This window comes from Microbacterium sp. NPDC086615, from assembly GCF_040686055.1.
Lineage (GTDB): Bacteria > Actinomycetota > Actinomycetes > Actinomycetales > Microbacteriaceae > Microbacterium.
Genome location: NZ_JBFBJJ010000008.1, coordinates 112,233 through 167,636 on the forward strand (window position 1 = coordinate 112,233; position 55,404 = coordinate 167,636).

The window sequence follows — 55,404 nt, forward strand, 5'->3', positions numbered from 1 at the left end:
GGAAGTGCCAGACTTGACCCTCGTGCACGCCGACACCCGCCCGCAGCGCTCCGTCCGCTTCTTCGCCGTCTGCATCGGCGTCGGTCTTCTCGCCGGCCTGATGTCGGGACTGTTCGGCGTGGGCGGGGGCACCGTCATCGTGCCGCTCCTCGTTCTGCTTCTGGGCTTCGACCAGCGCTTCGCCGCGGGCACGTCGCTCGCGGCGATCGTGCCGACGGCCTCGGTCGGCGTCGTCACGTACGCCATCGACGGTCACGTCGCGTGGATCCCCGCGTTGATCCTCGCGGCCGGAGCCGTGGTCGGTGCCCAGATCGGCACGTGGCTCCTGCCGAAGCTGTCGCAGACGGCGTTGCGCTGGGCGTTCGTCGCGTTCCTGCTCGTCGTCATCGTGAGCCTGTACTTCGTGATCCCTTCGCGCGACGCCGAGCTCGTGCTCACCTGGATCACCGGACCCGGTCTCGCCGTGCTCGGTGTGGTCACCGGCATCCTGGCCGGTCTTCTGGGCGTCGGCGGCGGCATCATCGTCGTGCCCGCCCTGCTGCTGCTGTTCGGCACGAGCGATCTCGTCGCCAAAGGAACCTCGTTGCTCATGATGATCCCGACGGCGATCTCGGGCACCGTGGGCAACCTTCGTCGCTCGAACGTCGACCTCGCGGCGGCCGCCTGCGTCGGGATCGCCGCGTGCACGACCACCGCGCTCGGCGCGCAGATCGCGAAGGCCGTCGATCCGTTCGTGGCGAACGTCCTGTTCTCGATCTTCCTCGTCTTCATCGCGACGCAGATCGCCATCAAAGCGGTGCGGGGGCGCCACCAGCGCTGACGCGTCCGCCGTCACGGGCTTCGGCCGACAGGACCGGGCGGACGCCCCGCCGTAGACTGGTTCGGTGCCCGTGAATCCTGAACTGGTCGGTCGTGTGTTCCCGCCGACCGCGCCGTACCTCGTCGGCCGCGAGAAGGTGCGCGAGTTCGCCCGCGCCGTCTTCGCCGACGCTCCGCAGCATTCCGACCCCGAGGCCGCCCGCGCTCTCGGCTACGCCGATGTCGTCGCGCCGCCGACCTTCGCGATGGTCGTGCAGGACCTCACCCTCCAGCAGCTGCTCGGCGACCCCGAGTCCGGCATCGAGCTGTCCCGCCTCGTGCACGCGGAACAGCGCTTCCGCTACACGCGTCCGATCGTCGCGGGCGACGAGCTCGTCGCAACGCTCTCGGTCACCGGCATCCGGTCGATGGGCGGCAACGCCATGATCACCAGCGAAGCGGAGATCGTGGATGCCACCGGCGCCCACGTCGTGACCACCACCAGCGTTCTTCTGGCGGGGGAGGCCGGCGCATGAGCGAGTTCACCGTGGGCGAGGTCATCGCCGAGCGCTCCGTGCACCTGACCCGCGAGTCGCTCGTGCGGTACGCGGGCGCGTCGGGCGACTTCAACCCGATCCACTACCGCGACGACGTCGCCGCCGCCGTGGGGCTTCCGGGCGTGCTCGCGCACGGCATGCTCACGATGGGCATCGCCGTTGGCACGCTCGCCGACGCGCTGGGCGACAGCGGACGCATCGCCGAGTACGGTGTGCGCTTCACACGTCCCGTCGTCGTCGACCCCGAGGCCGGTGCCGATCTGCACGTCAGCGCGAAGGTCGGTGCCGTCGACGACGACACCGCCCGTATCGACCTCACCGTCACGTTCGCCGAGACCACCGTGCTCGGCAAGGCGCAGGTGCGGGTACGGCTCGCCTGATGCCCGAGGTCGCCCCGATCCCGCTCTCTCAGCTCACGACGCTGCGCACCGGCCGCGAGCCCGCGCGTCTCATCGAGGCGCGCACGGCCGACGAACTCGTCGCGGCGCTCCGCGAGGTCTGGGCCGACGGAGACGAGTGGTTCGTCCTCGGCGGCGGCTCGAACCTCTTCGTCGGCGACGAGCCGTTCGAGGGAACCGTCATCCGCGTGCGCACGACCGGCATCGAAGAACTCCCCGGCTCCCGCCCCGACACCGTGCGCCTGCGCGTGCAGGCCGGGCACGACTGGGACGCGCTCGTCGCCGAGACCGTCGAGCGGGGTCTCGCGGGCATCGAGGCCATGTCGGGTATCCCGGGCACCGTCGGTGCCGCGCCGGTGCAGAACGTCGGTGCCTACGGTCAGGAGATCGTGCAGACCCTCGTCGAGGTGGAGCTGATCGACGAGTCGACGGGCGACGTCTCGGTGGTCTCGGCCGCCGAGCTCGGCCTCGGCTTCCGGACGTCGGTGCTCAAGCAGCACTACGGGTCGATCCCCGACCGCTCAGCCGTGATCCTCTCGGTCACCCTCGAGCTCGAGCGCGTCGGCTCCGGGGAGCGCCCGATCGCGGGGGAGCAGCTGCGCGGGGCACTGGGTCTGGATGCCGATGACGCCGTATCCCTGCGCTGGATCCGCGATCACGTCCTCGCGACCCGCGCCCGCAAGGGCATGGTGCTCGATGCGGAAGACCCCGACACCTGGAGCGCCGGCTCGTTCTTCCAGAACGCGATCGTCAGCGAGGCCTTCGCCCGTACCCTTCCCGAGGCGTGCCCGAAGTGGCCGATGGCGCCGGTCCTCGATCCGGTGACCGTGATCCCGCTCGCCGCGTTCGACGGCATCCTGCCCCCGCCCCCGATCGAGCGACACGAGGTCAAGGTGAGCGCCGCGTGGCTGATCGAGAACGCGGGCCTCCGTCGCGGGTTCCGGTTCCCGCGCTCGCGCGCCGGCCTGTCGACCAAGCACACGCTCGCGCTGACGAACCGCGGTGAGGCGACGGCGGCCGAGATCGCCGAGCTCGCCCGCTTCGTGCAGAGCCGCGTGCACTCCGAGTTCGGTCTGATCCTTCAGCCCGAGCCGGTCCTGGTCAACGTCGAGCTGTAGTCGAGGCCGCCCTGGGCGGCCCGGGCGTGCCGTCGTGCGGGCCGGGGAGTGGGGCTAGCCGCGGGGCGTGCCGTCGTGCGGAGATTGGTCGTGACACGCCGGTTCCGGATGCCGGGGACCCGGCGTGTCGGTTCTGATCTCCGCCTGACGGCTCGGGGGCCGGCGGGCGGTGCGGGCCGTGGGGCCGACCGCCGTGGCGGCATCCCGCTGTGCCGTCGTGCGGAGTTCGGCGGTGACACGCCGGTTCCGGATGCCGGGGACTCGGCGTGTCGTTCCGTTCTCCGCGTGACGGTTCGGGGGGCGTGGGCGTGCCGGTGCGGGGTGTGAGGCCCGCGGGGGCGTGCCGTCGTGCGGAGTTCGGCGGTGACACGCCGGTTCCGGATGCCAGGGCCTCGGTGTGTCGGCTCGGAACTCCGCCTAACGGTCCGCGCCGCCGGGGCCGCCCGGCCACCGGGAGCGCCCGGCCGCCGAGACCACCCGACGGGCGGGCACAGAACGGCGCCGGCCACCGTGAAACGGTGACCGGCGCCGAAGAGACTCAGGTGAACAGGCGCTGGAGGCGCTGCACGCCCTCGAGGAGCTGGTCGTCGCCGAGGGCGTACGACAGGCGCAGGTAGCCGCTCGGGCCGAAGGCCTCGCCCGGAACCACGGCGACCTCGGCCTTCTCGAGGATCAGGTCGGCGAGCTCGAGCGAGGTGGTGGGGGTGACACCGCCCCACGTGCGGTTCAGCAGGCCCTGCACGTCGGGGTAGACGTAGAACGCGCCCAGCGGGTTCGGGACCTCGACGCCGTCGATCTTCGCCAGCTCCGACACGATCAACTGACGGCGGCGGTCGAAGGCCAGACGGAACTGCTCGGCCTCGTCCTGCGGCCCGTTCAACGCGGCCGCCGCGGCGATCTGGGCGACGTTGTTGACGTTGCTCGACAGGTGCGACTGCAGGTTGCCGGCAAGCTTCATGGCATCCGCAGGTCCCACCATCCAGCCCACGCGCCATCCGGTCATCGCGTAGGTCTTGGCGACGCCGTTGACGAGGATGGTCTGCTCGGCGAGCTCGGGCACGGCCTCGACGATCGAGACGGCCTTGACACCCTCGTACGTGAGGTTCTGGTAGATCTCGTCGGTGATGACCCAGATGCCGTGTTCAAGGGCCCAGCGCCCGATCTCGGCGGTCTCTTCGGGGGTGTACACCGAGCCGGTCGGGTTCGAGGGCGACACGAACACCAGCACCGTCGTCTTGTCGGTGCGGGCGGCCTCGAGCTGCGCGACGGTGACCTTGTAGTCCTGGTCGGCGCCGGCGAACACCTCGACGGGCGTGCCGTCGGCCAGCGCAATCGCTTCGGGGTAGGTCGTCCAGTACGGCGCGGGCAGCAGCACCTCGTCGCCGGGGTTCACCACGGTCTGGAACGCCTGGTACACCGACTGCTTGCCGCCGTTGGTCACGATGACCTGCGAGGGCGCGACCTCGAGGCCCGAGTCGCGCAGGGTCTTCGCCGCGATCGCCTCACGCAGCACCGGGAGGCCGGCGGCGGGGGTGTAGCGGTAGTTCTTGGGATCCTGCAGCGCCTTCGCGGCGGCATCCACGATGAACGACGGGGTGGCGAAGTCGGGCTCGCCGGCCGCGTACGAGATGACGGGACGGCCGGCGGCCTGGAGGGCCTTGGCCTTGGCGTCGACCTTCAGGGTCGCGGACTCGGCGATGGCGGAGAGCTTGCGGGAGAGCGGGGCGCGGGAAGTCACAAGGGAGAGCCTAATGTTTTCGCGCTTCCGCGCCGAGGATCATGACGACCAGGGCACCAGCACGAGCAGGGCGGGAACGAGCATCAGGATGCCGAGCCCCAGCGCCACGATCGACCACACGCGTCTGCCCGCTCGGCGCGTGGCGACGATCAGTCCGATCACGGCCAGCACGATGACGATCACGCCGTCGCCGAAGAGCAGCGGCAGCAGGATGATGCCGAGCCACCAGATCGCGTTCATCTCGGGGATGAGCCCCACGAGGTAGACGAAGAGCGTCGGCACGAGGAGCACGGCGGACAGGACCACGGCGACGATGCCGAGGACGTCGGCGGGGCGCCGGGCCGTCACGGGGGGAGGGGTCATGCGGTCACGGTAGCGCGATACAGCTCGGCCGCGAGCGGACGACCACGTCACGGGACGGTAACGCGGTTCCGTTAGCGTGGCGGGGTGACAGCAGAGCCCCTGGCGCGGACGCGCCCTCATCGCCGTGCCGTCCTCGCGCCGTCCAAGCTCGGCCTCGCCACGCTGATCGTCGGGCTGGCGACCGGCCTCGCGGTGCTGCTGCTCGTGTGGATCGTTCACTCGATCGAGCACCTCGTGTGGGGTCACGAGGAGGGGCCGTTCCTCGACGGCCTCGCGCTGCCGTCGCCGTGGTGGCTGCCGATCGTCACCGTGGGTGGGGCGGGTGTCGTCGCCGCGCTCGGGTGGTACCTGCTACGGCGGTTCGGTCGCAAGCTCGCCACGGTCGAGCAGGGTGTCGACGGCGCCCGGATGCCGTGGTGGGAGACGCTCGCCGACACCGTCATCCAGGTGACCTCGGTGGCCCTCGGCGCCTCGATCGGCAAGGAGGTCGCGCCGCGCGAGCTCTCCGCGATGGCGGGCTCGAAGATCGTCGGCTGGTTCGGCCTCGACGCGCGGTGGCGGCGCATCCTCATCGCCTCGGCGGCGGGTGCCGGTCTCGCGGCGGTCTACAACGTCCCGCTCGCGGGTGCGCTGTTCGCGATCGAGATCCTGCTCGCGCAGTTCAGCGTCGGCGGCGCGGTCGTCGCCCTGACCGTCAGCGCGATCGCCACGCTCGTCGCGCGCCCCCTCGTCGGCGACGGTTCGCTCTACGAGGTGCCCGCGCTCGAGGTGAACGCCTCGCTCGTCGTGGCGGCCGTCCTCATCGGCCCGCTCATGGGCTGGGGCGCAACGAGCTTCGCGACCGTGACCAAGGCGCTCGGACGCTTCCGGCCGACGGGCTGGAAACTGCTCGTCGTCCTGCCCGTGACGTTCGCGGCCGTGGGGGTGCTCGGGGCGTTCTTCCCGCTGATCCTCGGCAACGGTCGCGCCCTGGCCACCGCGGGCTTCGACCTGTCGCAGCCCGCGCTCCTGCTGCTCCTGCTCGCTCTACTGAAGTACGTCGCGACGACGATCTCGCTGGGTTCGGGGGCGATCGGCGGCACGCTCCAGCCCTCCGTCGCGATCGGTGCGGCGCTGGGCGCGGCCGCGGCGGCCGGGTGGGCACTGATCTGGCCGGGCGCCGACGGCACGGCGCTCGCGATCGTCGCGGCGGCCGCGTTCCTGGCATCCAACATGCGGGCGCCCTTCACCGCGATCGCGTTGATCATCGAGTTCACCGACACGGGCTTCACCCTGCTGCTGCCGATCTTCCTCGCGGTGGCGGGGTCGCTCGCCGCCTCGCGGCTGAGCTCGCGCGCGGGGCTGCGGCGGTTCACGCCGATCGACCCGGCGCGTCCCTGATCGCTCGGTCGCGAGAGCCGGCTCAGACGAAGGCGGCCAGAGCGGCCTCGAGCGCGGCGGGATCGGCGCCGGACGCACTGTTGTCGAAGAGCACGTGGTGCGCGCCCCGCCACCGGCAGTCGGCGGCCTGCGCCGTGGCCCAGAACTCGTCCCAGTGGGCGAGCTTCCAGGCGTCGCGGCCGTAGCCGCGCGAATCGACGCGGTCCCGGACGAGGGCACCGTCGACCGTCACGTGCACCACGGTGATGACGACATCGGCGGGCCAGTCGTGCGCGGCTGCGGCGCGCTCGAGGTAGTCCTCTTCCGGGAAGTACCGCACGAAGGGGGCGTCGAGCACGACATCGTTGCCCAGGCGCAGGTTGTCGCCGGCGAGGCGGAGGAGCGTCGCGTACTCCAGCCCCATCACCACGTCCTGGTAGTAGGGGTTGTTGTCGCGTTCGTTCTTGTCGCTCCCCGCGGCCTCGAGGAGAGCCTCGGTGAAGGCGGTGGCGACGGAGTCCTTGTCGAGGTACGCGGCACCGATGCGGCGGGCGATGAGGGTGCTCACGGTCGACTTGCCGCTGCCGGCCGGGCCGATCACGAAGAACAGTCGTGCGGTCATGGGGTTCCTCCCGGAGGGCGGGGAGGACGAGAGGTCGTCCTCCCCGCGCGGAATCAGGATGCCGCGGCGGAGCGGTCCTTGACGAACAGTCCGTACGACAGGGCGCCGACCAGCAGCAGCACTCCGCCGATGAGGAACACCGTCGTGTAGTTGCCTCCCGTGGAGGTGAGGATCGCCCCGGTGACCACGGGGGCGACGGCCGCTCCGATGAATCCGCCGAAGTTCTGGATGGCGCCGAGAGAGGCGACCTGGTTCGACGGCGCGACGTCGGAGGCGAGGGTCCAGAGGCACCCGATCGGCACCTGCGAGGCGAAGTAGCCGACCGACAGCAGCACGATGGCGAGCGGGGTGCTGTCGACGTACGCGACGGGGAGCACCGCCGCGGCGGCGAGGATCGCCCCGCCGACGATCGGGATCTTGCGCGCGCGGACGGTGTTCACACCGCGGCGGACGAGCCGGTTCGAGAGCCAGCCGCCGAAGATCACGCCGATGATGCCGCAGAGGAACGGCAGCGACGCGAGCCACCCGCTCTGGGCGAGGCTGAAGCCGCGGGCGGTCTGCAGGTAGCTGGGGAGCCAGGTGAGGTAGACCCACACGGTGTAGAAGATGCCGAAGGCGCCGAGAACCATGAACCAGGTGTTCGACTGCAGCAGCAGGCGTCCCCAGCCGACCTTCTCGACCGATGCGGCGACGCGCGCCTCGGCCTCGGCGCCCTTGATGAGCGCCTGCTCCTTCAGGGTCGGGTCGCGGTAGATGCGCAGCCACACGAGGGCGACGACGATGCCGAAGGCTCCGACGATGATGAACATCCCGCGCCAGCTCATCGTCAGCAGAAGGAAGGTCAGCAGCGGCGGGGCGATCGCGTTGGCGATCTGCGAGCCCGTGTTGACGAGCGAGACCGGGAGCGCCCGCTCGGACTTGTTGAACCAGCGCTCGTTGACCTTCAGCGCCGAGGTGAAGAACGGCGACTCGGTGATGCCGAGGGCGACGCGGCAGGCGTAGAGCACGCCGAAGGAGTTCGCGGCCGCGGTCACGATCGACACGAGAGACCACGCGCCCGCGGCGAACGCGAACATCTTCTTGGGCCCGAACTTGTCGACGAGGTAACCGGCGGGGAGGTTCGCGATCGCGTACGGCCACGAGAACGCCGACAGCAGCAGACCCATCGCGAGCGGGTCGAGCCCGAACTCTCCGGCGATCGTGGTGTTCGCCACGCTGAGGGTCGATCGGTCGAGGTAGTTCACCACCCCGCCGAGGATCAGGAAGCCGACCAGGAACCATCGGATCCGGATCGTCTTCTTCTCGTCGCGCGTGAGCACCGGCGCGTCAGCCGTCGTCTCGCTCATGGTCCACTCCTTCGTGATCGGGTGACGGCGGACGTCGCGGTCCGCCGCGGGGGTCAGTGCGGCGTGCGGACGCTCGCCACGGCGGCGAGGAAGTCCGCCGCTGCTCGGGTGACGTCGGCCATGTCGCCGGTCGGGCGGGCGGCCTTCGTGATGGCGCTTCCGACGCCGACCGCGAGGGCCCCGGCGCCGAACCAGTCGCCGACGTTGTCGCGCGTGGCGCCGCCTGCCGGGAGGATCGGGGCGTGCGCGAGCGGCGCCATGACCGTGCGCAGGTAATCGGGGCCGGCGATCTCGGTCGGGAACAGTTTGACGATGTCGGCGCCGGCCTCCATGGTGGCGACGATCTCGGTGGGGGTGAACGCCCCGCTGATCGTGAGCGCCTGATACCGATTGGCCGCGCGGATCATGTCGGGGTTCAGGTTCGGGCTCACGAGCATGCGCGCGCCGGCCTGCACCGACGCGACCGCCATCTCGGCATCCAGAACCGTTCCGACGCCCACGGCGACGTGATCCCCGAACTCGTCGGCGAGGGTGCGCACGACCTCGAGCGCCCGCGGCACCGAGAGGGTGATCTCGAGGGCCCGGATGCCACCGGCGACGGCGGCGCGAGAGACGGCGAGCGCCTCGTCGGGGGAATCGAGGCGGACGATCAAAACCACGCCGGTGTCGACGACGGCGGAGAGGACTTCGTGCTTCTTTAACATCGTTGCACACGGTATCACGAAAATTCACACGGTAGAACACGATGTCTCATGTCCGCGGAGGCTTAGGCTCGGAGGGATGTCGACACCGCCACCCCTCATCCCGGAACAGCGTCAGCGCGAACTGATGCGTCTCCTGCGCGGAGCGGGGGCTCTCAGCATCCGTCACCTGGCCTCGTCGCTGGGGGTGTCGCACATGACCGTGCGACGCGACATCGCCGCGCTCGAGGACGAGGGTCTTGTGGATGCCGTGCAGGGCGGCGTGCGCCTTCGCGAACGCACCGGTGTGGAGCCCCCGCGCGAGCGGGGTTCTCGCGCGGTGCTCGAGCTCCCGCGCAAGGAGGCCGTCGCCCGTCGAGCCGCCGCGCTGATCACGGACGACATGACCGTCTTCATCGACGCGGGGACGACGTGTCAAGCGCTCGTTCCCCATCTGACGGCGCGGCGCGGACTGACCGTGGTGACCAACGACTTCTTCACCGTCTCGGCGCTGTACGCGCACCCCGCGATCGAGGTCATCCACACCGGAGGGGTCGTGGATGCCGCGAGCGGTTCGTCGAGCGGCGCCCTCGCCGCCGCCACCGTCTCGGCCATGACCCTCGACCTCGCGATCCTCAGCACCGGAACCTGGGACACCGCGCACGGGTTGACGACCCCCGAGCTCGACAAGGTCGTCTTGAAGCGAGCGGTTCTGGATGCCGCGACCTCGGGCGCCCTCGTCGCCGACAGCACGAAGTACGGCACCGCGGAGCGTTTCCGGGTCGTGCCCCTCGACGCGCTCGACGTCATCGTGAGCGACGCCGAGCTGCCCGAGAGTGCGGCGGCGGCGATCGCCGAGATGGGCGTCGAGCTGTGGACCGCGGAGGACTGAGGAGACACCGGGTCACGAAGCGCGTGTCGCTTCATCGTCGCACCTAGGCTCGACGGGTGATCGAGTGGATTCTGACCGAGTGGACGCAGATCCTCGGTTTCGCGACGGGCGCCGCGTGTGTGCTGCTGGCCGCACGGAGGAACGTGTGGACGTACCCGATCGGGATCGCGAACAACCTCGTGTTCCTCATGGTGTTCGTGCCGGCCGGACTCTACGCCAGCGCCGCCCTGCAGGTGGTCTACCTCGTGCTCGGTGTGCACGGGTGGTGGCGCTGGACGCGCGGGGTCGAACACGACCGAGAGTACGTCGCCCGGACACCCCTGCGCGCCGTGCCCTGGCTCATCGTCGCCGCGGTGGCGGGGACGGCCCTGCTGACCTGGGTGCTCGCCACCTTCACCGATTCGCAGGTCGCCCTGGCGGATGCCGCGACCACCTCGGCGAGCCTCGTCGCGCAGTACATGCTCAACCGCAAGTGGATCGAGAACTGGTTCGTGTGGATCGGTGTGGACGTCGCCTTCGTGGCGCTCTCGATCGCCACCGGACTGTGGATCATCGCCGCGCTGTACGCCCTGTTCATCGGGCTGTGCGTGAGCGGGCTGTGGTCGTGGCGCCGTGTGCAGAGCGAGTCGTCGGATGCCGTGCCCGCGGCGGACGCCCGTGCCTGAGCGCCGCTACCGCCACGGCGTGGTCGTCGGCAAGTTCTACCCCCTCCACGTCGGGCACGCACACCTCATCCGCTCGGCCGTGCGCGCGTGCGAGAAGGTCACGGTCGAGGTGATCGCGGCATCCGTCGAGTCGATCCCCCTCGACAGGCGGGCCGCGTGGGTGCGCGCGGACCACCCGACGGTGCGCGTGGTCGATCTTCTCGATGACACCCCGGTCGACTTCGCCTCCGACACGGCGTGGGACGCGCACACCGCGACCATCGCGGGGCTTCTCGACGAACCGGTCGACGTCGTCTTCACCTCCGACGAGTACGGGGCGGAACTCGCGCGCCGCCTCGGCGCGGACTGGGTGCAGATCGACCCCGGTCGACGCATCAACCCCGTCTCGGGAACGGCCATCCGCGGTGACCTCGACGCCCACTGGCACGAGCTCTCGCCGACGGTGCGCGCGGACCTCGCCGCGCGCGTGGTCGTGCTCGGCGCTGAGTCGACGGGCTCGACGACGCTCGCCGAGGCGCTCGCCGCCGAGCTCGGCACGCTCTGGGTGCCGGAGTACGGTCGCGAGCTGAGTGAGACCCGCGAGGGCGGGCTCGAGGCCCCCTGGCGCAGCGACGAGTTCGACCTCGTCGTCGACCGGCAGATCGTCTGGGAACAGGATGCCGCTCGCCGGGCGCCGCGTCCCGTGCTGGTCTGCGACACCGACGTGCTCGCCACCGCCCTGTGGCACGAGCGGTACGTGGGCACGCCCGCACCGCGCATCTTCGCGCGGGCCGCGGCGCACCGCCCGGCGCTGTACGTCCTCACGGGAGACGAGATCCCCTTCGTTCAGGACGGGATGCGCGACGGCGAACACATCCGCGCCGATATGCAGGAACGATTCCGCGAGGTGCTCGCGGCGCAACCGGTGCCGTGGCTCGAGGTGCGAGGGACGGTCGCCGAGCGGGTGGCATCCGCCCTCCCCGCCATCCGTCGAGCGGTGGCCGAAGCGACCTCGTTCGCCGCTCCCATGGAGGGTCGACCGCACGCCGAGCAAGAGGAGCTCCGGCGGCGGGCCGGCGGTTAGGCTGGCGCGATGGCGGACCGCTGGCACAAGCTCTCGCAGGCACCCACCACGGCGGGAACGGGGGAGGGGACGGCCTCGATGACGGCCGCCGACCTGTTCCGTGACACCGCCGAGACGGTCGCGGTGCCGCTCGACGAGAAGCTCCGCCAGACCTACTACTGGATCGTCAACCGCGCGGTGATCTCGCCGTACTACGACGTCGAGTTCTCGTCTGGCGCGCCGCTCGCCTACGCCCTCGGCGACGCGGGCGCCGAGCTGACCCTGCCGAGCGAGGCGTCGTTCTCGTCCAACGTCCTCCTTCCGCTGTTGAGCTTCGCGGTCGGGGGCAAGTGCCTACTCGTCGGCGGTCCGGGGCGCGGCAAGACGACCGTCGCGGTGCTCATGGGCGTCCTCGCCGGCTCCACGCCCGACGACGTGCGCCGCGGGGTGCAGCAGGGACAGCCGCAGCTCACGATCAGCGACCTCGTCGGCATCCCTCTTCCCCGGGACCTCATGAACGCCGCGAGTCTCGCCGAGGTCGGCGTCGCGTGGCGCGATTGGCTGTCGCGGCCGGTCAAGATCGTCGACGAGTACAATCGCATCCCCACGAAGACGCAGTCGGCGCTGCTGACGATGGTCGCCGAGGGGTACGTCGAGAGCCACGACCAGCTCAGGAAGACGGCGCCTGTGTCGGGGGTCGAGAGCTGGTTCTTCACAGCGAACGACGACGCCGGTGGGGGGACGTTCCCGGTCATCCAGGCGCTCCGCGACCGCATGGACGTCACGGTGCCCGCGGCCGGGTTCAACAGCCGTTTCCTCGACGAGCTGATCACGCGCGTCGAAGCCGGCGAGAAGCCCGAGGAGCACGTCCCCGCCGAGCTCGTCTTCGCGCCCGAGGAGCAGACCGCGATGCGGGCGGCGATCCGCGCGGTGCCCGTGCCCGTCGAGGTGCGGCGGCGACTGGAGTTCTTCCTCAGTCACTTCGAGTTCGTCCAGGGCGGCGGGCGACGCTTCGAGTACCGCACGAAAGACACCGTCACGACCGCCGGCGGAAAGGTCGCCGAGACGATCGAGGCGAATTCGGGTGCCGATCTCATGGCCGATCTCGGCGCCCAGACGCTGAACGGGCTCTCGGTACGCGCGTTGCAGACCCTCATCGTGTACGCCAAGGCGGTCGCGTGGTTCCGTGGGCGCGACGAGGTCTCGCTCGCCGACGTCGCCGCGATGGTGCCCTTCGTACTGCGCGGCAAGCTGCTGCCGAACCCCACGCACCCACGTTTCGACGTCGGTGTCGAGCGCGAACTGTCGACCGACCTCATGAGCTGGCTGAGCGATCTCTTCGCCGAGTCGTGCCGTCAGTACGACGCGCTCGGCCGCGGACGTCAGGACCCGGTCGGCGAACTGCTTGCGCAACTGGATGCCGGGCTCGACGGGGTCTCCGCCGTCGAGGCCTCGCGGCGTCTGACGGCGGTCGAGGCGCGTCTGCGCGCCGCGTCGACCTCGGGCAAACTGTACGGCCGCGACTTCGACGACCTGACCGCGCTGAAGTACCTGCACCAGCGCTACACCGCCTACCTCCGCTGGGTCGAGGGGCGGGCGTGATCCGCCGCCCCGGGCATCTCGCCGACACCGAGCCGCCGACCGGCGTGCCGATCGACGTGCCGGGGCTCGACTTCGAGCGCGCCGGGATCAACGTCGAGTCGGCGGGCGGGTCCGCCGAGCGGTTCTGGCACGCGCTCGCCGCCGGGCAGGCGACGCTGCCGGTCGGTGCGACGAGCGATCTCGTCGTCGCCCTCGCGGGGATCGCGGGCTGGCGCGCCGGTGTGCTGGGCCTCCGCGACGACGCCCTCGCCCACCTCCCGGAGGTCCCGTCGGCCGCGGCCGCGGCGGCGCTGGGTATCGCCCAGGGCGAGCTCAGCGCGTTCGCCGAGCGCCAGCGCACCGACCGCTTCTGGTGGCCGGGCCGCGCGGGCCAGCGCGGATACGTGTGCGCGGTGGGCGGCTTCGCCGGGCTCGGGGGCGCGTGGACCGCCCCGCCCACCGACCCGAGACCGCTCGACGACGACGGCGCCTTCGCCGTGCGCACGGGGGAGCGCTGGTGGCGCGTCGATGCCGACGTGTGGGGCTCGCGACTGATCGCGCTCGAGGGGGAGCCGCCGACTGCGCTCGGACGGGACGCGGGGCCCACGGCATCCCTCCTCACTTTCGCCGAGTCGTACCTCGCGTGGATCTACGTCGCGGAGCCCGCGTGACGGGGACTCGCGTGAAGGCGGTTGCGCTCGAGGGGGACGTGCGCCGCGCGTGGGAGAGCGCGCAGGAGCTCTGGGGTGTGCGCATGCACGACGCCGAGCTGCTGCCCGGCGCCGGACGTGAGCACGGGGCTCCCGCGTGGTTCCGTTTCCCGCCGGCCATCGTCGTCGACCCGCGCATGGTGGCCGAGCTCGGCGGCGGGGGCGAGATGGAGAGCGTCTTCGCGCACGAGCTCGGCCACCACGCTCTCGCTCCCGGAACGCGTCTGGATTCGCTGAAGATCCGCCACCAGCTGGCGCGGACTCTCGTCGCGGCGGGAGCGAGCTCGGTGCGAGACGACGATGTCGCGATGCTCTCGAACCTGTGGACCGACCTGCTCGTCAACGCCCGGGTGGCCCTGCTGCAGCGGCGGCGCGACGGGACGGGCGAGCCGGGCATCGTGCGGCTGTCACGCGCGCTCTACCGCGCGTCGCGCGATACCGGCGGTCGACTCTGGTGGGTGTACCTGCGGACCTACGAGCTGCTGTGGAACCTGCCGGCGGGAACCCTGTGCGCGATCGATCCGCCGCCGGCGCCGCCGCCGCGGGCCGCCATCGAGCACCGCGAGCGCGAGAGGTCCCGGGGAAGCTATCGAGCCCGCGACGACCGGATGCGCGAGGCGCGGGCCGAGGCCGAACAGGCGGCGCTCGAGCTCGCGGAAGCCACCATCACCCGACCCGGTCTGGATGCCGACACGCTCGCCGAGCTCGTGCGCACGTTCGCCGGCGATGCCGTCTCGGGTGCCCTGCGCTTCGGCGTGCTGGTGGCCCCCTATGTCGTCGCGGAACGCGCGGCCGGAGCGTCGATGCCGGGCGGCGCGTGTTCCGCCGACGAGGTTCCCCCGGGAGCAGCCGAGCTCGGTCGCGTCCTCGCGGATCGCCGGCTCCAGGCGCCCCTCCCCGTGCCCACCGGGCGTGGGCCGGGCACGGCGCGGTCCGCCGGGAACGGGTCGGGGCAGGCGCTCGGCATCGCGGAGACCCTCGAGCTGTACGCGGGCGCGGACCAGGATGCCGTGATCGCGGCGTGGTACCGCTCCGAGGCCGCGCGATGGGTGCGTCCCTTCACGCAGCGCGCACCGTCGACGCCGGCCGAGGAGCTGCCCGGCCCCGTCGAGACGTGGGAGACCGGCGACGACCTGGCCGATCTCGACTGGCCCGCGACCCTCCGCGCCGGGGGCGTCGTCGTCCCCGGCATCACGACCCGCCGCCGTTCGTTCCTCGCCGATGAGCCGGTGCCGCGCGAGGCGAGCATCACGCTGGACATGTACATCGACTCATCTGGATCGATGCCGAACCCTCGATCGGGGTCACCCGCCGTGCTGGCGGGCACGATCCTCGCGCTGTCGATTCTGCGGGGCGGCGGCCGGGTCCGCGTGGCGAGTTTCTCGGGCCCCGGGCAGGTCGCCGGTAGCGACGACTTCACGCGCGACCCGGTCCGCGTCGTTCGCGACCTCGCCCACTTCTTCGGCGGCGGGACGACCTTCCCGCTCGACCTGCTCGAGCGCCGTGCCGCGGGGCGGGGACCGGCGAGCGCCGAGAAGCGCCGCCATCTCGTCGTGCTCTCGGACGATGGGCTGGTGTCGATGTTCGGGGCGGGCGATCCCGACCGAGCCGGAGTGGCGGCCCAGGTGCGGTCCACGCTGTCGACCGGCACGCTCGTCGTCCTCGACCGGTCGCGGCAGGTGGAGCCGCTCGCGCGGGCCGCCGGCTACGAGACGCTGTTTCTCGAGACGATGGACGACGCCCCCGCGGCGTGCGCGACCCTGGCGGAGGTGCTCAATGGCTGACGCCGACGAACTCCTGAAGGTGTGGGCGAGCATGGCCCCGCCCGAGGGCGAGACGTGGTCGCTCGCGCGCCCCGGGCCCGCGCTGGACGCGGTCGCCGCGCGGCTGTCGAGTGTGCCGCGATCGTTCCTCGACGACGACGTGTCGATCAGGGCGCTCTCGGGCGACATCGCGGGGGCCGAGTGCGCGTCCGCGGCCTACGCCGACGATGCCCGCGTGCGTCGCGGCGCCGCGATCGGGCTCTGGCTGCTCGCGAGCGAGGAGATCGTCGAGCCCTTCCGCCCGTCCCTGACCGGGCCGTGGGCGCTCCGCGCCGTCGACTCCCTCGGGCTGCGGGTCGCACCGGTCGTCGATCCGCTCGACTGGCTCGCCGACGACGAGCGGCGGGAGGAAGCGGCCCGCACCTTCCTGCTGTGGGCCGGATTCGTCCCCGCGGGAGAGGACCGCGCGACCGCGCAGGCGCTCTGGCAGGCGCGCGACTCGCTGCGGCGCAGCAGCGCGCTCGCCGAGGCCTACGCCGCGTACGAGCACCGCGAGGAGATCGCCCGACGTCTGGCCGAGGCCCGGGCGAGGGAGGCTGCGGCGAGGTATTCCAGTGAGTGAGCCGCGCGGCCTTCCGACTGCCCCCGAAACGGTGGCGGGGAGTGACAGCGGAGACCCGTCCCGCGGCATCGGCGGCGTGCCGTGCCCCGATGGCCCCGGCGCGGAGCGACGGCGGTGGGCGGCAGTCGGGGACGGCGCCCGACCCCGATGATCCGCTCGCGCTCGGCGAGTACCGCCCGGGCTCCGCGGCGGTGCTCACGGATGCCGAGCGCTGGCCGACCCTCGACGCCCCCGCCGCGGAACGCCTCCGCCGCTGGCGCACCCACCCCTCCGCGCCCGCCTGGGTGCACGCGACCGGCGACCGGCTCACCGCCGAGGCGATCGAGCGCACGCGTACGCCGCTTCCGCTCGAGGGCTGGCTCGACGAGCACCTCGCGACGGCGCGGAAGCTCCCGTTCTATCGGGGGCACACGGGGCTGCGCACCCTCGCGGACTTCCCCCCGATCGCCCGCGCCGATCTCGCGGCCGACGTCTCGGCGTTCGTGCCGCTCGACGCCGACCTCGACCGCATGCTGCACGGCACGAGCTCGGGCTCGACGGGAGCTGCGCTCGTCATCCCCGACGACGTCGAAGAGGTCGCCCGGGGCTTCCACCTCCTCGTCGATCTCGCCCGCCGTGCGGGTGTCGAGTGGACCCCGGATGCCGAGCGCCTCGCGCTCGTCTGGGTGCTGCAGCAGCGCCAGGCGTTCACCTACATCTCGCTGATCAGCGGCTTCGCCCACCGGGCGATGGCGCGCGTGAACCTCGACGCGCGCGCCTGGCGCGCGGCATCCGATCGCTCCCGATTCCTCGCGGACGCGAACCCGCAGGTGATCTCGGGCAACCCGACGAGCCTCGCCGAGCTGCTGAGCGACGATCTGCGCGAGGTGCTGCGGCCGCTCGCCCTGTTCTCGGGCGCGATGGCGTTGTCGGGGCCCCTGCGTGCCGAGCTCGAGACCGCGTTCGCGTGCCCGGTCATCGACGTCTACGGCCTCCACGAGACGCGACCGATCGCCGCGCGCACCGACGACGGGCCGTTCCGGGTGCTGGACCGGCGCGTGCTCGTCGAGATCCTGGATGCCGCGGGCGACTCGGTGCCCGAAGGCGAGATGGGCGAGATCACGGTGACGGCGGGAGAGAACCCGCTGCTCCCGCTCGTGCGGTATCGCACGGGCGACGTGGGGCGTCTCGTGCGGTTCCCCGACGGGGCGGTGGGGATCGCCGACCTCGAGGGGCGCGAGCACACCGAGTTCGTCACCGGTTCCGGCGTGCGCGTTCCCTCGGTCGATCTGACGCAGCAGTTGCAGAGTCACGGGGCGCTCGGGTGGTCGGTCGTGCAGGACGCGTCGGGCGCTGTCGCGGTGACGGTGGTCGGCGGCGATGCCGCGCGGATCCGTGAGGCGCTCGTCGTGCTGCTGGAGCAGCCGGTCGAGGTCGGACGTGTGAACCGCCTCATCGACCTCGGCGAGGGCAAGCCCCGACGCTTCCGCTCCGCGGCGACGGCGTGACGCGAGCCCCCTCCCGAGACGGGGAGGGGGTCGCGACCGGGCTGGCCGTCAGTCGAGGTACTTCGCGTACGCCGGCAGGGTGAGGAACGCCGGGAACTCCGGACGCAGAGCCACCTCGCGGAACACCGCGGCGGCGTCGTCGAAGCGGTCGCCGTCGGTGCGCGGCACCTCGGCCAGCACCTCGTCGAGCAGGCCCTCGACGAAAGACCGGGTGATCGTGTCACCCTCGGCGGTCTCGCGGTCCTGGTGGATCCACTGCCAGATCTGCGAGCGCGAGATCTCGGCGGTCGCGGCATCCTCCATGAGGTCGTCGATCGCCACGGCGCCGAGGCCCCGCAGCCACGCCTCGATGTAGCGGATCGCCACCGAGACGTTGCCGCGCACGCCCGCCGTCGTCACGGGGAGGCCGATCCGCAGGTCGAGCAGGTCGGCGGGATCGACCGCGACCTCCTCGCGCGTGCGGTGCAGCTGGTTCTCGCGCTCGCCGAGCACGGCGTCGAACTCGGCGCGCGCCACCGGGATCAGATCGGGGTGGGCCACCCACGTGCCGTCGAAGCCGTCGCCGGCCTCGCGGCGCTTGTCGGCGGCGACCTTCTCGAACGCCGCCTCGGTCACCTCGGGCTTGCGGCGGTTGGGGATGAACGCGCTCATCCCGCCGATCGCGTACGCGCCCCGCGTGTGGCAGGTCCGCACGAGCAGCTCGGTGTAGGCCCGCATGAACGGCACCGTCATGGTGACCTCGCTGCGGTCGGGGAGCACGAACCGCGCCCCGCGCCCGCGGTAGGTCTTGATGATCGAGAAGATGTAGTCCCAGCGCCCGGCGTTCAGCCCCGCGCAGTGGTCGCGGAGGGCGAAGAGGATCTCCTCCATCTCGAACGCCGCGGGCAGCGTCTCGATCAGCACGGTCGCACGGATCGTGCCGTGCGCGAGACCCAGACGCTCCTCGGTGAACGAGAACACGTCATCCCACAGTCGTGCCTCCTCGGCCGACTCGATCTTCGGCAGGTAGAAGTACGGCCCGCGGCCCGCGGCGATCAGCGCGTGCGCGTTGTGGAACACGTACAGCCCGTAGTCGACGAGGGATCCGGATGCCGACAGCTCGCGGCCCGACCGGTCGATGAACGTCACGTGCTTCTCGGGCAGGTGCCAACCGCGCGGGCGCATCACGATCGTCGGGGTGCGCTCGGCGGTGACCTCGTAGCGCTTGCCCTCGGGGCTCGTGAACGACAGCTGCCCGCGGATCGCGTCGAACAGCGAGAGCTGTCCGCCGATGACGTTCCGCCAGGTGGGGGAGGTGGCATCCTCCTGGTCGGCCAGCCACACCCGCGCACCGGAGTTCAGCGCGTTGATGGTCATCTTCGGGTCGGTGGGTCCGGTGATCTCGACGCGGCGGTCTTCGAGGCCCGGGCCCGCGCCGGCCACACGCCACGACGGGTCGTCGCGGATGTGCGCGGTGTCGGCGCGGAAGTGCGGGTCGTCGCCCGTGCCGATCTCGAAGCGCCGGCGCTCGCGCGCGGCCAGCCGGTCGTGCCGGCGCCGCGCGAAGCGGTCGTGGAGCTCGGCGACGAAGGCGATCGCCGCGGGGGTGAGGATCTCGGCATCCCGTCCTTCGAGGGGGCGCTCGAGGCGCAGGTGGGGGATGGATGCCGGAGCGCTCGGCATCCGGGATCCGTCGGTGCTCGCGCGGGTCGGGGTGGGCGGGGGAGAGGTGATGAGGGTCATGGTCGTGGCTTTCTGTGTCGGTGGCGTCCCCTGGCGGCTCGCGGCCGCGAAGTGTTGAGTGTCCAGAACACGCCGTAACAGAGGGGTGGATTACGGCGTGTCTTGGACACTCGACGGGGGTGGGACGGAGAACAGGGGGTCAGTGGAACTGGGCCGTCTCGGTGGAGCCGGCGAGGGCGAGGGTTGCGCTGTCGGGGTTGAGCGCGGTCGAGACGACGTCGAAGTAGCCGGTGCCCGCTTCGCGCTGGTGGCGCGTCGCGGTGTAGCCGTCGGCTTCGGCGGCGAACTCGGCCTCCTGCAGCTCGACGTACGCGCTCATGGCGCGCTCGGCGTAACCGCGGGCGAGGTCGAACATCGAGTGGTTCACGGCGTGGAAGCCGGCCAGGGTGATGAACTGGAAGGCGTAGCCCATCGCCGCGAGCTCCGCCTGGAACGTCGCGATCTGCGCGTCGTCGAGGTGGCGCTTCCAGTTGAAGCTCGGGGAGCAGTTGTACGCGAGCTTCTTGCCCGGGAAGCGGGCGTGGATCGCCTCGGCGAAGCGGCGGGCGAGCTCGATGTCGGGCTCTCCGGTCTCGACCCACAGCAGGTCGGCATAGGGGGCGAACGCGAGGCCGCGCGCGATCACGGCATCCAGACCAGGTCGCACCCGGTAGAAGCCCTCGCTCGTGCGCTCGCCGGTGAGGAACTCCCGGTCGCGCTCGTCGATGTCGCTCGTGAGCAGGTCGGCGGCCAGCGCGTCGGTGCGCGCGATGATCACCGTCGGCACGCCCGCGACGTCGGCCGCGAGGCGCGAGGCGTTGAGGGTCCGGATGTGCTGCTGGATCGGCACGAGCACCTTGCCGCCGAGGTGACCGCACTTCTTCTCGCTCGCGAGCTGGTCTTCCCAGTGGATGCCGGCGGCCCCCGCCGCAATCAGCGACTGCGCGAGCTCGTAGGCGTTCAGGGGTCCGCCGAAGCCCGCCTCGGCGTCGGCGACGATCGGGGCGAGCCAGTCCTGGGTGATCTCCCCCTCGGCGCGCTCGATCTGGTCCTGGCGGAGCAGGGCGTTGTTGATGCGACGCACCACCGCCGGGACGGAGTTGGCGGGGTACAGGCTCTGGTCGGGGTAGGTCTGGCCCGCGAGGTTGCCGTCGGCGGCGACCTGCCAGCCGGAGAGGTAGATCGCCTTCAGGCCCGCGCGCACCTGCTGCACGGCCTGGCCGCCGGTGTAAGCGCCGAGGGCTCGCACGTACTCCTCGGTGTGCAGGAGGTTCCAGAGGTTCTCGGCCCCGCGGCGGGCGAGCGTCGCCTCCTCGCGGACGCTGCCGCGGAGGCGGACTACGTCGTCGGCCGAGAACGTGCGCTCGATGCCGTCCCAGCGGGGGTCGGCATCCCAAGCGGCACGGAGCTCGGCGGCGGTCTCGGTCTGGTCGCCGGGGCGGAGCGGCGGCTGCGCGGGGGTGGCCTGGATCGTCATGAGCGTTCTCCTTCGGGATTCCGGGGCGTCGGTGCCCCGTGGAGACCACTGTGGGCGAAGAACAAGACCCATTTCCGACATTTCCCTTGTGAAGATCGCGCGATCTTCCGCTTCTGTGAGAACCTGCCGGTATGGACACCGGCGTCTCGATTCCCGCGGCATCCCTCCCGCTCGACGATGAGGGAGTGGACACGCTCACCATCGGCCGACGCATCCGACAACTGCGCACCGCGCGCGGCATGACGCTCGACGACCTCGCCGGAGCGGTCGGTCGCGCGCCCAGTCAGATGTCGATGATCGAGAACGGTCGCCGTGAGGCGAAGCTCACGCTGCTGCAGGCGATCGCGCGGGCACTGGAGTGCAAGCTCGATCAGATCCTGGATGCCGAGCCCCTCGACGCCCGCGCCACTCTCGAGCTCTCGGTGGAGCGGGCGATGCGCGGGCAGACCTTCCAAGCGCTCGGGATCGCGCCGTTCCGCGTGGGGCGGTCGGTGCCGGACGAGGCGCTCGCCGCGATGCTCGCTCTCCAGGCCGAGATCGAGCGCCTCCGGGAGGAGCGGTCGGCGACGCCCGAGGAGGCCCGACGCGCGAACGTCGCCCTCCGTCGCCTCATGCGCACGCAGGACAACCATTTCCCGGAGCTCGAGCGCGTGGCATCCGGAATCCTCGAAGCGGTGGAGCATCCCGGCGGGCCCCTCACGCAGCGCGGGGCGAGCGACATCGCCGCGCACCTCGGCTTCACGCTGCACTACGTGCCCGACCTGCCGTCGTCGACGCGCAGCATCGCCGACGTGAAGAACGGCCGGCTGTACCTGTCGACGAAGGTCGCGAAGGGCGATCCGCGCGCGGCGGTGCTGCAGGCGCTGTCGAGCCGGATCCTCGGGCACGGCGAGCCGACGAGCTACGACGAGTTCCTCCGTCAGCGCGTCGAGACGAACTACCTCACCGGCGCACTCCTGATGCCCGAGGCGCACGTGGTCGCCGCGCTTCGCGAGGCCAAGGAGCGGCGCACGATCAGCATCGAGGACCTCCGCGACGCCTACTCAGTGTCGTACGAGACGGCCGCGCACCGCTTCACGAATCTCGCGACGGTGCATCTCGGCATCCCGGTGCACTTCCTCAAGGTGCACGAGTCGGGGACGATCACGAAGGCGTACGAGAACGATGACGTGAATTTCCCCACCGATCGCCTCGGGTCGATCGAGGGGCAGATGTGCTGCCGTCGGTGGACGAGTCGCGTGGTGTTCGAGGAGGACGACCTCTTCAACCCGTACTACCAGTACACCGACACGGGCAACGGGACGTATTGGTGCACCGCGCGCGTGGAGCAGTCGAGCGAGGGCGCGCACTCGGTGAGTGTGGGCGTGCGCTTCGACGACACGCGGTGGTTCCGGGGTCGGGATACGCCCAATCGCGGTGTGTCGCGGCACGCGGTCGAGACGTGCTGCCGCCGCCCTCCCGCCGACCTCGAGGCCACGTGGCGCGGGCAGGCGTGGCCGAACGTCCGCACGCCGCGGACGCTGCTCGCGACCCTGCCGACGGGGGCGTTCCCGGGCGTCGACACGACGGAGATGTACGAGTTCCTGCAGGCGCACGCGCCGGCGGACTGACGGCGGGCGGCAGCGGCGCGGTCCCGGGGCGTGCCGTCGGGCGGAGTTCGTGGGTAGGGGGGGGTGGGGGTGTGCCGTCGGGCGGAGTTCGTGGGGTCCGGGGGTGGTCGGGGGTGTGCCGTCGGGCGGAGTTCGCGGGTGACACGCCGGTTCGGGATGCCGGTGGCCCGGCGTGTCGGGTCGGGACTCCGCGTGACGGTCCGGGTGCGCGGCTCGGGCTGGCCGTGGCCGGTGGTCGGGGATGTGCCGTCGGGCGGAGTCCGTGGGCCCGGGGGTGGTCGGGGGTGTGCCGTCGGGCGGAGTTCGTGGGTCCGGGGGTGGTCGGGGGTGTGCCGTCGGGCGGAGTTCGTGGGCGACACGCCGGCTCGGGATGCCGGTGGCCCGGCGTGTCGGGCCGGGACTCCGCGTGACGGTCCGGGTGTGCGGCTCGGGCTGGTCGTGGCCGGTGGTCGGGGGTGTGCCGTCGGGCGGAGTTCGTCGGTCCCGGGGTGGCCGGGCCTGTGCCGTCCGGCGGAGTTCGTGGGGACACGCCGGTTCGGGATGCCGAGGTCCCGGCGTGTTGGCTCTGGACTCCGCGTGACGGTCCGGGAACGAACCCGGCCACCACACCGAGGCCCCACGTCGAGGCCCATGGGTTGACGAGAAACCTGACATGTGTAAGGTTTTTGAGCAGCGAGCTCCACATCCCCCCGGAGCGCTTTCGATGAGGAGAGCAGTCATGAAGCACACCCTCGCGGCATCCACCGCGATCGTCGGACTCGTCCTGGGCGGTTTCGCCGCGGCATCCCCTGCCGTCGCCGCGCCGCCCTCCGCCGCGACCGAGAAGCCCGGACCCCCGGGTCATGCCGGACCGCCCGCGCACGCCGGCCCCGGCGTGCGCGACCTCGAGCGCTACGCCGCAGACACCTGGGCATCTCTCGCGGCGATGGCCCACGAGAACACCGGCCTGCCCGACGACAACATCGGTGGCGCGCTCGATGAGTCCACGGCATCCGGATACACCTCGCCCACCAACATCGGCGGCTACCTCTGGTCGACCGTGACCGCGCGCGACCTCGGGATCATCAGCGCCGACGAGGCGCGCGAGCGCCTCACCGCCACCGTCGCGACGCTCGAGACGATGGAGCGGAACGAGGGCAGCGGGATGTACTACAACTGGTACGCCCCGGACACCGGCGCGAAGCTCGAGGTCTTCCCGACTTCGGGCGAGGTCATCCACCCGTTCCTCAGTACGGTCGACAACGGCTGGCTTGCGGCGGGCTTGCGGATCGTCCGCGAGGCGGAGCCGACGCTCGCAGACCGCGCCGACGCGCTGTACGAGTCGATGGACTTTTCGGCTTTCTTCGACGCGGCGGGCGCGGCGGGTCTTCCAGCCGGAGCGAACCGAGGCGGCTTCTGGGAGGCTCCTCCCGGTGACGGCTGCGCGGTCGAGGCGCCGATGTACAACGGCAGCGGCGAGACGGCGTTCTACACGTGCCACCACTACGACACGACGGTGAGCGAGAGTCGCATCGCGACCTACCTCGGCATCGCGGAGGGCTCCATCCCGGCATCCGGTCTGTACGGCACGCACCGCACGATGCCGGCGGGCTGCGACTGGGCGTGGCAGGAGCAGCTGCCCACCGGCGACACACGCACCTATGACGGTGTCGACGTCTTCGAGGGTGTGTATTCCTACGACGGCATGAGTTTCGTCCCGAGCTGGGGAGGCAGCATGTTCGAGGCGCTCATGCCCGACCTGCTCATCCCCGAAGCTGAGTGGGGCCCGCGCTCGTGGGGCGTCAACCACCCGATCACCGTCGAGGTGCAGAAGCGTCACGGCCTCGACGAGGCCGGCTACGGGTACTGGGGCTTCTCGCCCGCCAGCAACCCGTTCGGCGGCTACAGCGAGTACGGCGTCGACATCGCCGGCATCCGCTCCGACGGCTACACCTCGGATGCCGAGAAGACCGACGTCGACGTCGACCGCCCCGGCTGCTCGGAGGGCACGAACCCGAACCCGACGTTCGGCGATGGCGTGGTCACGCCACACGCCGCGTTCCTCGCCCTGCCCTACGACCGCGCCGGTGTGCTGAAGAACCTGCGCGGCCTCGAGAAGAAGCTCGGCGCCTATGGCCCCGGCGGTTTCTACGACGCGGTCGCGGTGAAGAGCGGCACGGTCGCCGAGCGGTACCTGTCGCTGGATCAGTCGATGATCATGGCGGCGATCGGCAACGCGCTGACGGGCGGCTCGCTGAAGGACTACATGGTCGATGACAGGATGGAGCAGAACCTCCGGCCTGCCATCGAGCAGCAGGTCTTCGGCTCGTCGTGGGGCGCTTCGCGTCCCTGACGGCTCGATCGCTCGATGCCCGGTGCCTCGCGGAGGTGTCGGGCATCGGTGTGCCCGGGGCGGGGGAGAGGATGCCGATGACCGACGCACCCCCTCCCCGCGCGCGCCGCGGCAGTTACGCCAAGGGGCAGCAGACGCGGCAGCGCATCGTCGATGAAGCCGTCGTGGTCTTCGGGCGGTCGGGTGTCACGGCCGGTTCGCTCCGTGAGGTCGCCACGCGCGTCGGCCTCACCCCCGCGGGCCTCATGCATCACTTCGCCTCCAAGGAGGAGCTGTTTGCCGAGGTGCTGCGCCAGCGTGACGAGCGCGTCCGCGCGGCGGCCGGCGATCCGCACGAGCACACCCTCGTCGAGCAGATGCAGAAGGTCGTCGCGCACAACGCGACCACTCGCGGCCTCACCTCGCTCTACACCCTGGTCGTCGCCGAGGCGGGGGACCCCGCGCATCCCTCGCACGCGGCCTTCGCTGCGCGGTACCGACACGGTGCCGAGACCGCCGCCGAGCTGCTGCGCGCGGGACAGGCCGCCGGCGAGGTGCGCGCCGACATCGACCCCGAGCATGCCGCGCGGTTGCTGAGCGCGGTGATGGACGGCCTGCAGCAGCAGTGGCTCCTCGACGAGTCGGTCGACATGCCGGCGCTGTTCGCCGAGTTCGTGCGGGGTTATCTGCGGCCTCGGGCTTGAACTCTGGCATCCGGTGTTCCGTCGCACCTCCGTGTCCGGGTGAGTCGGTGCGCGTCGGGGTGTCGGGGGCGGGCCGTCGGGCGGAGTTCGTGGCGACACGCGGCGTCTGGATGCCGCTGGCTCGGCGTGCCGGCCGAGGCTTCCGCTCGACGGTACGGGCGCGGGGCGGGCGGTGGCGGTCCGGATGGGCAGGGGGCGGCGCACCGGGCGGGCCGTCAGGCGGAGTTCGGGATGACACGCGGGTTGTGGATGCCGCTGGCTCGGCGTGTCGCGGAAGAACTCCGCGTGACGGTACGGGGGCGTGCGGCGTGGACTCCGCGGGCCGGTACTCGTGGGGCGGGCGGGACGATACCGGGCGGGGCACGGACTCCGCGGGACGGTGCGGGCGGGGCGGACTCCGCGGGACGGTGCGGGCGGCGCGGCACGAACTCCGCGCGACGGTGCGGGTGGCGCGGCGCGGACTCCGCGCGACGGTGAGTGCCGCGCGGTGGGGAACGCCGCGTGAGGCGACACGCCGCTCGGGCGTGAGAGAGAAGACCGGTTACGACCGCGCGCGGTGCAGGCCGCGATCGACGTGGGCGCGGATCGCGAGCTCGACCGTCGGCCAATCGTGCACGACCATCGCGTAGTCGAAGCGCAGGGTGACGAATCCCCACGCGGCGGCGTGGGCGTCGCGCACGAGGTCGCGGTGCCTGTGGTCGGGGGCGGCGTGGTTCTCGGCGCCGTCGACCTCGACGATCAGGCGCTCGCCGATGAGAAGGTCGACGCGTCCCACGGAGACGACGCCCTGCTGCGTCCGCACGTCGATTCCCCAGTGGCGCAAGCGCCACCGGACCAGGGTCTCGAGTCCGCTCTCGGCGTCACGTCGGGCGAAGGCGATCGCCTCGCGACCCGCGGCGTTCGTGTGAGCTTCGAGCCAGGTGAGATCGGCATCCTGGATCTTGTTCTGGTGGAGTGCCGATTCGAGGGCGACCAGGAACTCCTCGACCCCGCGGCACCGGAGTACCTGCCGGAGGGTCTGCGCCACCGCGGGGAGGCCGAAGGCGTCGACGGTGTCACGGTCCCAGTGCGAGACCTCTCCGTTTGCGCGTCGATGTCCGCGCGGCTTCAGTCCGACGTGCAAGGGTTCGGGGTCGGCCAGGATCCACAGGCCATGGTGTCGCGCAGCGCTGACGCACGCGGGCGGTCCCCCGAGGAGCGCCGCGCGGATCACGGGCTCGCAGGCGTCGGCATCCGCATACACTCCGCGTCGCAGGCGGACGAGGGACCCCGCCCGCAGCGCGCGGTCGATCGCGCGGCGCGTCATGCCCGTGGCGAGCAGCTCTGCCCGGGTGCGGACGGATGACGTGTGGCACATCGTCCGAGGATGGCCGAAGCGGCCCGCCGCTCGGGGCGGTCCTGCCCCGACTTGTGGATGGATCGACAGGTTGATCGTCTGGGGAGGAGGCGTCGCCGCTCCCCCGAGGTGTGCCGTCAGGCGGAGTGCGGCCCTGACACGCCGCTACGGCGCGCGGCGAAACGGCGTGTCGACCCCGAACTCCGCCTGACGGCGCGGCGGCACCACGGCCCGCGGCAACGCGCGCGAGCCGCCGACCCCGTACCGACCCGGGTTGCACCCCGAAGGTTATGCGCTTAAACTCAACCACGACGCACGGAAGGAGCACCCGACGACGGGTGCCTGTTCGAGGAGGAACACGATGAAGAAGACCCGATGGAGCGCCGTGGCCGTGATCGCCGCCGCGGCGATCGCCCTCACCGGCTGTGGGCGCACCTCCGACACCGGTTCCGGTCCGAGCGAGGCGGGCACGATCGGTGACGCCAAGGCCGAGGGCACGCTCACGATGTGGGCGATGGGCGCCGAGGGCGAGGCGCTGCCCGAGTTCGTGAAGACCTTCGAAGAGGCCAACCCCGGTGTGACCGTCGACGTCACGCCCGTTCCGTGGGATGCGGCCTACAGCAAGTTCCAGACCGCGATCGCCGGCGGTAACACCCCCGACCTCGCGATGGTCGGGTCGACGTGGATGGCCGACTTCGGCGACGCGCTGCAGACGGTGCCGACCGACCTCTCCACCGACGGCATCTTCCCCGGTGCGATCGACTCGACGATGATCGACGACCGCGCGACGGGCGTGCCGTGGTACGTCGACACCCGCGTGCTCTACTACCGCACCGACATCGCCGCGCAGGCCGGCTGGAACCAGGCGCCCACGACGTGGGACGAACTCAAGCAGATGGCCGCCGACATGCAGTCCAAGGGCGGGGCCGACTACGGAATCCGTCTCCCCGCCGGCAACGATTCGTTCCAGGGGAACCTCTGGATGCCGTGGTCGAACGGTGCCGAGCTGGAGGACGGCTCGAAATGGACTCTCGACACCCCCGAGACGGTCGAGGCGCTCGACTATTACCAGAGCTTCTACACCGACGGCATCGCCAACCCCGCCGCCGACCGCTCGGCCGGCGCCCAGGAGGCGGACTTCGTCTCGGGCAACACGCCGATGTTCATCGACGGACCCGCGTTCATCGGTCTGCTCAATGACCTCGGCGGCGAGGGCTTCGGTGACAAGATCTCGACGGCCGTCCTTCCCGCGAAGGAGTCGTCCACCTCGTTCAGCGGGGGCGCGAACCTCGCCGTGTTCGACAACTCGAAGAACGCCGCCAGCGCCTGGAAGCTCGTGCAGTGGTTGACCGAGCCCGAGACGCAGGCCGCCTGGTACGAGGCGACCGGTGACCTCCCGGCCGTTCAGGATGCCTGGAAGTCCGACGCCCTGGCCTCGTCGAAGACCCTCGCCGCCTTCGGTACGCAGCTCGAGACCGCCAAGTCGGTGCCCGCCGTCACGACCTGGGTGCAGGTCGCCGCGGCCGGTGACGCGATGCTCGAGAAGATCCGCCTCGGCCAGCAGTCGCCGGCCGACGGTCTCAAGGAGCTCCAGGCCACCGCCGACCAGCTGGGCCTGGGCTGAGATCATGACGCAGGCAGTCGTGGGCGCGACCGGAACGCGTCGTGCGTCCGGTCGCGCCCGCGCCGGCGGGGCGTCGAGCCGCCGTCGGCGCCAGGGATGGGTCGCGTGGGGCTTCGCCCTGCCGTTCGTCGCGGTCTTCGCGGTCTTCATGGTCGTGCCGATCGTGGGCTCGTTCGCGATGTCGTTCACCGACTTCACGGCGCGCGACATCCGCTCGCCGTTCGCGGTCAATTTCGTCGGACTCGAGCAGTACCTCTCGGTGCTCGGCGACCCGGTGTTCCTCACCTCGCTGGGCGTGACCGCGACGTTCGTCGTCGTCGGCATCCCGGTCACCATGGCGGTCGCGCTGGCCCTTGCGCTCGCGCTGAACGCCAGCAGGGGGCGCTTCGTCTCGATCCTGCGCGTCGGCTTCTACGCCCCCGTCGTGACGAGCATCGTCGCGGTGGCGGTCGTCTGGCGCTACATCCTGCAGCCCGAGGGCCTGCTCAACTCGGCGCTCGCGATCATCGGCATCCAGGGTCCGGACTGGCTCAACGACACCCGCACCGCGCTTCCCTCGCTCATCGCGATGGCGGTCTGGCGCAACGTCGGCACGCTGATGGTGATCTTCCTCGCCGGGCTCCAGGCGATCCCCACCGACGTGAAGGAGGCCGCCCTCATGGACGGCGCCTCGTCGTGGCGTCGTCTGACCTCGATCACCCTCCCGCTCCTGCGCCCGACGCTGCTGCTGGGTGCCGTTCTCATCTCCGTCGGCTTCCTGCAGTTCTTCGAGGAGGCGTTCGTGATGACCCAGGGCGGTCCGCTCAACTCCACCCTCTCGGTGGCCTATTACACGTTCAAGCAGTTCGGCTTCGGGCAGTACGGCACGGCCTCGGCCGCGAGCTACCTGCTGTTCCTGGCGATCGCGCTGCTCAGCCTGGTGCAGTTCCGCGTGCTCGAGAACCGCGTCACCCCCGGTCGCGCGCTCACCTACGGCGTACTCGTCGTCGGCTTGATCGTGTGGATCCTGCCCTTCGCCTGGATGCTGCTGGGCTCGGTCAAGACGCAACGCGAGATCCTGCAGCGCCCGCCCACGTGGTGGCCGCAGGAGTTCACGTGGGAGAACTTCGGCGCCTGGTTCGGTCAGCTGAACTTCGGCCAGTTCTTCGGCAACAGCATCGTGGTGGCGCTGTTCACCGTCGCCGGCAACCTCGTCTTCTGCTCGATGGTCGGGTACGCGCTGGCGAAGATGGACTTCCCCGGCAAGAAGGCGCTGTTCCTCGTCGTCATGGTGACCCTGATGGTCCCGGGCGTCGTCACCTTCGTCCCGCTGTTTGTAATGGTGTCGTCGCTCGGCCTCGTCGACAGCTACGCCGCTCTGATCCTGCCGTTCGTCACGACCCCGCTCGGCGTCTTCCTGATGCGGCAGTTCATGCTCGGCATCCCGGATCCGCTGCTCGAGGCCGCGCGCATCGACGGTGCGGGCGAGCTGCGGATCTTCGCCCGGATCGTCATGCCGCTGTGCGGGCCGCCGCTGGCGACGCTCGGCATCCTGACCTTCCTCGCCTCGTGGAACAACTTCCTCTGGCCGCTCGTGGCGGCGCAGACCGAGGCGAAGTACACCCTTCCCGTCGCGCTGTCGCTGTACTCGACCGGGCAGAGCGCCACGAACTACGGCCTCCTGCTGGCGGGTTCCGTGCTCGTGATCGCGCCGATCATCCTGCTGTTCGTCTTCCTGCAGCGCTACTTCATCCAGGGCATCGCCTCGACCGGCCTGAAGTGAGGCGTGGGGCGGGCCCGCGCGCCCGCCCCACCCTCCCGCCCCTGAGCTCCCGCCGGTCCGCGCACCGGCGGCCCCGAAAGGATCCCCCGCATGACCTCCGCCCGCTTCCTCACCGCGCCCGATGGCACGCGCTTCCGCGACCTGAACGGCAACGGCGTGATGGACCCGTACGAGAACCCGACGCTCAGCGTCGAGGAGCGCACCGAAGACCTGCTCGCGCGCCTGAGCCTCGAAGAGAAGGTCGGGCTGATGTTCCAGACCGTGATCGAGGTCGGCGACGACGGCGAGGTGCTCGAGGCCCCGGGCAAGATCTCGAAGTCGCCCACCACCACGGTCGTCGTGAACAAGCGGATGAACCACTTCAACGTGCACGCGATCCGCACCGCCCGGCAGGCGGCGACCTGGAACAACAACCTCCAGGCTCTCGCCGAGACGACGCCGCACGGCATCCCGGTCACGATCAGCACCGATCCGCGGCACGCCTTCGTCGAGAACACGGGCGTGGCCTTTTCGGCCGGTCCCTTCTCGCAGTGGCCCGAGGGGCTGGGGCTCGCCGCCCTCGACGACGTCGACACCGTGCGCGAGTTCGCCGAGGTCGCCCGCCGCGAGTACGTCGCGGTCGGCATCCGCGCGGCGCTTCACCCCCAGATCGACCTCGCCACCGAGCCGCGGTGGGGTCGGCAGGCGCAGACCCTGGGTCAGGATGCCGCCCGCGTGACCGAGTTCACCGCGGCCTACCTGCAGGGTTTCCAGGGCGACGAGCTCGGACCCGAGAGCGTGGCCTGCACGACCAAGCACTTCCCGGGCGGCGGGCCGCAGCTGGACGGCGAGGACGCGCACTTCCCCTACGGCCGCGAGCAGGTGTACCCCGGCGGCATGTTCGACTACCACCTCGAGCCGTTCCGCGAGGCGATCCGTCGCGGCACCGCGGGCATGATGCCGTACTACGGCATGCCGGTCGGCCTCGAGGTCGACGGTCAGCCGATCGAAGAGGTCGGCTTCGGGTACAACCGTCAGATCATCACGGGGCTGCTCCGCGAACAGCTCGGATACGACGGCGTCGTCGTCACCGACTGGGAGCTCGTGAACGACAACCACGTCGGCGACCAGGTTCTCCCCGCCCGTGCCTGGGGAGTTGAGCATCTCTCCGCGGTGGAGCGCATGGAGAAGATCCTGGATGCCGGGAGCGACCAATTCGGCGGGGAGGAGTGCGTCGAGATGCTCGTCGACCTCGTCCGCTCGGGCCGGGTGTCCGAGGAGCGCATCGACGCGTCGGCGCGGCGCCTCCTGCGGGTGAAGTTCCAGCTCGGGCTGTTCGACGACCCCTACGTCGACGTCGACGAGGCCGAGCGCATCGTCGGCAACGCGGAGTTCCGCGCCCTGGGGGAGCGGGCGCAGGCGCGTTCGCTCACCGTGCTGGCGAACGAGGGGGGCGTGCTGCCCCTGCGTCCCGTCAAGACGGTGTATGTCGAGGGCTTCCGTGCCGACGACGTCGCCGAGCTGGGCAGCGTCGTCACCGACCCCGCCGAGGCCGATCTCGCGCTCGTCCGCATCGGCGCGCCGTTCGAGCCGCGCGACGACCTCTTCCTCGAGGCGTGGTTCCACCAGGGCTCCCTCGAGTTCGCGCCGGGCCTCGTGTACCGGCTGCAGCAGATCGCGGCATCCTGTCCTCTCGTGCTGGTCGTGAATCTCGACCGGCCCGCGATCCTCACCCCCTTCGTGGGGCATGCCGCGGCGATCGTCGCCGACTACGGCAGCTCGGCGAAGGCCGTGCTCGACGCCCTCACCGGCCGCGTGCCCCCGCGCGGGCGCCTGCCGATCGAGATCCCCCGGTCGATGGATGCCGTGCGTTCCTCGCGCGAGGATGTACCGTCGGACACCGGCGACCCCGTCTTCCCCGTGCACCACGGGCTCGAGCTGGAGGAGCCGGCGACCGTGGGGCAGAGGGGGTAAGGGCGGCTCATGGCGGAGGGGCAGACGACGCGACGACCGACCGTGTACGACGTCGCGAACGAGGCGAACGTCTCGATCGCGTCGGTGTCGTTCGCGTTCCGGCGCCCCGACAAACTCAGCGACGCCACCCGCGAGCGGGTCCTCGCCGCGGCGCGCCGCTTGGGGTACGCCCCCAGCGGCGCTGCGCGGGGGCTCGCGCGGGGCCGGACCGGCACGCTCGGCCTGCACGCCTTCGACCTGCTGCTCGAGCGCGCCGACCCGCTCGCGCAACCGCTGAGCGGCATGCCGTCCCCGCCGCTCGACACCGGGGGAGTGATCCCCTGGGATCAGACCGACGACGACGTGCTGTCCGACCCGCGTGCCTTCCCGCTGTACGTCGACGAGGTGCAGCGCGGCTTCGAGCTGGAGTGCTGGGCGCTCGGGCGCCCGGTCATGCTGAGCAGCGGATCGGATGCCGACGTCTCGGTCGCCGACACCGTCGGGCGCGTCGATGGGCTGGCGATCTTCCCCTCGCCGCAGACCGCGCCGACCCTCGCTCGGCACTCCCTGAGCATCCCCGTCGTGCTGTTCAGCGCCGCGCCGGCGGACGACGCGCACCACCGGGTCCGCGTCGACAACGCCCGCGGGATGCGCGCGCTCGTCGCCCACCTCGTCGATGAGCACGCCGCGACCGACCTCGCGTTCGTGGGGCGCCTGGAAGCGACGGATGCCGTCGAGAGACGCGACGCGATGATCGAGGAACTCGAGGCCCGTGGCATCCGGAGCCGTCCCGAGATCGTCGACGCGACCGTCCGCGGCGAGGACGACCTCGTGCCCCAGGTGCGGGCGCTGATCGCGGGCGGGCGGATGCCGCAGGCCTTCGTCTGCGCGACGGACCAGAACGCGTTCACGCTGCTCGACGTGCTCGCGGCCGAGGGGGTGCGTGTGCCCGACGACGTGATCGTCACGGGCTTCGACGGCACGCTCGGCTCGCGCCTGACCAGCCCGCCGTTGACGACCGTCCGCCAGCCGATGGAGGCCATGGGGCGAGCCGCCGCGCGGATCCTCGCGGGCGCGGCCGGAGCTCCGCCCGCGGGCGGCCCGTTCGACGTCGTGTTCGAGCCCCGGGTGCTGGTGCGGGAGAGCTGCGGCTGCTGACGTCGGCGCCGGTCCGTCGGCGGGTGTGCCGTCGTGGCGGGTCGTCCGGCTCGCGGCGGCCGGGGCGTCGGGTGGCTGTGCCGTCGGGCGGAGTTCGTGGGTGACACGCCGGTTCGGGATGCCGTGGCCCGGCGTGTCGGCGGGGATCTCCGCGTGACGGTCCCCGAGGGCCGGTCAGGCCGCGTTCCACCTCAGCCGCGGGGTGCCCAGGCCCGCCCGCACGCCGCCGGGATCGGCCACCGGGAACATCGTGACGATCCGCCCGTCGACGGCGTACGCCAGAGCCGCGGAGCCGTCGGGCAGCGGGGCGCCGAGCGCGATGCGCGCGGTGCGGCCCCCGAACTCCTGGGTCACGGCGTCGGCGCGGGCCAGCAGGGTCGAGGCCGCCGCGGTCGCGCGTGACAGTAGCGTCTTCGGCGGCGCCCAGGGCAGCAGCGCCCCGGTCTCGAGCCGGCACGCTCGCTCCAGTTCGCCCGACAGCCACCGGTCGCGCTTCAAGCCGTACGGGGTGGGCGTCGTCGACAGCAGATAGCCGTAGACGTGCAGCACCCCGGCGTTGCCGATCGGCCACTCCGCCGCGAGTCCCGCCCGCTCGTGCAGTTCGTCGAAGACCCCGCGGGGGACCACGGCAGCCCCGACGTTCTCATCGATCACCGTCGAACGTCCCCACGCGGCGAAGCACCCGGCGGCGCGATCGTCGGCGAGGGCACGGGCGAGCCAGGGGAGGGAGTCGATCGCGGACGCGGGGTCCGAGACGGCGAGGTGCGCGGCGGCGTCGAGGGTCTGCACCGCTCCACGCTACGACGCTCCCGCGCATCGTTTACACGGCGTTCATCTGACGTGGACATTCCGTCCACATCTGCGGCGCATCATGGACGCAACGTCCACGACAGGAGCTTCCTTGCCTCGCCCCGTCCTCATCTTCGACTTCGACGGTACCGTCGCCCTCGGCGACGGCCCCCTCTTGGCCTACGCCCGCGCGGTCGCTGCGCACGCGGCATCCGCCGACGCCCTCGTCTCCGCCGTGGCCGCTCGCCTCGCGGAGCCCTCGGGCGACGCGATCGACGGCTACGACGTCGTCCGCCGCGTCGCCGAGGCCGAGGGGATCGGCGACGACGCGCTCGCCGCCGCCTACACCGCCAGTCGCGTTCAGCTCGGCACCCCCGACGCGCCCGTCGCTGTCGCCGTCGGCCTCGCGGAGTTCCTCCGGACCACGGATGCCGAGCGCCTCCTCGTCACGAACGCGCCGGCGACCCGGCTCGACGAGGCTCTCGCCTCGCTCGGCCTCGCGGGACTGTTCGACCGCATCGTCACCGACGCGGCCAAGCCCGCGGGGCTCGAGGCCCTGCTCGACAGCCTCGAGGAGGGCACCCCCGTGCTCACGATCGGCGATGTCTGGCGCAACGACCTCGCGCCCGCGTACGCCCGCGGCCACGCGACCGCCCTCGTCGGCGGCTACCCCGACCCCGCCGCCCACCCCACCTACCGCGCCGACACCCTCGACGAGCTCCTGTCGGCGCTCGCCCAGTGGGTCGCGAACGCCCGTCTTCCGTTCTCCGCCTGATCTCCACCCGACCCGCAGAAGGAATCATGAACACTCGTCGCATCCGATTCGCCACCGCCCTCGCCTCGGTGGCCCTCGCTTCCGTCGCCCTCGCGGGCTGCTCCGGCACCGCGGGCGCCGCGTCCGGGCCCGCCGCCGACCCGAGCTCGCTCGTGCTCGCCCTCGTTCCCTCCCAGGACCAGGCGAACCTCGTCGACACCGCGAAGCCCCTCACCGACATGCTCACCGAGAAGCTCGGCATCCCGGTCACCGGTGTGGTGTCGAAGGACTACCAGGCCGCCGTCGAGGCCATGGGTGCGGGGCAGGCCCAGATCGGCTTCCTGCCGTCGCTGCAGCTCTGGCAGGCAAACGACCGATACGGTGCCTCGGTCGTCCTCCAGACCGAGCGCAACGGCAACATCACCTACCCGGGCCAGTTCATGACGAACAACCCCGACAAGTACTGCTCGACGCCCGTCGTCGAACGCGACGGCATGAGCTTCTGCAACGGCGCCGACGCGCTGAAGGGCCCGGCCGGGCTCGACTCGATCACCAAGATCGCCGGTGCCAAGGTCGCCGTGCTCGGTCCCGGCTCGCCCGCCGGCTACATCTACCCCATGCTCGCGCTGAAGGAGGCCGGCGTCGACATCGACAGCGGCTTCCAGAAGGTGCCCGTCACCGCCAACGACGCGTCCGTGCTCGCGGTGTACAACGGCGACGCCGAGGTCGGCTTCAGCTTCTGGGACGCGCGCACGCTCGTGCAGAAGGACAAGCCCGACGTGGGCCAGAAGGTCGTCGTCTTCGGCCTGACCAATGAGATCCCCAACGACGGCGTCGCCGTGTCGAAGGACCTCTCGCCCGACCTGCAGAAGAAGATCTCGACGGCGCTCGAGGAGTACTCCAGCACCGACGAGGGGTCCGCCGCGCTCAAGGCCGTGTACTCGATCACCAAGCTCGCCCCGGCCGACCCGTCGTCGCTCGACGTCGTCGCCCGTGCCGCGCAGGAGCTCGGACTCCAGTGACCACCGGTTCTGCAACCCGGGGCGTCGAGGTTCAGACCTCGGCGCCCTGGGGCATCCGCCTCGACGGCGTCTCGGTGCGCTACCCCAACGGCACGATGGGGCTGCGCGACGTGAGCGTCGACATCGCCCCGGGCGACCTCGTCGCCGTCGTGGGGCTCTCGGGATCGGGCAAGTCGACGCTCATCCGCACGATCAACGGACTCGTGCCGGCGACCTCGGGCACGGTCGAGGTCGGTGGACGCCGCATCGACGGTGCCTCCGGCCGGCGCCTCCGCGAGACGCGCGGACACATCGGCATGGTGTTCCAGAGCTTCAACCTCGCGGGGCGCACGAGCGTGCTCAACAACGTGCTCGTCGGCCGCCTCGCGCACACACCGCTGTGGCGCACGCTCCTCGGCGCGTACCGGCCCGAGGATCGCGAGCTCGCCTTCGAGGCGCTCGACCGCGTCGGCATGCTGCCCAAGGTCTGGGACCGCGCCTCGGCCCTCTCCGGCGGACAGCAGCAGCGCGTCGCGATCGCCCGCGCGCTCACGCAGCAGCCGCGCATCGTCCTCGCCGACGAACCCGTCGCGAGCCTCGACCCGCCCACCGCGCGCGGCGTGATGAACGACCTGCGCCGCATCAACGACGACCTCGGCATCACGGTGCTCGTGAACCTGCACCTGCTCGACCTCGCCCGCGAGTACGGCACCCGCATGATCGGCATGCGTGCGGGAGAGATCGTCTACGACGGGCCCGCGGCATCCGCCACCGACGCCGACTTCGCCGAGATCTACGGTCGCTCCGTGACCGCCGCCGACAGGCTCGAGCGATGACCTCGCTCACCGTTCCTCCTCGTCCGCGCGGACGATGGATGCCGTGGACCGCCGCGCTCGTGATCGTCGCGGTCACGGTGGTGATGTGCCTGCCGGGGGTCGGTGTCGGTCTCGACCTCGCCGCGATCGCGCGCAACTGGCAGCAGGGCGCACTCCGCATCGTCGAACTGCTCACCCCCGACTGGACGTTCTTCCCCCGCACGGTCGGCCCGATCCTCGAGACGCTGCAGATGGCCGTCATCGGCACGGCCGTCGGGGCGGCGATCTCGCTGCCGGTGAGCTTCTGGGCCGCGCGGCCCACCAATCCGTTCACCCCGACGCGGGCTCTCGTGCGCGGCATCCTGAACGTCATCCGCGCGGTGCCCGAGCTCGTCTACGCGGCGGTGCTCGTCGCGATGGTCGGGGTCGGGGCGCTGCCGGGCATCCTGGCGCTCGTGCTGTTCAACGTCGGCATCGTCGTGAAGCTCGTGTCCGAGTCGATCGACGCCACCGACGCCGGCCCGCTCGAGGCCGGGCGCGCCGCGGGCGGCTCGCAGACGCAGATCAACCGCACGATCGCACTGCCCGACACCTGGCCCACGTTCGTCTCGCAGACGCTGTACGTCTTCGAGCTCAACGTCCGCGCGTCCACGGTGCTCGGACTCGTCGGTGCGGGCGGCATCGGCCTCCTCATCGACGCGGTGCGTACCTTCTACCGCTACGACCAGCTGTCGCTCGTCATCCTCGAGATCCTCGTGATCGTCGTGGTGCTCGACACCGTCAGCGACGCGATCCGCCGGAGGCTCGTATGACCGTCCTCGCTCCCGCCCGCCCCGCGGCGCTCGCCGTGCCCGCGCGCCGGCGTCGGCCGCTTCGCGCCCTGTCGTGGGTCGCGGTCAGCGTCATCGTGATCGCGGCCTTCTGGTCGGCCGACATCACGTGGTCCCGGCTCGGCGAGCTCCCCGCCGAGATCGTCCGCTACCTCGGGTTGATGTTCCTCTCGCCCAACTGGGCGAAGCTGCCCGAGGCGCTCTGGCAGACGTGGCGCAGCGTCGAGATGGCATGGATCGGCACGGTGCTCGGCATCCTGATCGCCACCCCGCTCTCGCTCATCGCGGCGCGCGGTTTCGGACCCGCGCCCGTGCGGGTCGCCCTGCGCTTCGTCTTCTCGCTCGTGCGGGCCGTGCCCGAGCTCGTCTTCGCGATCATCATCCTCTCGGTCACGGGGCTCACCCCCCCTCACCGGCGCACTCGCCCTCGCGGTCGGGGGAGTGGGGACACTCGGCAAGTGGGGCTACGAGGCGGTCGAGAACATCGCCCCGGGTCCCATCGAGGCGGCGCGGGCCGCCGGCGGGTCGACCGCGCAGGTGCTGCGCTGGGGCGTCTGGCCGCAGGCGGCGCCGACGTTCTTCTCGTTCTGGCTGTACCGCTTCGAGATCAACGTGCGCGCCTCGGCCGTCCTCGGCCTCATCGGCGTGGGAGGCATCGGCGACATGCTCACCTCGTACACCCAGTACCGTGAGTGGTCGACGGTGGGGATGCTCCTGATCGTCGTGGTCGTCGTCACCGTCGCGATCGACGCCGTGTCGGGCCGCATCCGCCGCCGCATCATGGAAGGTCCCCGTGTCCGCTGAGGTGCCCGTCACCGCGCGCATCGCCGCGGTGCGCAACTCCCTGCAGCCGAGCGAGCGCCGCGTCGCCGACTTGATCGTCGACGATCCGGATGCCGTCATCGAGCTCACCGCGCAGCAGATCGCCGACCGCGTGGGCGTGGGACGCTCCTCGGTCGTCCGCGCGTGCCAGACCTTCGGGTACCGCGGGTACCCGCAGCTGCGCGTGGCGCTCGCCGCCGAGCGGGGCAGCCGGACCGTCGCCCCGAGCGCGCAGGACGGGGCGCTCGGCGGCATCCGGTCCGCGATCGACCGCATCGCCGACGACCTGCGCGCGGTGACGAGTCTGCTCGAGGCCGACGCGGTCTCCGAGGCCGTGGAGGCGGTCGTCGGTGCCCGCCGTCTGCTCGTCGTGGCGAGCGGCCTCTCGGCCCCGGTCGCGACCGATCTGGCGATGCGCCTGACCGCGGTGGGGCGTCCGGCCGAGACCGTGGGCGACCCGATCGGGCAGCAGATCGCAGCCCGCCACCTCGCCCCCGACGACGTCTGCGTCGTGATCAGCGGGTCGGGGGCGAACGAGGCGAGCCTGCGGGCGGCCTCCGCCGCTCGCGCCGCGGGGGCGCAGGTGATCGCCCTGACCTCGTTCTCGGCCTCGCCGCTGACCGAGCGCGCCGACCTCTCGCTCGTTCTCGCCTCGGGCGGCACGTTCCGCGACGAGCTCGAGCACACCTCCCGGATTGCGCACGCGGTGTTCGCCGAGGCGTTCGTCGACGCGGTGGCCGCCGCGCGCGCCGACGACGCCGCGCTCGCCCGCTCCCGCGTGCTCGAGATCCTCTCCGACAACCTCGGCGACGCGGGCTGACGTTCCCCGGGGCGCCGGCCCGTGGCATCCTGTGCCGTCGCGCGGAGTGTGGGGTCGACACGCCGGTTCGGGATGCCGGGGTTCCGGCGTGTCGGGGGCGAACTCCGCCTGACGGCTCGAAACGGCGGCGTCGGAGCGGTCGGGGCGTGGGCCGGTGGCATCCTGTGCCGTCGTGCGGAGTGTGGGGTCGACACGCCGTCCGGGATGCCGGGGTTCCGGTGTGTCGGGGGGCGAACTCCGCCCGATGGCTGGGGCCCGTCGGGCGCCCAGGTCGAGGCGGTCCGGGCATCGGCCCGTAGCATCCTGTGCCGTCGTGCGGAGTTCGGGGTCGACACGCCGTCCGGGATGCCGGGATCCCGGCGTGTCCGCAACGAACTCCGCCTGACGGCCCGGCCCCGGGCCTGACGCCCCGGCCCGGACTCCGCCCGACGGTCCGCCCCTCCTCCGCCGGCCCGGTGCCCGCCGGCCCGGCCCTACTCCGCCAACCGCAGCGCGGCCCACAGCTCCGCGCGGGCCGAGAACGACGACAGGTCGCGGCCCAGCACCCGTTCGGCCTGGGCGATCCGCGCGCGCACGGTGTGGCGATGGATGCCGAGCGCCTGGGCCGTCGCCTCGTGCGAGCAGTCGTGCGCGAGCCAGGAGTCGAGCGTCTCGAGCAGCGCCGATCCCTGCTCGGCGTCGTAGTGCTGGAGGGGGGCGAGTGCCCCGGCGGCGACGGTGCGGGCGGCCTCCGAACCGAGGGCCGCGAGCAGACCCGCGCGCGCGGTGTCGGTGAAGTCGGCGACACCCGGCGTCGCGGTCCGGTCGCGGGCGGTGCGGGCCTGCGTCACGGCGCGCGAGAATCCGTCGTATCCGCTCGGGGCGGAGCAGCCGACGACGGTCTCGAAGCGGTCGGCGATCTCGGCGAGGATGCCCGTCGCCCCCGCGGGGACCACGATGACGAGCCCGTCGTCGCCGCGCCCGAAGAAGAGCTCGCCGCGGCGCTCGTGCGCGCGCATCTCGAGCCACTCCGTCATCGCTGTCGAGCGCGACAGTGCCGCCGGGGTGAGCCCGACCACGACGGGGGCCGTGGGCAGCGGCCCGAAGAGGTCGCGGGCGGCGCGGCGCGCGAGCCCGGGGTCGTCGCTCCCGAGCGCCTGGACGAGCCCGGCGCGGAAGGTGCCGATCGCCCGGCCCAGGCCGTCCTGCTGCTCGAGCGCGAGGGCCGCCATCGCGACGACCGCGGTCACGACGCTGCGCGCCTCGTGGTCGAGGTCGTCCGCGGCGATCGCGAGAGCCCCGCGCAGGTTCCCCCCGCGTCCCAGCGTCTGGACGCTGACCGAGACGTCGTCGACCCGCAGCGTCGAGGCCGCGCGGGTACCGCGGCGGAGCATCGTCTCGACCTCGGCCGCGACGCCCTCGACAACCGAGTCGGCGAGCGAGCCCGACGGGTGCGCGGTGCGCAGGGCCCCCGCGGCGTCGAAGAGCCCGACCCAGCAGTCGAGCTGCCGCGAGAGCTCGGCGAGGGTGGCCGAGAGCCCGTCGGGGCGGAGCGCGGCGAGAGAGACCGCACGCTGGGCGGCGAGCGACCAGCTGCGGCGGGCGTAGGCGTCGGCCGCGATCGCCTCGGCGCCGGCACGGGCCACCGCGATGAAGGGCGTGCGGTAGGGCACCTCGAACAGGGGCATCCCCGCCGCCAAACAGGCGTCGGTCAGGCCGGACGGGATGCCGTCGCGCACGACCTCCGTGCCGAAGCCGAGGGCGCGCACGCCCCGCGCCCGCAGGCGCCCCACGTAGGCGGCGTAGTCGTCGTCGGAGGCGAACTGCGTCCCGGTCGTCAGGAGGACGAGACCCTCGCTGAGGAACGGCGTCGGATCGGCGAGGTCGCTCGAGTGCACCCACCGCACCGGGTGATCGACGCTCCCGGCGGGGAGCGCCGACTCGTCCACGGCGAGACGCAGGTGCAGATCGCCGCGCGCGAGGAGGGCGCGCAGGCTCGGCGGCGAGACGGCGGAGTCGGGCATCGATGCTCCTGTACGAGACGTATATGGCAGTGCGAGTGACTGTACAGGGGGGAGAGTGCACCGCGTTGCGCGGCGTCCGTAGCATCGCCGCCATGAGCCTCGACACCCTCCCCACCGTCGGCGGTCCCTCGCTCGCCCAGGAGCGCCGCCTCGTCACCGCCATCCCCGGCCCCCGCTCGCAGGAGCTGCTCGACCGCAAGGCCGCCGCCGTGGCATCCGGGGTCGGGCACACCGTGCCCATCCACGCCGTCGCCGCGGGTGGGGGAGTGGTCGTCGACGCCGACGGCAACTCGCTGATCGACCTCGGCTCGGGCATCGCGGTCACGAGCGTCGGCAACGCGCACCCCGCCGTCGTGAAGGCCGTCCAGGACCAGGTCGCCGCCTTCACCCACACGTGCTTCATGGTCTCGCCCTACGACTCGTACGTCGCGGTCGCCGAGGCGCTCAACCGTCTCACCCCCGGTGACCACGCCAAGAAGAGCGCGCTGTTCAACTCGGGTGCCGAGGCCGTCGAGAACGCCGTGAAGATCGCGCGCAAGCACACCGGTCGTCAGGCCGTCGTCGCCTTCGACCACGCGTACCACGGCCGCACCAACCTCACGATGGCGCTGACCGCCAAGAACATGCCGTACAAGAGCGGCTTCGGCCCCTTCGCCGCCGAGGTGTACCGCGCGCCGCTGTCGTACCCCTTCCGCGACGGTCTCTCCGGCCCCGAGGCCGCCGCCAAGGCCATCAGCCTCATCGAGAAGCAGGTCGGCGCCGAGAACCTCGCCGCCGTCATCATCGAGCCCATCCAGGGCGAGGGCGGCTTCATCGTCCCGGCCGACGGGTTCCTCAATGCGATCGTCGACTGGTGCCGCGACAACGGCGTCGTCTTCATCGCCGACGAGGTCCAGTCGGGCTTCGCCCGGACGGGCGCGATGTTCGCCTCCGAGCTGTTCGGCATCGTCCCCGACCTCGTGACGACCGCCAAGGGCATCGCGGGCGGCCTTCCCCTCGCCGCCGTCACCGGCCGGGCCGAGATCATGGATGCCACCCACACGGGCGGACTCGGAGGAACCTACGGCGGCAACCCGATCGCGTGCGCCGCGGCTCTGGCATCCATCGACGCTTTCGAGAACGAGGGGCTCATCGAGCGCGCCCGGGAGATCGGCACCCTGCTCAAGGCACGCCTGCACGACCTGCAGGCGAAGGACCCGCGTGTCGGGGATGTCCGTGGGCACGGCGCGATGATCGCGGCCGAGTTCGTCGACCCGGCGACCGGCGCGCCCGACGCTGCGCTCACCGCGGCCGTGGCCAAGGCCGCGATCGCCGAGGGCGTCATCGTGCTCACGTGCGGGACCTACGGGAATGTCATCCGGTTCCTCCCGCCGCTGTCGATCGGCGACGATCTGCTGAACGAGGGTCTCGACATCGTCGAGGCCGCCCTGGCCCGCAACTGACGAACGTCCCGGCGGCGGCGTCGACCCGACTCCGCCGCCGCCGGGGCCGGCGGGGCGTTCCGCCAGCCGTCGGCGCAACACACAGACGTGAACGAGAAGAGAGAAGAGCTCATGGACGAGATCACCCGTGACGTGGTCGTCATCGGAGCCGGTGCCGCCGGCCTCACCGCCGCGAACGACCTGCGCAAGGCCGGCCTCTCGGTCGCGGTGCTCGAAGCGCGTGACCGTGTGGGCGGGCGCCTGTGGACCGACGTGATCGACGGCGCGATGCTCGAGCTGGGTGGCCAGTGGGTCTCGCCCGATCAGACGGCGCTCATCGACACGGTGGCCGACCTCGGGCTCGAGACCTACAGCCGTTACCGCGAGGGTGACAGCGTCTACGTGGGTCCGGACGGGGTCGCCAAGCGCTTCACGGGTGAGATGTTCCCCGTCGCTCCCGAGACCGAGCGCGTCATCGACGAGATCACCGCGCGCCTGGATGCCATGGTCGCCGAGATCGACCCGGACCGTCCGTGGGCGCACCCGAAGGCCGCCGAGTGGGACAAGATCTCGTGGGATGCGTGGCTCCGCGAGCAGACCGACGACGACGAAGCCGTGCGCAACCTCGCGTTCGCGACGGGCTCGGCGATGCTGACCAAGCCCACGCACACCTTCTCGCTCCTGCAGTCGCTGCTGATGGCTTCGTCGGCGGGCTCGTACTCGCACCTCGTCGACGCCGACTTCATCCTCGACAAGCGCGTGACGGGCGGCCTCCAGCAGGTTCCCGAGCTGCTCGCCGAACGCCTGGGCGACGACGTCTTCCTGAACCAGCCGGTGCGCCGGCTCATCTGGGGCGCCGAGACCACGACCCCGGAGCGCGCCGCGGACACGGCGACCGGTCGGCGCGTCGACGACCTTCGCGCCCTGACCGCGCGCGTCGAAGCGGCGAAGTCCTCATCCGCCGGCGTCACGGCGATCGCCGACGGGATCACCGTCCGTGCGCGCTTCGCCGTCCTGGCGCTCGCCCCCGTCCTGTACTCGCGCATCTCGTTCGAGCCCCCGCTCCCGCGTCTGCAACACCAGATGCACCAGCACATCTCGATGGGCTTCGTCATCAAGGTGCACGCGGTCTACGAGACGCCGTTCTGGCGCGACAAGGGCCTGTCCGGCACCGCCTTCAGCCCCTACGAGCTGTCGCACGAGGCGTACGACAACACCAATCACGGCGACGAGCGGGGCACCCTCGTGGGCTTCGTCTCCGACCAGAACGCCGACGACCTCTTCCGTCTGAGCGCCGAGGAACGCAAGGAGAAGATCCTCGAGTCGCTCTCGCACTACTACGGGCCCGAGGCCAAGAACCCGATCGTCTACTACGAGAGCGACTGGGGCACCGAGGAGTGGACTCGCGGTGCGTACGCCGCGAGCTTCGACATGGGCGGCCTCCACCGGTACGGCGCCGACCTGCGCGAGCCCGTCGGCCCGATCCACCTCGCCTGCAGCGACATGGCCGGAGCCGGTTACCAGCACGTCGACGGCGCGATCCGCCAGGGACACCGCGCCGCCGACGAGATCCTCGACCGAGCGCGCGGATGAACGCCGCGGTCGTCGTCGGGTACACCGCGACCGATACCGGGGCCGATGCCCTCGCCCTCGGCATCCGCCTCGCCCGCGCGATCGAGGCACCGCTCGAGATCGCGCTGGTCCTGCCCGGCGACGCCCGCAGCGTCATCACCCCGCCGGACGCGGCCTACACCCGCCACATCCGCGAGCAGGCAGAGAGCTGGTTGAACGACGCGGCGCGTCGGATTCCGGATGCCGTGCCCCACCGCACCCGCATCCGTCACGCCGACTCGTTCGCCGAGGGTCTCGTGGCCTTCGCCGACGAGATCGGCGCGGGCTACATCGTGGTCGGTGCCGCGAACGGGGGACTCCGCGGCCGCCACCGTCTCGGGACCGTCGCGTCGGAACTGCTGCACTCCTCCGACGTCCCCGTCGTCCTCGCACCCGAGGGGTCTCGCCTCATCGACCCGGCGCTCGGCATCAGCCGGGTCACCGCCGCGATCGGCAGCCGGCCCGGAGCCGACGTGCTGCGCGACGAGAGCGTGCAGCTCGCGGCAGCGGCATCCGTTCCCCTCCGTCTTCTCTCGCTCGTGACCGTCGACCTGCCCGCGGGGCTCGAGACGGGAGCGATCCGCATCGCGGGTGCCGCGCACTCCGAGGAGGTGCTGGCACAGGCGCGCGCCGAGCTGCCCGCCGACATCGCGGTCGAGGCGACCGTCGCCGACGGCGACAGCATCGAAGAGGCCGTGCGCGATCTCGCGTGGGATCCCGCCGAGCTCGCGATCGTCGGCTCCAGCCGGCTCGCCCAGCCGCGACGCCTCTTCCTCGGTTCGACCGCGGCGAAGATGCTGCACGAACTCCCCGTTCCTCTCGTCGTCGTGCCACGAAGCCGTGCCGACGCTCCCGTCCAGGAAGGACCGCGGCCATGACCGCACCCGCACCCGCCACCGGCAGTGAGGCCGGCGGTCTGTCGAAGAAGGGCCTGAGCGCCGGCACGATCGGCCTCATCGGCGCCGTCGTCATCGGCATCTCGTGCATCGCTCCCGCGTACACGTTCACCGCCGCGATCGGTCCGACCGTGGGTGCGGTGGGCGTCCAGGTGCCGGCCATCATCCTCGTCGGCTTCATCCCGATGCTGCTGGTCGCCTTCGGCTACCGCGAACTGAACAACCGGATGCCGGACTCCGGCACGTCCTTCACCTGGGCCTCGCGGGCCTTCGGGCCGTGGATCGGCTGGATGGCGGGGTGGGGACTGATCGCCGCCACGATCATCGTGCTGTCGAACCTCGCGGGCATCGCCGTCGACTTCCTGTTCCTGCTGATCTCTCAACTCACCGGTCAGCCCGGCATCGCCGACCTCGCCTCGAACCTCGGCATCAACATCGTCGTGTGCCTGCTGTTCGTGCTCGGAGCCACCGTGGTGTCGTACCGCGACATGCAGACCACGCAGAAGCTGCAGTATGTCCTCGTGACCTTCCAGGTCCTCGTGCTCGTCGTCTTCGCGGTGGTGGCGATCACCCACGCGGTGCAGGGCAACGCCTTCGACGCCACGCCGTTCTCGTGGGAGTGGTTCAACCCGTTCGCGGTGTCGTCGTTCAGCGCCTTCGCGGCCGGGGTGTCGCTGTCGATCTTCATCTTCTGGGGGTGGGACGTGACGCTCACCATGAACGAGGAGACGAAGGACTCCGAGAAGACGCCCGGCCGCGCGGCCACCATCACCGTCATCACGATCGTCTCGCTGTACCTGCTGCTCGCGGTGTCGATGATCATGTTCGCCGGGATCGGCGACGGGGAGTTCGGCCTCGGCAACCCCGACATCCAGGACAACGCCTTCTTCGCGCTCGCCGGCCCCATCCTGGGTCCCTTCGCGGCGTTCGTGTCGCTCGCGGTGCTGACCAGCTCGGCATCGTCGCTGCAGTCCACCTTCGTCGGCCCGGCCCGCACGCTCCTTGCGATGGGGCACTACGGCGCCCTGCCCGAGCGGTTTGCGAAGGTCAGCCCGCGCTTCTTCACCCCGGGGTACGCCACGATCGTCTCGGCCGTCGTCGCCGCGGGGTTCTACGCCGTCATGCGGGTGGTGAGCGTGAACGTGCTCAGCGACACGATCCTCACTCTCGGCATCATGATCTGCTTCTACTACGGGCTCACCGCGTTCGCGTGCGTCTGGTACTTCCGCAAGCAATGGTTCGACTCGGTGCGCAACGTCTTCTTCACGCTGCTGTTCCCCCTCGTGGGCGGGGTCATCCTCGCGGTGATCTTCGTCACGACCCTGATCGACAGCATGAACCCCGAGTACGGCAGCGGTTCCGAGATCGGCGGCGTGGGACTCGTCTTCATCCTCGGGATGACGATCATCCTGCTGGGAGTCGCGATCATGGTCTGGCAGCGTGTGCGCCGCCCGGCCTTCTTCCGGGGCGAGACCCTCTCGATCGACGCTCCCGCCAGCGCTCGCCGCGGTCGCCGCGCCGCCGCACGACCCTGACCGACCACCCACCACGACAGAAACGGACCGACACCCATGAGCGATTACGCCGTCGTCAACCCGGCCACGGGCGAGACCCTCGCCGAGTACGACACCCTGTCCGACGCCGGAGTCGAGGCCGCCATCGCCTCGGCCCACGACGGGTTCCGCGTCTGGTCGCGGACCGCGCCCGCCGAGCGCGCCGAGGGGCTGCGCCGCGTCGCCCAGCTGCACCGTGAACGTCGCGACGACCTCGCCGCGATCATCGTGCGCGAGATGGGCAAGCCCCTCGAAGCCGCGCTCGGTGAGGTCGACTTCGCTGCCGACATCACGGAGTACTACGCCGACAACATCGACAGAATCACCGGCGACACCCCGATCGACATCCTCGGTGAGGGCACCGCGGTGATCCGCCGCGCGGGACTGGGAGTGCTCCTCGGCATCATGCCGTGGAACTTCCCGTACTACCAGGTGGCCCGCTTCGCCGCGCCGAACCTCGCGGTGGGCAACACCATCCTCCTCAAGCACGCACCCCAGTGCCCCGAGTCGGCCGAGGCCCTCCAGCTGATCTACCGCGACGCGGGGCTCCCCGAGGGGGCGTACGTCAACGTCCGCGTGAGCAACGACCAGGCGGCGACCATCATCGCGGACCGCCGCGTCCAGGGCGTCTCGGTCACCGGCTCCGAGCGGGCCGGGTCTGCGGTCGCCGAGATCGCCGGTCGCCACCTCAAGAAGGTCGCGCTCGAGCTCGGCGGCTCCGACCCGTTCATCCTGCTGTCCACGGACGATCTGGATGCCGCGGTCCAGGCCGCCGTGGATGCCCGTCTCGACAACGTGGGCCAGTCCTGCAACGGCGCCAAGCGCTTCATCGTCGTCGACGACCTGTACGACGCGTTCCTCGAGAAGTTCACCGCCGCCCTCGGCGAGGCGAAGGTGGGCGACCCGTTCGCCGAGGACACGATCCTCGGCCCCCTCTCGTCGCTGGCCGCCGCGGAGCGCCTCGACGAGCAGGTCCAGCGTGCGGTCGCCCAGGGCGCGAAGATCGAGGTCGGTGGCACGCGCGACGGCGCCTTCTACCCGGGGACGGTCCTCACCGGCGTCACGAGCGACATGGACGCGTACGGCGAAGAGTTTTTCGGTCCGGTCGGCACGGTCTACCGCGTCTCGGGCGAAGACGAGGCGGTCGCCCTCGCCAACGACACGAGCTTCGGTCTCGGTTCCTACGTGTTCACGACGGATGCCGATCAGGCGGCGCGCGTGGCCGACCGGCTCGAGGCGGGCATGGTCTATGTCAACCTCGTGCTCGCCGACTCCCCGGAGCTCCCGTTCGGCGGAGTGAAGCGCAGCGGGACCTCGCGGGAGCTGGGTCTGCTGGCGGCTGACGAGTTCGTCAACAAGAAGCTCATCCGCACGGCCTGACGCCGTCTTCTCGTTTTCCGCGGGGCGTCAGGCGGGCAGGGTGCTCCGGACCTCGGCGGCCTCGCCGTGGCGGCCGAGGCCCTCGAGCGCGTCCCCGAGGTCGATCGCCACCGCCTGGCGCAGCTGCTCCTCGTCGGCCGCGTGCTCGAGCGCCGAACGCAGGACCGCGACGGCTTCCTCGGTGCGCTCGGCACCGAGGAGGATACGCGCGGCGACGAACTCGGAACCGCCCGCCTGCGGGGCGCCGCCGACCGAGAGGAACCCGTCGGCCGCCTGCAGTGCGCAGGCCACCGCTTCGTCGACCCGACCCGCGTTCGCGAGGAAGCGGGCGCGCGTGTCGAGCAGATCGGCGACGAGCCACGGCGCGTCGTCCGCGCGACCGATCTCGATCGCTTCGTCGAGGGGGGTGAGAGCGTCGTCGTCGCCCCGGTACGCCTTGACCTGCGCGAGAGAGTGCAGCGCGTCCGCGAGCATCCCGCGGTTCTCGGGGTCGGTTCGCGCGACCTCGACCGCCGTGGTCAGGGTGTCGACCGACTCGTCCGTCTCGCCGAGGCGGCCGAGCAGTTGGGCCCACGCGACGAGTGCCGAGGCGCGGCGAGCGGGTTCGTCCGCTTCTTCGTGCAGGTCGGCGGTGATCTCCCACGCGCGCAGCGCGTTGCCCCACTCCTCGGCGTGCTCGAACGCGCGGGCGAGCAGACCGACCGTGATCGCGCGCGACCCGGGGGCCTCGCCGGCCGCCGTCTCGTCCTGCAGGACCTCGTCGATCACCTCGACGGCCTCGTGCGCGGCGCCCGTCGCGAGGAGTGCGCGGCCGAGTCCGTACCGCAAGGCGACCGTCGACTCGCCGGCGGCCTCGAGGCGCTGGACCGCGACGCGGTAGCTCGCGACGGCGCGCTCGTTCTGGCCGGCGCGCTCGGCGAACTGAGCCCCCAGCGAGAGCGCGGTCGCGACCACCTGCCCGTCGGCGTCCCACGAGAGGAGGAGTCGAGCTGCCTCGTCGGCGTCGTCTGCTCCGCGGGAGGGGTCCCCCAGGGACTCTCGGAGCACCGCCCGGTCGGTCAGGACGTGGACTCGCCGTCCGACCTCCAGTCGGTCATCCGCGAGGAGGTCGTCGAGCACCGCGATCGCGTCCGCGGGCGCCTGCTTCTCGCGATGGATGTCGGCTTCCGTGTGGGCGAGCGCGTGGACACGATCGAAGTCGCCCACCTGTGCGTGGAGCTCGCGTGCCTCGCGGACCGTGCGGAGGGCCTCATCGAGACGGCCGGCGACCATGTGCCCGTACGTCACGATCGTCAGGAGTTGACCTCGTACCCCCGCCGGAGCATCCGGGTGCTCCGAGAGCGCGCGGGCGGCGAACACGTCGTCCTTCCCGAAGAGGGCAGGGCCGAGCTTCTCCTCGAGGTCGGCTCGCGCCTCGTCGCCGACGGCGCGCAGCGCGTCCACCCGTGCGGCGAGCACCTGCGCGGCGTCGTCGAGGCGTGCCTCCGCGAGCAGGCCGCGCAGCAGCTGGAAGGTCAGGGGCACACGGTCGGCAGCGTCGGCGTCGTCGAGCACGTCGGCGATCGCGTCGATCGACGAGGCGGTGCCGAGAGCCCCGAGCATGCGCGCGCGTACGCGCCGCTCCGCGGGCGTCCACTCGCGAGGCACCGACACCGGAGCCGCGAAACCCCCGGACGACATCGGGACGTCGTAGTGCTCGTCGGCCAGAGCGCGCGTGCGCTCGAGGCGCCGCGCGTGCGCGTCGGTCCCGTTGCGTTCGTCGAAGGCCCGCGCGATCTCCTCGGCCCGAGCCCAGCAGAGAACGGCGAGATCGGATGCCGTCAGCTCCGCGTCGCGCGAGCCGAACAGCGGCGAGAGCTCCGCGGCATCCGATCCCCGCACCGGAGTGTCGCCGTGGCCCGCGCGGGTCACGGCATCCAGTGCCAGGCCGAAGGCGGCCAGGGCCTCCTGGTGAGCCTCCGCGTTGAGACCGTCGTGGGTCAGCCAGCGCAGGTGCTTCTCGATCAGGCTGAGAGCGCGCGCTTCATTGCCGGTCACGGTGCAGAAGACCACGTGGTCGGCGATGATCGTGAGGTTGTCGGGGTTGTCGCGAGCGAGGCGATAACTGCGCGAATGGAAGGAACGGGCCTCGTCGAACCGTCCGGCGCGTAACAGCGGGAGCAGCACGAGAGCAAGGGCGCGCTCAGGCTCCTCGCCGCAGGTGAATCCGCCCTCCACCATCTCCTCGACGAGGCGGATCGACTCGTCCTCGCGTCCGGTCTCGGCGAAGAAGCCCGCGAACTGGCTGCGCACGCACGCGTCGCAGTGGCTGTAGTCGTCGCGCGGTGTGGCCTCGAGGCGTTCGCGCAGCGCGGCCGCCTCGTCGATGCGGCCCGCCGCCCACGCGTCTTCGAACCGGGCCATCAGCGCGCCGCTCAGGCCGACGCCTGCCCGGCGGTAGTGCTGCTCCATGTCGTCGAGCACCGCTTCGATCTGCTCGCTCGCGAACTCCGGCGAACCGCGCAGCGCACCCGCCATCCACTTGTACTGCCACAGCAGGTCACCCGCGGGCTCGAGCTCCGCGGGGAACCGCTCGGGGTCGGACTCGTGCTGCGCGAGGCACCAGGCGAACGAGGTCAGCATGAGATCGGTGTCGCCGATCATGTTGGCGCTCGAGGTCTGCCGGAGGCGCGCTTCGTACTCCAGCCGGGTGTCGCCGCTCTCCTGCGCTCGCGCGACCGCCTCGGCGACGAGAGCCCTCTCTTTCGGTCCCCAGGGCGTCCGGTCGATCTCGTCGAACAGGGCGCGGATGCTTTCGACGGCGGCGGTCATGCGGATCCTTCCGGAGAGATGCGGGGTGAGACGGTCGGGCCGCCGTCGCCGGGCTGCGGCTTCGCGGCGGGCGTGAGGGCCGGCGAGGTGGCGAGGTCGACGAGGTCGGCCAGAGCCGACGACATCAACGCGCGATCCGCGGTGCCGAGGGGATGATGCCCGGCGAGCAGCGCCTGCACGTACAGCACCTGCACGCCGGCGCTGAACGCCCGGCCCTCGGGAGCGTGCGCGAGACGCTGCACGGTCGGGTTGGTCCAGTTCAGGCACAGGCGCGACGATGGGGCGGCCCGCGTCTCGTCTCGTCCGCGCGTGCTGGCGCGCTCGGCTCGATCGAGGACGCCCGCCCACAGTGCCCCGCCTGCGCTGCGGGCCCGGCCGCGATCGAGCGCGCGCAACACCTCGGGGTCGGCGACGAAGAGCGCGGCGGCTTCGGGCCGCTCGAAGGAACGCACGACGACCTCCACGGTCGCGAGCGCGTCCCGCGTGCGGCTCTCGAGCGCGACCACGGCGGCGCGCTGGTCCAGCGGCGGGGGAGCGAGCCGGTCGATCTCGTCGGCCACGTCGACGGCTTCGACACGCACGTCGGGGAACACCTCGGGAAGCAGCCGGATCAGCTCGTCGTCGTAGAGGTAGCCGCCGTTCACGAGCGTCGTCCCCGTGGGCGCGACGCTCACGACCTGCCGGAAGGCCTCGACCGTCTCCGCGTAGCGGACGGGGGAGGAACGACGCACGAGGTCGTCGATGCGCAGTCGCCCGACGTTCGTCTCGACCGACAGCCACGGCACGATGAAGCGCGCCAGCTCGTCGTCGTGACGCACGAGCGATTTCAGGGCCACCTCGTGCACGCCGACGAACTGCGCCAGACGCAGGGGATCGCTCAGCGCGAGGTCGAGGATCCACCGGCGCACGGCATCCCCCAGCTCGGTCCGGGTCTGCTCGAGCGCGTCGTCGTCGACGAGCGCCTCGCGGCTCGCGGTAGGGTGAAGGCCCGCCGAATCGACGACGGCCCGCACGAAGAACGCCCAGTCCGGCAGCAGATCCTCGGCCCTCTCGGTGAGCAGCATGCGCTGGAGGTAGACGCGTGTGCTCTGGCGGGCGGTGGATGCCGGGGCGAACGGCAGCACGAACGCCAAGCCGCGCGTCTGCGTGGCGGGCACCGACAGGGGGATGACCGCGAGCGGCTCGGCGCCGAGGAGCTCTCGGCCATATGCCGCCTGTTCCTCGCGGTCGTCGCCGAGGAACGGGGGAGGCGCCGTGACGGTCGTCTCGCCGCCCGAAGGGAGGTCGACGCTCACCGTCACGGGAAGATAGCGGCCGAACGTCTCGGCGAGCTCGCCGATGGTCGCCGTGCTCAGCAGCGAGCGGCTGTCGCCGCGCGGTCGCAGGTGCACGCTCGTTCCCACGGGGATGTCATCGGCGCCGGGGCCGACCTCGAAGGTGCCGTCGGCGTGACCGACCCACTCGACCGGATCCGCGCCGTGCGCGCTGCGCGAACGGATGACGATGTCGTCGCACACCATGAAGCACGACAGCATCCCGATGCCGAACTGCCCGAGGAAGTCGGAGCGCGGCAGGTCGAACATGTCGCGCTTGGAGCTGCGGCCGACGGTCGCGAGCAGATCCGCCACGTCGTCGGGGGTCAGACCGACCCCGTCGTCGCGCAGGACGAATTCTTCGGATGCCGCGCTGACCGGCGTGATGCGGACGCGCCCGCCCGCCCCGTCGACCTCTCGGCGTGCGGCGATCGCGTCGACGGCATTCTGCAGGAGCTCTCGGAGGAACACGCGGGGACCCGAGTAGATGTGGCGGCTCAACAGGTCGATCACGCCGCGCAGATCGACCTGGAACTGCTGGGCGGGGGGTTGTGAGCTCATCCGTGGTCCTCGATCCTCACCGGTCGCCGCAGTGTCGGGGGCCAGAATGGCGACCGCCTTCCAGCCTATCCAGGAGCCCCTCCGAGCGGTGCGGCGGGGTGGGGGAGTTCGTCGGCGGTGCGCCCGATGCCGTACACTTGCAGTGCAGTCGAAATCTGCATTCTTTCGCCGTGCCTCGCGCACAGTGGCATCCCTCCCCGAGAGATCCGTGGTGAAGGCGTGCCGGGTTTCGAATCCTGGATCCATCCGGATCTTAGGGCGGTAGCTCAATTGGCAGAGCAGCGGTCTCCAAAACCGCAGGTTGCAGGTTCGATTCCTGTCCGCCCTGCGCACAGCACACGCTGGCAACGAATAGCGACCTAGGTGGTTCGATGACGCAGGACGAGGCGAAGGGCGAGGTCGTCGCTGACCGCGGCGCGCCCCGCGAGAAGAAGCTCAACTTCTTCGCGCGGATCGCTCTTTTCATCCGTCAGGTCTTCACGGAGCTGCGCAAGGTCGTCACGCCCACGCGGCAGGAGCTGATCAAGTTCACCCTCGTGGTCCTCGGGTTCGTCGTCGTGATGATGGCGCTCGTGTACGGCCTCGACCTGCTGTTCGTGTGGCTGACCAGCGCCGTCTTCGGCGTCCCGAGCACCGCCGGCGCCTGACCGGCGCTACGGCGACGAGCGGCCCCACGAGCGGTCGCACTTCAACGGAAGAGATCATCAGTGTCTGAAAGATATGTCGACGACGCCGATTGGGCGACGGCTGCCGAGCAGTCCAGCGAAGACGACGAAGCCCAGGAGGGCAACGTGCTCGCCTCGCAGGAGCACGCCTCCGACGCGGCTGAGCACACCGCCGTCCACGTCGTGGACGACGCCGACGACGCGGATGCCGACGACGACCTCGACGACATCGACATCACCGACCCGGAGGCTGACGCGATCGTGAACGACGCTCTCGAGATCGACGAGACCAGCGAGGCCGAGGCCGCCGCCGAGGTCCTGAACGACGCCCTCGCCGAGGAGCAGGCCGAAGAGGCCGCCGAAGCCGCTGACGAGGTCACCCCCTACGACGGTCCCGACATCAACGGCGAGCCCGACGCGCCGGTCCTCGACGACGAGTTCGTCGACGAGGTGCAGGCCGCCGCCGGCGTGGTCGACGAGGTCGAGGCATCCGAGTCTCCCGCCGACGCGGCGACCGACGTCGACGAGATCGACGAAGACGCCGACCCCTACGAGGCGTTCCGCGCCGAGCTGCGTTCGCTCCCCGGCAAGTGGTACGTCATCCACTCCTACGCCGGCTTCGAGCGCAAGGTGAAGGCCAACATCGAGCAGCGCAAGTCGACGCTCGAGGTCGAGGACGACATCTACCAGGTCGAGGTCCCCATGGAGGACGTCGTCGAGATCAAGAACGGCCAGCGCAAGATGGTCAACCGCGTGCGCATCCCCGGCTACGTGCTGGTGCGCATGGACCTCAACGAAGACACCTGGTCGGTCGTCCGCCACACCCCCGGTGTCACCGGCTTCGTGGGCAACGCCCACAACCCGACGCCGCTGCGTTTCGAAGAGGCCTTCAACATGCTGAAGAGCCTCGTCGAGGTCAAGGAAGCCGCTCCGGCCAAGGCGGGTGCCGCCAAGGGTGCTCCGGTCGCGACGCGCTCCATCCCGGCCGAGGTCGACTTCGAGACCGGCGAGACCATCACGATCAAGGAAGGCTCGTTCGCGGGCCTGCCCGGCACGATCAGCGAGATCAAGCCCGAGAGCGGCAAGCTCACGGTGCTCGTGTCGCTCTTCGAGCGTGAGACCCCGGTGGAGCTGTCGTTCGACCAGGTCACCAAGATGATCTGACGCCCCGCGCGTCCTCGCGAACGCCCCGTCCGGCCCCGGGCGGGTTCTAGCGGTGGTCGCAACGCCCCAGATTTTGGGAGGTTGCGGCCACCGTGTCGTTTGAGGGCGTGTCGAGTTCGGTCGTGCGGGAGTTGTTTCTGCGGCGGTTGAGTGAGGTTGGAAGTGTCACTGTGGTGGCGCGGGAGATGGGCCTGAGTCCCAATACCGGGTCCGTGTGGGCGCGGCGGGCGGGTATTGCTTCGGTCCGTGTTGCGCATCCGGGCCGGGCGGAGTTCGCGCGGTTGCGGGCGGAGGGGAAGAGTCGCCGTGAAGCGGCGGTGGCGGTGGGGATTCATGAGCGCACCGCGAAGGATTGGGATCGCGGGGTGCGTCGGACGATGAACGCGCGGATCTATCCGGATGGGCGTCGAGTGGATTATTCGACGGGGCAGACCACGATGGGGGTTGTGAAGCCTGTCGTCGACGTGGTTCCGGCGGTTGTCGGTGCCCGGTTGCTGTCCCTGTTGGAGCGGGAGAGGATCGCCGATTTGCGGCGGGCGGGTCTGTCGTTGCGGGCGATTGGTCGGGAGCTGGGGAGGCCGGCGTCGACGGTCATGCGGGAGCTTCACGCCCGTACCGACGCGAACGGGCGGTATCTGCCGCATGCCGCTCACCGTGACGCTGCGGCGAAGCGGGTCCGCCCGAAGCCGGCGAAGCTGGCCCAGCCCGGCAGGTTGCGGGAGTACGTTGCGGCGCGGCTCGCGCAACAATGGTCTCCGGGACAGATCAGCGGCGTCCTGTCGCGAGATCACGCGGGCGACGAGAGTATGCAGGTGAGCGCGGAGACGATTTACCAGGCG

45 protein-coding genes, 1 tRNA gene and 2 pseudogenes are annotated in these 55,404 nt (G+C 71.3%); 36 read left to right on the plus strand and 12 right to left on the minus strand.

Annotated elements, in window-relative coordinates; genetic code table 11:
• The first annotated feature begins 13 nt into the window (after positions 1 to 13).
• The 4 genes from AB0O24_RS10015 (at position 14) to AB0O24_RS10030 (ending at position 2,871) form a co-directional block, all read left to right on the plus strand.
• Positions 14 to 820: a sulfite exporter TauE/SafE family protein gene (locus AB0O24_RS10015; RefSeq protein ID WP_275797443.1), complete on the plus strand. Its 807-nt coding sequence runs from the start codon at positions 14 to 16 to the stop codon at positions 818 to 820.
• 64 nt (positions 821 to 884) lie between these two features.
• Positions 885 to 1,334: a MaoC family dehydratase N-terminal domain-containing protein gene (locus tag AB0O24_RS10020; RefSeq protein ID WP_058597619.1), complete on the plus strand. Its 450-nt coding sequence runs from the start codon at positions 885 to 887 to the stop codon at positions 1,332 to 1,334.
• Positions 1,331 to 1,735 (plus strand): MaoC/PaaZ C-terminal domain-containing protein, encoded by a 405-nt coding sequence (locus AB0O24_RS10025; RefSeq protein ID WP_275797440.1) that lies wholly within the window; start codon positions 1,331 to 1,333, stop codon positions 1,733 to 1,735. The genes AB0O24_RS10020 and AB0O24_RS10025 overlap by 4 nt, the downstream gene beginning before the upstream one ends.
• Entirely contained in the window at positions 1,735 to 2,871 is a 1,137-nt protein-coding gene (locus AB0O24_RS10030; RefSeq protein WP_307385235.1) for a UDP-N-acetylmuramate dehydrogenase, read from the plus strand. The genes AB0O24_RS10025 and AB0O24_RS10030 overlap by 1 nt, the downstream gene beginning before the upstream one ends.
• A gap of 538 nt (positions 2,872 to 3,409) precedes the next feature.
• On the opposite strand, the gene AB0O24_RS10035 is transcribed toward AB0O24_RS10030, so the two are convergent.
• Positions 3,410 to 4,609, minus strand: a complete 1,200-nt coding sequence (locus AB0O24_RS10035; protein WP_363374549.1) for a pyridoxal phosphate-dependent aminotransferase — start codon at positions 4,607 to 4,609, stop codon at positions 3,410 to 3,412.
• A gap of 39 nt (positions 4,610 to 4,648) precedes the next feature.
• Positions 4,649 to 4,972 carry a hypothetical protein gene (locus AB0O24_RS10040; RefSeq protein ID WP_363374552.1) on the minus strand — a complete coding sequence of 108 codons (324 nt, stop codon included), beginning with the start codon at positions 4,970 to 4,972 and terminating at the stop codon, positions 4,649 to 4,651.
• Positions 4,973 to 5,056: 84 nt separating this feature from the next.
• Here AB0O24_RS10040 and AB0O24_RS10045 point away from each other — a divergent pair, with 84 nt between their 5' ends.
• Complete coding sequence (locus AB0O24_RS10045) at positions 5,057 to 6,352, plus strand: chloride channel protein (protein WP_363374555.1); 1,296 nt, start codon at positions 5,057 to 5,059, stop codon at positions 6,350 to 6,352.
• Positions 6,353 to 6,374: 22 nt separating this feature from the next.
• On the opposite strand, the gene AB0O24_RS10050 is transcribed toward AB0O24_RS10045, so the two are convergent.
• Genes AB0O24_RS10050 through AB0O24_RS10060 form a run of 3 tightly spaced genes read right to left on the minus strand, consistent with a single transcriptional unit; the run spans position 6,375 to position 9,003 of the window.
• Positions 6,375 to 6,953, minus strand: coding sequence for an AAA family ATPase (locus AB0O24_RS10050; protein WP_275796571.1), 579 nt, complete (start codon positions 6,951 to 6,953; stop codon positions 6,375 to 6,377).
• A gap of 53 nt (positions 6,954 to 7,006) precedes the next feature.
• Entirely contained in the window at positions 7,007 to 8,299 is a 1,293-nt protein-coding gene (locus AB0O24_RS10055) for an MFS transporter (RefSeq protein ID WP_275796569.1), read from the minus strand.
• Positions 8,300 to 8,352: 53 nt separating this feature from the next.
• Entirely contained in the window at positions 8,353 to 9,003 is a 651-nt protein-coding gene (locus AB0O24_RS10060; RefSeq protein ID WP_275796567.1) for a hypothetical protein, read from the minus strand.
• Positions 9,004 to 9,079: 76 nt separating this feature from the next.
• Between AB0O24_RS10060 and AB0O24_RS10065 the strand changes: the two genes are divergently transcribed.
• The 8 genes from AB0O24_RS10065 to AB0O24_RS10100 are packed head-to-tail and all read left to right on the plus strand — an operon-like array spanning position 9,080 to position 17,741.
• Positions 9,080 to 9,871 (plus strand): DeoR/GlpR family DNA-binding transcription regulator, encoded by a 792-nt coding sequence (locus AB0O24_RS10065; RefSeq protein WP_275796566.1) that lies wholly within the window; start codon positions 9,080 to 9,082, stop codon positions 9,869 to 9,871.
• A 56-nt stretch (positions 9,872 to 9,927) separates the two neighbouring features.
• Positions 9,928 to 10,536 (plus strand): nicotinamide riboside transporter PnuC, encoded by a 609-nt coding sequence (gene pnuC, locus AB0O24_RS10070; protein WP_275796565.1) that lies wholly within the window; start codon positions 9,928 to 9,930, stop codon positions 10,534 to 10,536.
• Positions 10,529 to 11,599: an AAA family ATPase gene (locus AB0O24_RS10075; RefSeq protein WP_275796563.1), complete on the plus strand. Its 1,071-nt coding sequence runs from the start codon at positions 10,529 to 10,531 to the stop codon at positions 11,597 to 11,599. The genes pnuC and AB0O24_RS10075 overlap by 8 nt, the downstream gene beginning before the upstream one ends.
• A 9-nt stretch (positions 11,600 to 11,608) precedes the next feature.
• Complete coding sequence (locus AB0O24_RS10080; protein WP_307385247.1) at positions 11,609 to 13,180, plus strand: MoxR family ATPase; 1,572 nt, start codon at positions 11,609 to 11,611, stop codon at positions 13,178 to 13,180.
• Positions 13,177 to 13,830 (plus strand): potassium transporter Kef, encoded by a 654-nt coding sequence (locus tag AB0O24_RS10085; RefSeq protein ID WP_363374561.1) that lies wholly within the window; start codon positions 13,177 to 13,179, stop codon positions 13,828 to 13,830. Before AB0O24_RS10080 ends, AB0O24_RS10085 begins: the two co-directional genes overlap by 4 nt.
• Complete coding sequence (locus AB0O24_RS10090; RefSeq protein WP_363374564.1) at positions 13,827 to 15,653, plus strand: VWA domain-containing protein; 1,827 nt, start codon at positions 13,827 to 13,829, stop codon at positions 15,651 to 15,653. The genes AB0O24_RS10085 and AB0O24_RS10090 overlap by 4 nt, the downstream gene beginning before the upstream one ends.
• Positions 15,646 to 16,254 carry a hypothetical protein gene (locus tag AB0O24_RS10095; RefSeq protein WP_058629367.1) on the plus strand — a complete coding sequence of 203 codons (609 nt, stop codon included), beginning with the start codon at positions 15,646 to 15,648 and terminating at the stop codon, positions 16,252 to 16,254. The genes AB0O24_RS10090 and AB0O24_RS10095 overlap by 8 nt, the downstream gene beginning before the upstream one ends.
• 41 nt (positions 16,255 to 16,295) lie before the next feature.
• On the plus strand, positions 16,296 to 17,741 hold the full coding sequence (locus AB0O24_RS10100) for an AMP-binding protein (RefSeq protein ID WP_363374568.1): 1,446 nt from the start codon (positions 16,296 to 16,298) through the stop codon (positions 17,739 to 17,741).
• A 48-nt stretch (positions 17,742 to 17,789) separates the two neighbouring features.
• On the opposite strand, the gene aceB is transcribed toward AB0O24_RS10100, so the two are convergent.
• Both aceB and aceA read right to left on the minus strand, forming a co-directional pair.
• Entirely contained in the window at positions 17,790 to 19,463 is a 1,674-nt protein-coding gene (gene aceB, locus AB0O24_RS10105; protein ID WP_363374570.1) for a malate synthase A, read from the minus strand.
• 139 nt (positions 19,464 to 19,602) lie between these two features.
• Positions 19,603 to 20,919, minus strand: a complete 1,317-nt coding sequence (aceA, locus tag AB0O24_RS10110) for an isocitrate lyase (protein WP_363374573.1) — start codon at positions 20,917 to 20,919, stop codon at positions 19,603 to 19,605.
• 131 nt (positions 20,920 to 21,050) lie between these two features.
• Between aceA and AB0O24_RS10115 the strand changes: the two genes are divergently transcribed.
• The 3 genes from AB0O24_RS10115 to AB0O24_RS10125 all read left to right on the plus strand — a co-directional run bounded on the left by AB0O24_RS10115 (position 21,051) and on the right by AB0O24_RS10125 (position 25,544).
• Positions 21,051 to 22,529, plus strand: a complete 1,479-nt coding sequence (locus tag AB0O24_RS10115) for a helix-turn-helix transcriptional regulator (protein ID WP_275796547.1) — start codon at positions 21,051 to 21,053, stop codon at positions 22,527 to 22,529.
• A gap of 718 nt (positions 22,530 to 23,247) precedes the next feature.
• On the plus strand, positions 23,248 to 24,861 hold the full coding sequence (locus AB0O24_RS10120; RefSeq protein ID WP_363374575.1) for a glucoamylase family protein: 1,614 nt from the start codon (positions 23,248 to 23,250) through the stop codon (positions 24,859 to 24,861).
• Positions 24,862 to 24,938: 77 nt separating this feature from the next.
• The gene (locus AB0O24_RS10125) at positions 24,939 to 25,544 is read left to right on the plus strand and encodes a TetR/AcrR family transcriptional regulator (RefSeq protein ID WP_275796544.1); all 606 of its coding nucleotides are present in this window, start codon (positions 24,939 to 24,941) and stop codon (positions 25,542 to 25,544) included.
• A 541-nt stretch (positions 25,545 to 26,085) separates the two neighbouring features.
• On the opposite strand, the gene AB0O24_RS10130 is transcribed toward AB0O24_RS10125, so the two are convergent.
• Positions 26,086 to 26,901: a type IV toxin-antitoxin system AbiEi family antitoxin domain-containing protein gene (locus AB0O24_RS10130; protein WP_275796542.1), complete on the minus strand. Its 816-nt coding sequence runs from the start codon at positions 26,899 to 26,901 to the stop codon at positions 26,086 to 26,088.
• Between the two features lie 340 nt (positions 26,902 to 27,241).
• Between AB0O24_RS10130 and AB0O24_RS10135 the strand changes: the two genes are divergently transcribed.
• The 5 genes and pseudogenes from AB0O24_RS10135 (at position 27,242) to AB0O24_RS10155 (ending at position 33,356) form a co-directional block, all read left to right on the plus strand.
• Positions 27,242 to 28,504 (plus strand): extracellular solute-binding protein, encoded by a 1,263-nt coding sequence (locus AB0O24_RS10135; protein ID WP_363335204.1) that lies wholly within the window; start codon positions 27,242 to 27,244, stop codon positions 28,502 to 28,504.
• A gap of 4 nt (positions 28,505 to 28,508) precedes the next feature.
• A pseudogene (locus AB0O24_RS10140) lies at positions 28,509 to 29,441 on the plus strand (sugar ABC transporter permease); the annotation flags it as partial.
• The gene (locus AB0O24_RS10145; protein WP_363374609.1) at positions 29,421 to 30,266 is read left to right on the plus strand and encodes a carbohydrate ABC transporter permease; all 846 of its coding nucleotides are present in this window, start codon (positions 29,421 to 29,423) and stop codon (positions 30,264 to 30,266) included. The pseudogene AB0O24_RS10140 and the gene AB0O24_RS10145, both read left to right, overlap by 21 nt.
• Before the next feature lie 90 nt (positions 30,267 to 30,356).
• Entirely contained in the window at positions 30,357 to 32,219 is a 1,863-nt protein-coding gene (locus AB0O24_RS10150) for a glycoside hydrolase family 3 N-terminal domain-containing protein (RefSeq protein ID WP_363374578.1), read from the plus strand.
• Positions 32,220 to 32,228: 9 nt separating this feature from the next.
• On the plus strand, positions 32,229 to 33,356 hold the full coding sequence (locus tag AB0O24_RS10155; RefSeq protein WP_275796133.1) for a LacI family DNA-binding transcriptional regulator: 1,128 nt from the start codon (positions 32,229 to 32,231) through the stop codon (positions 33,354 to 33,356).
• Between the two features lie 174 nt (positions 33,357 to 33,530).
• On the opposite strand, the gene AB0O24_RS10160 is transcribed toward AB0O24_RS10155, so the two are convergent.
• Positions 33,531 to 34,145, minus strand: coding sequence for an amino acid deaminase (locus AB0O24_RS10160; RefSeq protein WP_363374581.1), 615 nt, complete (start codon positions 34,143 to 34,145; stop codon positions 33,531 to 33,533).
• 112 nt (positions 34,146 to 34,257) lie between these two features.
• On the opposite strand from AB0O24_RS10160, the gene AB0O24_RS10165 reads away from it, so the two are divergent.
• From AB0O24_RS10165 to AB0O24_RS10190, 6 genes and pseudogenes are all read left to right on the plus strand, one after another.
• Positions 34,258 to 34,920 (plus strand): hydrolase, encoded by a 663-nt coding sequence (locus AB0O24_RS10165; RefSeq protein WP_275796129.1) that lies wholly within the window; start codon positions 34,258 to 34,260, stop codon positions 34,918 to 34,920.
• A gap of 26 nt (positions 34,921 to 34,946) precedes the next feature.
• Positions 34,947 to 35,921: a phosphate/phosphite/phosphonate ABC transporter substrate-binding protein gene (gene phnD / locus AB0O24_RS10170; RefSeq protein WP_363374584.1), complete on the plus strand. Its 975-nt coding sequence runs from the start codon at positions 34,947 to 34,949 to the stop codon at positions 35,919 to 35,921.
• The gene (gene phnC / locus AB0O24_RS10175; RefSeq protein WP_363374587.1) at positions 35,918 to 36,736 is read left to right on the plus strand and encodes a phosphonate ABC transporter ATP-binding protein; all 819 of its coding nucleotides are present in this window, start codon (positions 35,918 to 35,920) and stop codon (positions 36,734 to 36,736) included. Before phnD ends, phnC begins: the two co-directional genes overlap by 4 nt.
• Complete coding sequence (gene phnE, locus AB0O24_RS10180; protein ID WP_363374590.1) at positions 36,733 to 37,527, plus strand: phosphonate ABC transporter, permease protein PhnE; 795 nt, start codon at positions 36,733 to 36,735, stop codon at positions 37,525 to 37,527. Before phnC ends, phnE (AB0O24_RS10180) begins: the two co-directional genes overlap by 4 nt.
• Positions 37,524 to 38,349 (plus strand): annotated as a pseudogene (gene phnE / locus AB0O24_RS10185) (phosphonate ABC transporter, permease protein PhnE). The gene phnE (AB0O24_RS10180) and the pseudogene phnE (AB0O24_RS10185) overlap by 4 nt, the downstream one beginning before the upstream one ends.
• Entirely contained in the window at positions 38,339 to 39,187 is an 849-nt protein-coding gene (locus tag AB0O24_RS10190; RefSeq protein WP_363374592.1) for a MurR/RpiR family transcriptional regulator, read from the plus strand. The pseudogene phnE (AB0O24_RS10185) and the gene AB0O24_RS10190 overlap by 11 nt, the downstream one beginning before the upstream one ends.
• 473 nt (positions 39,188 to 39,660) lie before the next feature.
• Here the strand turns inward: AB0O24_RS10190 and AB0O24_RS10195 are convergent, their stop codons facing one another.
• Entirely contained in the window at positions 39,661 to 41,190 is a 1,530-nt protein-coding gene (locus AB0O24_RS10195; RefSeq protein WP_363374594.1) for a PucR family transcriptional regulator, read from the minus strand.
• Between the two features lie 92 nt (positions 41,191 to 41,282).
• On the opposite strand from AB0O24_RS10195, the gene gabT reads away from it, so the two are divergent.
• From gabT to AB0O24_RS10220, 5 genes are all read left to right on the plus strand, one after another.
• Complete coding sequence (gabT, locus tag AB0O24_RS10200) at positions 41,283 to 42,632, plus strand: 4-aminobutyrate--2-oxoglutarate transaminase (protein WP_307385276.1); 1,350 nt, start codon at positions 41,283 to 41,285, stop codon at positions 42,630 to 42,632.
• A gap of 87 nt (positions 42,633 to 42,719) precedes the next feature.
• Positions 42,720 to 44,204, plus strand: coding sequence for an NAD(P)/FAD-dependent oxidoreductase (locus tag AB0O24_RS10205; protein WP_275044572.1), 1,485 nt, complete (start codon positions 42,720 to 42,722; stop codon positions 44,202 to 44,204).
• A complete protein-coding gene (locus AB0O24_RS10210) occupies positions 44,201 to 45,100 on the plus strand; it encodes a universal stress protein (RefSeq protein ID WP_363374598.1) in 900 nt (299 codons plus the stop codon). Before AB0O24_RS10205 ends, AB0O24_RS10210 begins: the two co-directional genes overlap by 4 nt.
• Entirely contained in the window at positions 45,097 to 46,653 is a 1,557-nt protein-coding gene (locus AB0O24_RS10215; protein ID WP_363374600.1) for an APC family permease, read from the plus strand. The genes AB0O24_RS10210 and AB0O24_RS10215 overlap by 4 nt, the downstream gene beginning before the upstream one ends.
• Before the next feature lie 36 nt (positions 46,654 to 46,689).
• Positions 46,690 to 48,051 (plus strand): NAD-dependent succinate-semialdehyde dehydrogenase, encoded by a 1,362-nt coding sequence (locus tag AB0O24_RS10220; RefSeq protein ID WP_363374602.1) that lies wholly within the window; start codon positions 46,690 to 46,692, stop codon positions 48,049 to 48,051.
• Between the two features lie 27 nt (positions 48,052 to 48,078).
• On the opposite strand, the gene AB0O24_RS10225 is transcribed toward AB0O24_RS10220, so the two are convergent.
• Together AB0O24_RS10225 and AB0O24_RS10230 are read right to left on the minus strand one after the other, a co-directional pair.
• Complete coding sequence (locus AB0O24_RS10225) at positions 48,079 to 50,862, minus strand: hypothetical protein (RefSeq protein WP_363374604.1); 2,784 nt, start codon at positions 50,860 to 50,862, stop codon at positions 48,079 to 48,081.
• Positions 50,859 to 52,736 (minus strand): HSP90 family protein, encoded by a 1,878-nt coding sequence (locus tag AB0O24_RS10230; protein ID WP_363374605.1) that lies wholly within the window; start codon positions 52,734 to 52,736, stop codon positions 50,859 to 50,861. The genes AB0O24_RS10225 and AB0O24_RS10230 overlap by 4 nt, the downstream gene beginning before the upstream one ends.
• A gap of 255 nt (positions 52,737 to 52,991) precedes the next feature.
• On the opposite strand from AB0O24_RS10230, the gene AB0O24_RS10235 reads away from it, so the two are divergent.
• From AB0O24_RS10235 to AB0O24_RS10250, 4 genes are all read left to right on the plus strand, one after another.
• Positions 52,992 to 53,064 (plus strand) — tRNA-Trp (locus AB0O24_RS10235).
• A gap of 43 nt (positions 53,065 to 53,107) precedes the next feature.
• On the plus strand, positions 53,108 to 53,383 hold the full coding sequence (secE, locus tag AB0O24_RS10240) for a preprotein translocase subunit SecE (RefSeq protein ID WP_058597563.1): 276 nt from the start codon (positions 53,108 to 53,110) through the stop codon (positions 53,381 to 53,383).
• 60 nt (positions 53,384 to 53,443) lie between these two features.
• Complete coding sequence (nusG, locus tag AB0O24_RS10245) at positions 53,444 to 54,565, plus strand: transcription termination/antitermination protein NusG (RefSeq protein ID WP_058615249.1); 1,122 nt, start codon at positions 53,444 to 53,446, stop codon at positions 54,563 to 54,565.
• Positions 54,566 to 54,657: 92 nt separating this feature from the next.
• Positions 54,658 to 55,404 (plus strand): helix-turn-helix domain-containing protein (locus AB0O24_RS10250; protein WP_363374607.1); only part of this gene is annotated, 747 nt, incomplete at its 3' end.

Excerpts from the sequence above, each read along its gene's own strand:
- secE (WP_058597563.1), top strand. The coding sequence starts at position 53,108 with ATGACGCAGGACGAGGCGAAGGGCGAGGTCGTCGCTGACCGCGGCGCG.
- AB0O24_RS10060 (WP_275796567.1), bottom strand. The coding sequence starts at position 9,003 with ATGTTAAAGAAGCACGAAGTCCTCTCCGCCGTCGTCGACACCGGCGTG.
- AB0O24_RS10230 (WP_363374605.1), bottom strand. The coding sequence starts at position 52,736 with ATGAGCTCACAACCCCCCGCCCAGCAGTTCCAGGTCGATCTGCGCGGC.
- AB0O24_RS10150 (WP_363374578.1), top strand. The coding sequence starts at position 30,357 with ATGACCTCCGCCCGCTTCCTCACCGCGCCCGATGGCACGCGCTTCCGC.
- AB0O24_RS10120 (WP_363374575.1), top strand. The coding sequence starts at position 23,248 with ATGAAGCACACCCTCGCGGCATCCACCGCGATCGTCGGACTCGTCCTG.
- AB0O24_RS10040 (WP_363374552.1), bottom strand. The coding sequence starts at position 4,972 with ATGACCCCTCCCCCCGTGACGGCCCGGCGCCCCGCCGACGTCCTCGGC.
- AB0O24_RS10080 (WP_307385247.1), top strand. The coding sequence starts at position 11,609 with ATGGCGGACCGCTGGCACAAGCTCTCGCAGGCACCCACCACGGCGGGA.
- AB0O24_RS10195 (WP_363374594.1), bottom strand. The coding sequence starts at position 41,190 with ATGCCCGACTCCGCCGTCTCGCCGCCGAGCCTGCGCGCCCTCCTCGCG.
- AB0O24_RS10225 (WP_363374604.1), bottom strand. The coding sequence starts at position 50,862 with ATGACCGCCGCCGTCGAAAGCATCCGCGCCCTGTTCGACGAGATCGAC.
- aceA (WP_363374573.1), bottom strand. The coding sequence starts at position 20,919 with ATGACGATCCAGGCCACCCCCGCGCAGCCGCCGCTCCGCCCCGGCGAC.
- AB0O24_RS10215 (WP_363374600.1), top strand. The coding sequence starts at position 45,097 with ATGACCGCACCCGCACCCGCCACCGGCAGTGAGGCCGGCGGTCTGTCG.
- phnE (WP_363374590.1), top strand. The coding sequence starts at position 36,733 with ATGACCTCGCTCACCGTTCCTCCTCGTCCGCGCGGACGATGGATGCCG.
- AB0O24_RS10135 (WP_363335204.1), top strand. The coding sequence starts at position 27,242 with ATGAAGAAGACCCGATGGAGCGCCGTGGCCGTGATCGCCGCCGCGGCG.
- AB0O24_RS10050 (WP_275796571.1), bottom strand. The coding sequence starts at position 6,953 with ATGACCGCACGACTGTTCTTCGTGATCGGCCCGGCCGGCAGCGGCAAG.
- AB0O24_RS10095 (WP_058629367.1), top strand. The coding sequence starts at position 15,646 with ATGGCTGACGCCGACGAACTCCTGAAGGTGTGGGCGAGCATGGCCCCG.
- AB0O24_RS10220 (WP_363374602.1), top strand. The coding sequence starts at position 46,690 with ATGAGCGATTACGCCGTCGTCAACCCGGCCACGGGCGAGACCCTCGCC.
- aceB (WP_363374570.1), bottom strand. The coding sequence starts at position 19,463 with ATGACCCTCATCACCTCTCCCCCGCCCACCCCGACCCGCGCGAGCACC.
- AB0O24_RS10055 (WP_275796569.1), bottom strand. The coding sequence starts at position 8,299 with ATGAGCGAGACGACGGCTGACGCGCCGGTGCTCACGCGCGACGAGAAG.
- AB0O24_RS10155 (WP_275796133.1), top strand. The coding sequence starts at position 32,229 with ATGGCGGAGGGGCAGACGACGCGACGACCGACCGTGTACGACGTCGCG.
- AB0O24_RS10210 (WP_363374598.1), top strand. The coding sequence starts at position 44,201 with ATGAACGCCGCGGTCGTCGTCGGGTACACCGCGACCGATACCGGGGCC.
- AB0O24_RS10025 (WP_275797440.1), top strand. The coding sequence starts at position 1,331 with ATGAGCGAGTTCACCGTGGGCGAGGTCATCGCCGAGCGCTCCGTGCAC.
- AB0O24_RS10065 (WP_275796566.1), top strand. The coding sequence starts at position 9,080 with ATGTCGACACCGCCACCCCTCATCCCGGAACAGCGTCAGCGCGAACTG.
- gabT (WP_307385276.1), top strand. The coding sequence starts at position 41,283 with ATGAGCCTCGACACCCTCCCCACCGTCGGCGGTCCCTCGCTCGCCCAG.
- AB0O24_RS10130 (WP_275796542.1), bottom strand. The coding sequence starts at position 26,901 with ATGTGCCACACGTCATCCGTCCGCACCCGGGCAGAGCTGCTCGCCACG.
- phnD (WP_363374584.1), top strand. The coding sequence starts at position 34,947 with ATGAACACTCGTCGCATCCGATTCGCCACCGCCCTCGCCTCGGTGGCC.
- AB0O24_RS10125 (WP_275796544.1), top strand. The coding sequence starts at position 24,939 with ATGACCGACGCACCCCCTCCCCGCGCGCGCCGCGGCAGTTACGCCAAG.
- AB0O24_RS10030 (WP_307385235.1), top strand. The coding sequence starts at position 1,735 with ATGCCCGAGGTCGCCCCGATCCCGCTCTCTCAGCTCACGACGCTGCGC.
- AB0O24_RS10115 (WP_275796547.1), top strand. The coding sequence starts at position 21,051 with ATGGACACCGGCGTCTCGATTCCCGCGGCATCCCTCCCGCTCGACGAT.